The organism is Methylobacterium ajmalii (assembly GCF_036448855.1).
GTDB classification, from domain to species: Bacteria; Pseudomonadota; Alphaproteobacteria; order Rhizobiales; family Beijerinckiaceae; genus Methylobacterium; species Methylobacterium ajmalii.
The window spans coordinates 1-56,566 of sequence record NZ_JAZFXT010000021.1 but is presented as its reverse complement, the minus strand read 5'-3'; the positions used below and the strand labels follow the sequence as shown (position 1 = coordinate 56,566).

Below are 56,566 nucleotides of genomic sequence, written 5' to 3'. Positions count from 1 at the left end.
TGGTTGACGATGTAGGCGATCTGCTCCTCGAACAGCCGCGGGTTGACCGTGTGGTAGATCGCGCCGACGCCGGTGATGCCGTACCAGGCCTCGAGGTGGCGCCAGGTGTTCCAGGCCAGCGTCGCGACCCGGTCGCCGAGCCCGATGCCGTCGGCCGTGAGGCGCTTCGAGAGACGCAAGGCCCGCTGCCGGATCGTGGCGTAGTCGGTCCGGTGCATCGGCCCCTCGACCGAGCGCGAGATCACCGGGCGGGCGCCGTGCTGGAGCGCGGCATAGTCGATGACGCGGTGGATCAGCAGGGGCCAGTCCTGCATCAGGCCGAGCATGGCGTGTCTTCCTTCCCGTGATGGAGCGCGGTCGCGGCCGCGCCCTCGATCGCCGGGGCCTCGCGGGCCGCGGTCGTGGATGAGGAGCTTACGGCAGCGGTGCGGAAGCGGCTAGAGCGGCGCCCGCGCGCATCCGGGGGATCGGCGGCCGCGGTGGATGGCGCCGAGATGGTTCCGATGTAAACTATCCCGATGACCGCGTTCTCCCCCGCCCGCGCCCCTGCCGCCGTCCCGGCCGACGACCCCGCCGGGGCCGACCCGCTGCGGGTCTGGTTCCGCTTCATCCGCCTGCACCGGCGCGTCTCGGCCGCGGTGGCGGCGGAACTGAAGGCGGTCGGCCTCTCGATCCCGCAATTTGACGCGCTCTCGACCCTGTCGGAGCGTGAGGGCCTGACCCAGCAGGAGCTGGCCGAGCGACTCTACGTCACCAAGGGCAACGTCTCGGGGCTGATCGACCGGCTGGTCGAGGCCGGCCTCGTCGAACGCCGGCCGATCCCCGGCGACCGCCGCTCCCACGCCCTGCACCTCACCGAGGCCGGCCTGGCGCTCGCGCGCTCCGGCATCGCGGCCCAGCGCGCCTACGTGACCCGCACCCTCGGCGGCCTGCCCCCCGGCGACGTGGCGGAGCTGGAACGGGTGGTGCTCGCCTGGCGCGACGCCGCCCGGGCCGACGGGGGCTGATACGCATTACGCTTGAGCGCTTCGCGACGCGGAACGCGGCGTCGCTGCCTGACCTCCCGCTAGGGCATTGCCACCGTACCGCGATTTGTATGAATCTATGGCGACCGGCGCGGGAAAGGCGCCGGATCGACCGCCCGCGAGAGGCGGCAGCCATGGAGGGAACGCGGATGCGTGGATCGATCACGGCGCTGGCATGCGCCTGCGTCCTGCCGGCCGGCCTCGGGACGGCCCAGGCCGGTGACGCCAAGCGGTCGCCTTTCGGGACGCTGCCCGACGGACGCGCGGTCGAGGAGGTGACGCTCGCCAATGGCGGCGTCACCGCCCGGATCCTGACCTGGGGCGCCCTCCTGCGCACCCTCGAGGTGCCGGACCGGACCGGCCGGGCCGCCGACGTGGTCCTCGGCTACACGGACCTGGCAGGCTACCTCAAGGCGCCGAACTATTTCGGGGTCAGCGTCGGGCGCTACGCCAACCGCATCCGGGCCGGCCGCTTCACCCTCGACGGCCGGGACTACACGCTCGCCCGCAACGACGGCCCGAACGCGCTGCATGGCGGCCGCGAGGGCTTCGACAAGCGGCTCTGGACGATCACCGCGGTCAGGGAGGGCGCCACCCCGTCGGTCACGCTGCACTACGTCAGCGCCGACGGCGAGGAGGGCTATCCCGGTGCCCTGACGGCGAACGTCACCTACGCGCTCGACGCCGGCGGCACCCTGACGATCGAGTACACGGCCACCACGACCAAGCCGACCATCGTCAACCTGACCAACCACAGCTTCTTCAACCTCGCAGGCGAGGGCTCGGGGCGGACGATCCTCGACCACATCCTGACGATCCCGGCCGAGCGCTACACCCCGGTCGACGAGACCCTGATCCCGACCGGCGAGATCGCTCCGGTCGCCGGCACGCCGTTCGACTTCCGCAAGGCCACGCCGATCGGCGCGCGCATCCGCGACGGGCGCGACCCGCAGATCGTGCGCGGGCGCGGCTACGACCACAACTTCGTGGTGACGCCGGCCCCGACCCCGGACACCCACCTCGTCGCCCGCGTCGAGGACCCGGCCTCGGGCCGGGTGATGGAGGTCGCGAGCAACCAGCCCGGGGTGCAGTTCTACGCCGGCAACTTCCTCGATGCGACGGCGGTGGGCAAGTCGGGCCTGTCCTACAGGCAGTCGGACGCGCTGGCGCTGGAGCCGCAGGTGTTTCCCGACACGCCCAACCAGCCCGCCTTCGGCACCGCCCGGCTGGATCCGGGGGCGACGTACCGGAACGTCATCACCTACCGGTTCTCGGCCGGGGCGGCGAAGTAGCGGGGCCCTCGACGGCGGCCTCGTCCCGGGGCCGCCGGCGGGCCGGTGCGGCTCGGGTCGCGCCCTCATCGCCAGCGCCGTGTCCGCCAGGGCGAGCCGGATCAGCCCAGTCATCCGGGCCCGCGCCAGGGCGGCATCCCCGGAGACGATCGCCTCGTGGAGGGCGCGGTGCTCCGGCAGGGGGTCGCGCGGCAGGGCGCGGCGGCGCTGCTTGTGGATCGTGGTCCAGGTGACGGAGGCGGCGATCGAACGCGACAGGGCGATCAGCGGGGCGTTGCCGGTCGCCTCCAGGATGGCGTGATGGAAGGCCTGGTCGGCGGCGCGGCCGGCCGGGACGGCGAGGCCGTGGGGCGCCATCCCGTCGAGGGCGGCGCCCATCCGGGCGAGGTCGCGCTCGGAGCGCCGCAGGGCCGCCAGCTCCGCCGCCTCGGGCTCGACGATCCGGCGCAGCTCGAACAAGTCGCGGATGAAGGCCTCGCCCGGCTCGGCCTCGAAGGCCCAGGCCAGGATGTCGGGATCGAGGAGGTTTCAGCGGCCCCGCGCGCTCACCCGCGTGCCGGTCTTGGGCCGGCTCTCCACCAGCCCCTCGGCGCTCAGCGTGCGGATCGCCTCCCGGTAGGCGGTGCGCGAGACAGCGAGGCTCCCGGCGGCGATCTCCCCGGGCAGGACGGTGCCGGGCGGGTGGCGGCCGGACAGGACCGCGATGCCGAGATCCCGGGCCACCGTGCCGTTGAGGCGGCGCGAGGCGGAAGCGAGCGGCAGGACGAGGGTCTCGCGCGGCGGCGCTCCGGCCCCCTCCCCGCGCTCCGGCGGCGTCCCGCCCGCCGTTACGTCACGGTCCGCTTCTCCACGTCGAGGACGACGCCGTCCGGCGTCATCCGCTCGCGGGCGACGAGCCGGTCCCCCGGCAGGAAGACGCCGAGCGGCACGTCGCGGTCCGGCAGCACCACGGTGGCGCTGCGGTTGACGAAGACGAGCACGTGCCGGCGCTGCGGCAGCGAGGCGACCGCCCAGCGCTTGAGCTGGGCGTAATAGGGCTCGCGTCGCCACACCGCCGGCTGGCTCGGATCGACCTGGACGTGCAGGAAGCGCGTCGTCGGATCGATGCTGAGCACCATCTTGGCCTTGTCGGGCTTCCATTCCGGGCCGATCCAGCCCTCGGTCATCCACAGGCAGTGGAAGGCGCGGCAATGGCCGGGCCGGGTCTCGTGGATGCCGCAGCCGCGGCCCGGCTTGGCGTGGCGGCACCATTCCCCGGCCACGCTCTCGACCGCCGGCACGTCGTAGACCTTGCAGCACAGGGTGCAGGCGCCGCAGGCGCGGCCGGGCGCGGGCGTCGAGACGAGTTCGGCGGGGTCGAGCATGCGCGTCGGTCTGACCTGGATTGTGCGGAGGTGCCGCGAGGGCGGCCCGGGTTGTGCGTCGGCATCGCGCCGCTAGTGTGACGGCGCAAGCGAATTCTGCTCGGCCAGTCGGGGGCTGCTCCAGGCCCCCGCATGAAGGAAAGCGACAGAGACGATGCTCTCGAACCTCGCCACCCGCGACGTCGAAACCCTGATCCATCCCTACACGAACCTGGCGGCCTTCCGGCAGACCGGCCCGCTGGTGCTGGAGCGCGGCCACGGCGTCTGGGTCTATGATACCGACGGACGGCCCTACCTCGAGGGCATGGCGGGCCTGTGGTGCACGGCGCTCGGCTATTCCAACGAGGAACTGGTCGAGGCCGCCCGCGAGCAGATGTCGCGGCTGCCCTTCACCCACCTGTTCTCGGGCCGCAGCCACGATCCGGCGATCGAGCTCGCCGAGACCCTCAAGGAGCTGGCGCCGATCCCGGTCTCGAAGGTGTTCTTCACCTCCTCGGGCTCGGAGGCCAACGACACCCAGGTCAAGCTGACCTGGTACCTCAACAACGCGCTCGGCCAGCCGCAGAAGAAGAAGATCATCGGCCGGCACAAGGGCTATCACGGCGTCACCGTGGCGTCGGCCTCGCTGACGGGCCTCACCGCCAACCACGCCGACTGGGACCTGCCGCTGCCGGGCTTCCTGCACGCCGCCTGCCCGCACCATTACCGCGGTGCGGAGGCCGGCGAGACCGAGGAGGCCTACTCGGCGCGGCTCGCCACGGAACTGGAGGAGATGATCCTGCGCGAGGGGCCCGAGACGGTCGCGGCCTTCATCGCCGAGCCGGTGATGGGCGCGGGCGGCGCCATCGTGCCGCCGAAGGGCTATTTTGCCGCCATCGAGCCGGTGCTCGCCCGCTACGACGTGCGGTTCATCGCCGACGAGGTAATCTGCGGCTTCGGGCGCCTCGGCACCTGGTTCGGCTCCGAGGCCCTGGGCATGAAGCCCCACAGCCTGTCCTTCGCCAAGGCGCTGACCTCGGCCTACATGCCGCTCGGCGGCGTCACGGTCGACGAGACGCTGTACCAGGCGATGCAGGACCAGAGCCGGAAGATCGGCACGTTCGGCCACGGCACCACCTATTCGGGCCACCCGGTGGCGAGCGCGGTGGCGCTCAAGACCATCGAGATCTACCGGCGCGACAAGATCATCGAGGGCGCGGCCGAGAAGGCGCCGCACTTCCAGCGCCGCCTCTCGGCGCTCGAGGAGCACCCGCTCGTCGGCGAGGCCAAGGGAATGGGCCTGATCGGCGGCCTCGAGATCGTCGCCGACAAGGCGACGAAGCGCCAGTACGACCCGAAGGCGGGCGTCGCCGCCCGCTGCGTCGCCTTCGCCCAGGAGGAGGGGCTGATCGTGCGCTTCCTCACCGGCGATCGCGTCGCGGTCTGCCCGCCCCTGGTGATCCGCCCGGACGAGATCGACACCCTGTTCGACCGCCTCGGCACCGCGCTCGACCGCACCCAGGCCTGGATCCGCGAGCAGGGACTGACGGCGGCCTGATCCGGGGAGCCCCGGCGGGGCGGCCCAGGGCCGCTCCGCCATAATCCCCGGTCCGGCACCGCGTTCGGCGCCGGGCCGGGGAGCGTTTCAGGACCGGTCGTTCGCGGCGAAACGGTACCCGTTGCATCGCCCGAACATGCCCGGGACCCCGGTCCGGCCAAGTCCCGAGGCCGGCCGGGCTCCTGCGCGCAGGGCGTGCAGGCGCACCAAGAACTCGACGTTACCGTTAGACCAGCCCGGACAATGGAACCGGACGGCTTCGGCGGTCGTCGGCGCCTCGCCGTAAGTGCTTGGCATGTGGCGACAATCCCCAGTGGCGACACTGTCGGCTGACATGTCCGGCGATCGCCGCGATTCGCGCGCCATCAATCATGATTGATAATCTTAAGCCGGGATTCAATCTTGGCGGTCAGGTTTTGAGCGAAATTTGGTCAACGGGGACCTTCGCCATGTTTCGCAAACGGCCGGACAACATGTCCGAAGCGACACTGACTGCGCTCGACAAGTCGCTGGCCGTCATCGAATTCGATATGGACGGCATCGTGACCCGGGCCAACGCGAAGTTCCTCGACCTGATGGGATTCCGAGCGGACGAGATCGTTGGCCGGCACCACCGGATGTTCCTCGACGAGGCGACGATCGGGTCGGCCGAGTACGCGAAGTTCTGGGAGACCTTGCGCGCCGGGCAGTTCTTCGCCAACGAATTCCTGCGGTTTGGCAAGAACGGCAAGCGCGTCTGGCTCGAGGCGACCTACAACCCGGTCCTCGGCGCCGCGGGCAAGCCGGTCAAGGTGGTGAAGCTCGCCGCCGACATCACCGAGAAGAAGAACGAGATCAGCCGCCTCCTGACGATGATCGAGGGGATGCCGGTCGCGGTGATGACCGCCGACCCGCACAACGAATTCCGCATCAACTACATGAACGACGCGTCGCGGCGCACCCTCGGCCCGCTGGCACAGTACCTCCCGGTCGCGACGGACCTGATGGTCGGCACCTCGATCGACGTCTTCCACAAGGATCCGACGCATCAGCGCCGGATGCTGTCGGATGCGTGCCGCCTGCCGCACCGAACCCGAATCAAGCTCGGACCCGAACTGCTCGACCTGCAGGTCTCGGCGATCATGGGACCGGACGGCGCCTATATCGGACCGATGCTGACCTGGGCGGTGGTGACCGCGCAGGCGACCATGGCCTCGGACGTGTCGCAGGTCGTGAACGCCATGAGCTCGGCCGTCGAGGAGATGCAGCATTCCGCCAACGGCCTCGGCCAGTCGGCCGATGAGGCGCGCGAGCGCGCCGCAACGGTCGCGGCGGGCTCGGAGGAGATGACCGCCTCGATCCGGGAGATCTCGGGCCAGGTCGGCCGCGTCTCCGAGCGCGCCCAGCAGATCGCCGCCCAGGCCGAGGCGACGGACGCCACGGTGCGCAGCCTCTCGGCCAAGGCCCGCGAGGTCGATTCGGTCGTCGGTATGATCAGCACCATCGCCGACCAGACCAACCTGCTGGCGCTGAACGCCACGATCGAGGCGGCCCGGGCCGGGGCGGCGGGGCGCGGCTTCGCGGTCGTCGCCGCAGAGGTCAAGGAGCTCGCCGGGCAGACCGCCAAGGCCACCGGCGAGATCACCCAGCGCATTGGCGACATCCAGGGGGCGACCGGCGAGGCGGTGGCGGCGATCGCCACGATCAGCAACGCGGTGGCGGAGCTGTCGCGGCTGACGCTCGCCATCGCCAGCGCCGTCGAGGAGCAGGCCGCCTCGACCCAGGAGGTGTCGTCGAACATCCTGGCGGTGTCGGACGCCGCGAACGCCACAGGCCGGATCGCCGAGAGCGTCCGGGCGGTGTCGCAGAGCCTCGCCGGCCATTCGAGCGGCCTGACCGGGAGCGTGGAGAAGTTCCTGAAGGCGGGGTGAGACGCCGTCCAATCCTGGGATCGGAGCGTCGCCGACATTTCTCATCCCACCCGCGAGCTCATCCTGAGGTCGCGGGTGGGACAGCCGTTAAGATGGCTCCCTGCGCGGACATGTCGGACCCGCGCAAGGCGAAGGGAACGGATTTCCCCGTTCCCTTCCCGCCCCTCACAGCGGGATGTTGTCGTGCTTCTTCCAGGGCTGCTCGCTCTCCTTGGTGCGGAGCATGGCGAGCGCCCGGGCGATGCGGCGGCGGGTCGAGTGCGGCATGATCACCTCGTCGATGTAGCCGCGCTCGGCGGCGACGAAGGGCGACATGAAGCGCTCCTCGTACTCGGAGGTGCGGGCCGCGATCTTCTCCGGGTCGCCGAGGTCCTGGCGGAAGATGATCTCGACCGCGCCCTTGGCGCCCATCACGGCGATCTGGGCGGTCGGCCAGGCGTAGTTCACGTCGCCACCGACGTGCTTGGAGGCCATCACGTCGTAGGCGCCGCCGAAGGCCTTGCGGGTGATGACGGTGACGAGCGGCACCGTCGCCTGGCTGTAGGCGAACAGGAGCTTCGCGCCGTGCTTGATCAGGCCGCCGTATTCCTGCGCGGTGCCCGGCAGGAAGCCCGGCACGTCGACGAAGGTCACGATCGGGATCGAGAACGCGTCGCAGAAGCGCACGAAGCGGGCGGCCTTGCGCGAGGCGTCCGAATCGAGCACGCCGGCCAGCACCATCGGCTGGTTGGCCACGAAGCCGACGGTGCGGCCCTCGACCCGGGCAAAGCCCGTGATGATGTTGCGGGCATACGCCGCCTGGATCTCGAAGAAGTCGCCCTCGTCGACCACCCGCCGGATCAGCTCGCCCATGTCGTAGGGCTTGTTCGGGTTGTCGGGGATCAGGGTGTCGAGGCTGCGGTCGAGGCGGGAGGGGTCGTCGAAGCTCTCGATCTCCGGCACACCGGCCTGGTTGTTGGCCGGCAGGAAGTCCATCAAGCGCCGGATCTGCAGGAGCGCCTCGACGTCGTTCTCGTAGGAGCCGTCGGCGATGGAGGATTTCGAGGTGTGGACCTTGGCGCCGCCGAGCTCCTCCGCCGTCACCACCTCGTTGGTGACGGTCTTCACCACGTCCGGGCCGGTCACGAACATGTAGCTCGTGTCGCGCACCATGAAGATGAAGTCGGTCATCGCCGGCGAGTAGACGTCGCCGCCCGCGCACGGCCCCATGATCACCGAGATCTGCGGGATCACGCCGGACGCCGTGACGTTGCGCTTGAACACCTCGCCGTAGCCGCCGAGCGCGGCCACGCCCTCCTGGATGCGGGCGCCGCCGGCATCGAAGATGCCGATGATCGGGGCGCGCATCTTGAGCGCCATATCCTGGACCTTGATGATCTTCTGGGCATGCGCCTCGGAGAGCGAGCCGCCGAAGACGGTGAAGTCCTTGGAGAATACGAAGACCGCGCGGCCGTTGATGGTGCCCCAGCCGGTGACGACGCCGTCGCCCGGGATCTTCTGGTTCTCCATGCCGAAGTCGTTCGAGCGGTGCTGCACGAACATGTCGAACTCTTCGAACGACCCGGAATCGAGGAGGAGCTCGATGCGCTCGCGGGCCGTGAGCTTGCCGCGCTTGTGCTGCGCCGCCACCCGGCTCTCGCCGCCGCCGAGCCGGGCCTGCGCGCGCCGCTGGTCCAGCCGATCGAGGATGTCCTTCATGCTGTCGCCCGTCCCTGAAGAAATGTCGTCCGCCCGCCGGAAGGCTTGACCGTGCCTTGCGGCCTTAGCACGCGTCAGGGCGCGGCGAAAACTCGGTCTTTTTGGGCGGGACGGACCGAAAAAACGCGAAGGGCCGCACCCTCCCCGGCGGGACGGCGCGACCCTCGGCCCGCAGGCGGGCTCACGACAGGCCCTTGAGCGACGCTCGTGTTAGAGCACGGCTCGCTTCAGAGCGGGGCTAGAGCGCTTCACGATCGCGCTGTAATCGCGAAGCTTTCTAAGTCTTTGTTTTATCGTATTTTCTGCGACGAACCGGTTCCCACTTCGTGGAAAATGCTCTGGTGTCAGAGCAGGGCTTGGCCCGGCTCCTGCTCGCGGGCGAGGCGCAGCAGGCTCTGGCCGTAATTGGTCTTGGCGAAGAGCTGGCCGCGGGCCACCACCTGCTCGCGGGTGATGAAGCCCTGCGTGTAGGCGATCTCCTCCAGGCAGGCGACCTGCATGCCCTGGCGGTGCTGGATGACGCGGACGAACTCGCCGGCCTCGAGCAGGTTGTCGTGCGTCCCGGTGTCGAGCCAGGCATAGCCGCGCGACATGCACTCGACGTGGAGCTGGCCGCGGTCGAGATAGGCCTGGTTGACGTCGGTGATCTCGAGCTCGCCGCGGGGCGAGGGCTTCACCGCGGCGGCGATGTCGAGCACCTGGTTGTCGTAGAAGTAGAGGCCGGTCACCGCCCAGGGCGATTCCGGGTTCTTCGGCTTCTCGACGAGCTTGGTGGCGCGGCCGTCCTTGTCGAGGGTGACGACGCCGTAGGCCTCGGGTTGGTCGACATGGTAGGCGAAGACCGAGGCGCCGGTCTTCCGGGCACGGGCCTTGGCCAGCAGCTCGCGCATGCCGGCACCGAAGAACAGGTTGTCGCCGAGCACCAGCGCGACCGAATCGTCGCCGACGAACTCGCGGCCGATGATGAAGGCCTGGGCCAGGCCGTCCGGCTTCGGCTGCAGCGCGTACGAGATGTTGATCCCGAACTGCTCGCCGGTGCCGAACAGGCGCTTGTAGTTGTCGATGTGCTCCGGCGACGAGATCAGCAGGATGTCGCGGATGCCGGCCAGCATCAGCACCGACACCGGATAGTAGATCATCGGCTTGTCGTAGACCGGCAGCAGCTGCTTGTTGATCGCCAGCGTCGCCGGATGCAGCCGCGTGCCGGAACCGCCGGCGAGCACGATGCCCTTCATGACAGAAATCTCCTCAGGCTTGTTTCGCAGCGGGACCGATCAGCCGGTCCAGGATGTCGTCGAGGGCCGCCTGCCACGGCCGCGGCACGAGGCCGAAGGCGGAGGTCAGCGTCTCGGTCGAGAGCTCGGAATTGGCCGGCCGGGTGACCGGGGTCTTGAAGGCGGTGCTCGGGATCGGCTCGACCGGCACCGAGCGGGCGCCGCGGGCGGCCGCCCCCGACATGATGGCGACCGCGAAGTCGTACCAGGTCGTCGCCCCGGCATTGACGCAGTGATAGGTGCCGGCGGGCGCCGCCTCGTCCTCGGCGAAGCGCACCGCGATCGCGACGAGCGCCGCCGCGAGGTCGCCGGCCGAGGTCGGGCAACCGCGCTGGTCGGCGACCACCGTCAGCTTGTCGCGCTCGGCCGAAAGCCGCAGCATCGTCTTGACGAAGTTCGCCCGGTGCGGGCTCACCACCCAGGCCGTGCGCACCACCGCGTGGCGCGGGTTGCCGGTGCGCACCGCCATCTCGCCGGCGGCCTTGCTGGCGCCGTAGACGCTCACCGGATGCACCGGCGCGTCGGTCGGGTAGGCGCCGGTGCCCGAGCCGTCGAAGACGTAGTCGGTCGAGACGTGGATCAGCGGGATGCCGGCCTTGGCGGTCTCCGCCGCCAGGTAGGCGGGTGCCAGCGCATTGAGGCGCCAGGCGGCGGCCACGTCGCTCTCGGCCTTGTCGACCGCCGTGTAGGCGGCGGTGTTGATCACCGCCGCGTACGGGCGCTCGGCGACCGCACGGGCGACCGCCGCCTCGTCGGTGATGTCCAGTGCCTCCCGGGTGGGAGCGTGGACGACCACGCCCTCCCCGAAGGATTGCCGCTGCAGCTCGGTGCCGACCTGCCCGCCGCCGCCGAGGACCAAGATCTCCCGCCGCGCCATCGCCTTACTCCGCGCTCAGGCCGAGGCGCTCGCCGGAATAGCGGCCCTCGCGGATCGGGCGCCACCACGACTCGTTGTCGAGGTACCAGCGCACGGTGTCCTCGAGCGCCTGCTCGAAAGTGCGGCTCGGCTTGTACCCGACCTCGGCCTCGGCCTTGCTCGGGTCTATGGCGTAGCGCCGGTCGTGGCCCGGGCGGTCGGTGACGAACTTGATCAGGCGCTCGTGCGGGCCGGCCTCGGGGCGGAGGCGGTCGAAGATCGCGCAGAGCGTCTTGACCACCTCGAGGTTGTTGCGCACCGAGCGGCCGCCGAGCAGGTAGGTCTCGCCGATCCGGCCCTTCTCCAGCACCGCGACGAGGCCGCGGGCGTGGTCCTCGACGTGGATCCAGTCGCGCTCGTTCTGGCCGTCGCCGTAGACCGGCAGGTCCTTGCCGTCGAGGGCGTTGAGGATCATCAGCGGGATCAGCTTCTCGGGGAAGTGCCGCGGCCCGTAATTGTTCGAGCAGTTGGTCACCAGCACCGGCAGGCCGTAGGTCTCGTGCCAGGCGCGCGCCAGGTGGTCGGACGCCGCCTTCGAGGCCGAATAGGGCGAGCGCGGGTCGTAGCGGCTGTCCTCGGTGAAGAAGGCGCCCGGGGGCAGCGAGCCGTAGACCTCGTCGGTCGAGACGTGCAGGAACCGGAAGGCGTCGCGCTCAGGCCCCTGAAGCGTGTTGTAGTAGGCGCGGGCGGCCTCCAGCATCACCTGGGTGCCGACCACGTTGGTGCGGATGAAGGCGCCCGGCCCGGTGATCGAGCGGTCGACGTGGCTCTCGGCGGCGAGGTGCATCACGGCCTCGGGGCGGAACTCCGCGAAGAGCCCCGACACCTTCTCGTGGTCGCAGATATCGGCCTCGGCGAAGCGGTGCCGGTTGTCGCCCTTGAGCGGCATCAGCGAGATCGGGTTCGCCGCGTAGGTCAGCGCGTCGAGGGTCAGGACCTCGTGGCCGAGCTCCTGAACGAGGTGAAGGACCAGGGCCGAGCCGATGAAGCCGCAGCCGCCCGTGACGAGGATGCGCATGGGGTGGTATCTCCAGAGCGAGAGGGTTTGGAAGCGGCGCGAGCCGTCAGAACAGAGGGGCCAGGTCGGCGAAGCGGGGCGCGACCTTGTCCTTGGCGGAGAGCTGGGCTTCGGCCTCGCTCACCGGCCAGTCGATGCCGAGGTCGGGATCGTTCCAGAGCAGGTTGCCGTCGTGCTCGGGGCTGTAGACGCCGCCGGCGACCTTGTAGGCCACCATAGTGTCCGGCTCGAGGGTGCAGAAGCCGTGGCCGAACCCGATCGGAATGTAGAGCTGGTGGCCGTTCTCGGCGTCGAGGCGCACGGCGACGTGCCGGCCGTAGGTCGGCTGGTCGCGGCGCAGGTCGACCGCGACGTCGAGGATCGCGCCGGACAGCACGCGGATCAGCTTGGCCTGGGCGAAGGGGTGGCGCTGGAAGTGCAGGCCGCGGACGGTGCCCTGTTGCGCCGAGAAGGACTGGTTGTCCTGGATGAAGTGGTCCTCGACGCCGTGGGCGGCCAGGATGTCGGCCCGGTAGGTCTCCGAGAACCAGCCGCGCGCGTCGCCGTGCCGCTTCGGGATCACGAGCTTCACCGCCGGGATCGCCTGATCGATGACCTGCATTCCTGCCCACCTTCCGATATCGCGTGGCCGATTCGCCCGGCGGCTCATGACCGGCAAACGTGGCACAACCACGTCGGTCGAGTCGGGCCGAGCCGCAATCCTGCAGCCTCTACTTCGCTGATGCGAGATGGGCAAGATCGGCCGCGGGCCCGGCCCGCCGAACGGAGACGAGCCACGACAGCCAACCGAACAGCCGCGGCGCGTCGACAGGAGATCGCGCGCGGTCGGGCCTCGGGAATTTAGGGACGAAGAGACAATTCTTTGGGACGAGCGCGACGTCGCGTCGACTGACGGAGCGGAGGCGTCCTCCCGAGAGAGAGGTTTTCGCTTCCGGCCCGCCGGCCCTGTTCCGCCTCGCCCGCCACGCCCGGTCTGTGACCCTAGAGCATCACCCGTGACGCTTCGGTGTCGGCCGCCGACGGAAGCGTCGGACGGAGCCCGGTCGGGCGCCGTCCCGATCGTCTCACGCGGCGCCCACGGCCGCGGTGATCGCCTCCAGGGCCGCCTCGGCCGCCGCCCCGTCGGGGCCGCCGGCCTGGGCCATGTCGCGACGCCCGCCGCCGCCCTTGCCGCCGAGCCGCTCCGAGCCCGCCCGCACCAGGGCGACCGCGTCGAACCGGCCGGTCAGATCCTCGGTGACGCCGACGACGAGACCGGCCTTGCCGTCCGGCGCCACGCCGACGATCGCCACGATCCCGGAGCCGAGCCGCTTCTTGCCTTCGTCGGCCAGGCTCTTGAGGTCGCGCATCTCGACGCCTTGCACGACGCGTGCCATCAGCTTGGTGCCGGCGACCTCGCGGACGCCGTCGTCGGTGGCACCGCCCGTGCCCCCGCCCATCGCGAGCTTGCGGCGGGCGTCGGAGAGTTCCCGCTCCATCCGGCGGCGCTCGTCGAGGAGGGCGGCCAGGCGCTCCGGCGCTTCGGCCACCGGTGCCTTGAGCAGGGCGGCGATCGCGGCGAGCTGGCGGCTCTCGCCGGCCAGGTGGCGACGGGCGGCGTCGCCCGTCATCGCCTCGATCCGGCGCACGCCGGCGCCGACGGCGCTGTCGCCTAGGATCGTCACCACGCCGATGTCGCCGGTGCGCCCGACATGGGTGCCGCCGCAGAGCTCGACCGAGAACGTCTTGGCCCGTCCGTCGGCGGCGGCGTCGCGGCCCATCGAGACGACCCGGACCTCCTCGCCGTATTTCTCGCCGAACAGCGCACGGGCGCCCGACGCGATGGCGTCGTCGACCGCCATCAGCTTCGTCACCACCGGCTCGTTCTGGAGCAGCACCCGGTTGGCGATCTCCTCGACCCGGGCCAGTTCTTCGGCCTCGATCGGCTTGGGGTGGCTGATGTCGAAGCGCAGGCGCTCGGGGGCGACGAGCGAGCCCTTCTGGGCGACGTGGTCGCCGAGAACCTGGCGCAGGGCCTCGTGCAGCAGGTGGGTGGCCGAGTGGTTGGCGCGGATCGCCGAGCGGCGTCCGTGATCGACCTTCAGCTCGACCGGCTGGTCGAGGGTGAGCGAGCCCTCCTCCACCGCGACGTGGTGGACGAAGAGGTCGCCGAGCTTCTTCTCGGTCGCGGTGACGCGGACCTTGAGGCCCGGGCCGGTGATCGTGCCGGTATCGCCGACCTGACCGCCGGACTCCGCGTAGAACGGGGTCTGGGTGACGACGAGGAGACCCTCCTCGCCGGCCCGGATCGCCTCGACCTCGGCCCCGCCGCGCACCAAAGCGGTGACGACCGCCTCGGCACCTTCCGTATCGTAGCCGAGGAACTCGGTGGCGCCGGTGCGCTCGCGCAAGCCGTACCACAGGGTCTCGGTGGCGGCTTCGCCCGAGCCCGACCAAGCGGCCCGCGCCGCGGCGCGCTGACGCTGCATCGCGGCGGTGAAGCCGTCGGTGTCGACCGCGATGCCGCGGGACTTCAGCGCGTCCTGGGTCAGGTCGAGGGGGAAGCCGTAGGTATCGTAGAGGGTGAAGGCGGTCTCGCCCGACAGGCTCCCGCCCTCCGAGAGGTCGCGGGTCTCGGCGTCGAGGATCGACAGGCCGCGCTCCAGGGTGCGGCGGAAGCGGGTCTCCTCGAGGCGCAAGGTCTCGGCGATCAGGCTCTCGGCCCGCACCAGCTCGGGGTAGGCCTGGCCCATCTCGCGCACCAGCGTCGGCACGAGGCGGTACATCATCGGGTCGCGCGAGCCCAGCAGCTGGGCGTGGCGCATGGCGCGCCGCATGATCCGGCGCAGCACGTAGCCGCGACCCTCGTTGCTCGGCAGCACGCCGTCGGCGACGAGGAACGACGAGGCGCGCAGGTGGTCGGCGATCACCCGGTAGGACGCCGTCTGCTTGCCCTCGGGCGCGCGCCCGACCTGATGCGCCACGGCGTCGATCAGGCTGCGGAACAGGTCGGTGTCGTAGTTGCTCTTCACGCCCTGGAGGATCCCCGCCATGCGCTCGAGGCCCATGCCGGTATCGATCGAGGGCCGTGGCAGGCCGACCCGGTTGCCCGGCTCGATCTGCTCGTACTGCATGAACACCAGGTTCCAGAACTCGAGGAAGCGGTCGCCGTCCTCCTCCGGGCTGCCGGGCGGGCCGCCCCACAGCTCCGGGCCCTGGTCGATGAAGATCTCCGAGCACGGCCCGCACGGGCCGGTATCGCCCATCTGCCAGAAATTGTCGGAGGTGCCGATGCGGATGATGCGGTCGTCGGAGAAGCCGGCGATCTTGCGCCACAGGGTGGCGGCGTCCTCGTCGTCGGCATAGACCGTGACCAGCAGCTTCTCGGGCGAGAGCCCGAATTCCTTGGTGACGAGGTTCCAGGCCAGCTCGATCGCCAGCGGCTTGAAATAGTCGCCGAACGAGAAGTTGCCCAGCATCTCGAAGAAGGTGTGATGGCGCGCCGTGTACCCGACATTGTCGAGATCGTTGTGCTTGCCGCCGGCGCGCACGCATTTCTGGGCGGTGGCGGCGCGCTGGTAGGGCCGCTTCTCGACGCCGGTGAAGACGTTCTTGAACTGCACCATGCCGGCGTTGGTGAACATCAACGTCGGGTCGTTGCGCGGTACCAGCGGCGAGGACGGTACCACCTCGTGACCGTGCTTGGCGAAGTAGTCCAGGAAGGTGGACCGGATCTCGTTGACGCCACTCATGGGAAGAATCGTCTCTGCGGAAGGCGGGCCGGGCGAAGGGCGGGCTTGAAAATGTCGCGCACCGGCGGGCGGCCCGCGGATGCATCCGCGTGTCTTTAGTCACGCGCTTTCCCCATGTCGAGGCGGAGCGCCGCCGCTATGTGCGTCGGAAGCAAGCGCGGCCGCCGGCCGCTTCCCGACGTTCTGGATACCCGCCCCGATGACCGACGAAATCCGCCTCCTCGCGCTCTCGGCCGCCCTGGGCTTCGCGCACATCATGGCCGCCTCGACCTCGGGCCTCGCCCAGCGCGGCGGCCTGACCTGGGCGGCGGGCAACCGCGAGAGCGAGGGCGAGGTCACCGGGGCCGCCGCCCGGCTGAAGCGGGCCTCGGCCAACTTCTTCGAGACCTTCCCGCTCTTTGCCGCCCTTGTGCTGGCGGCAGCCGTCTCGGGCCGTCAGGGCGGCGCGGCGGCGTGGGGGGCACAGCTCTACTTCTGGGCCCGGCTCCTCTACCTGCCGATCTACGGCTTCGGCATCCCGTGGATCCGCACCCTCGTCTGGGGCGTGGCGATGGTCGGCATCGGCTTCGTCTTTGCCGGGCTGTTCGGGTGGGCCGGTCCGGGGGCACCGTAACGCGCGCGGGCCCTCCGGCAGCCGATCGAGGCGCAGGTATCCCCCTCTCCCCGCGGGCGGCTATCGCATTCACACATCTCGGTGTGACTGCGCCTCGCTCAAAGGGAGCGCGCCTTCCCTCACCAAGCGATCCCGGGCCTGCCCGGTATCGCTGCAAGTTGTGGGGAGGGGTGGGGGTCGGGGATGGTACCGCGTCCGGCTCAGCGGTGCCTCCTGCACCCCCCCACCCCTCCCCACAAGGCGGAGGGGAAATCCGCGTTTTTCCGGTCCCGGTACAGTCCTTCAAAATGGAAGAAGCCGCCGCGCTCGTCGCGCGGCGGCCCCCTACCTCACGCTGGAACCGATCGGCCGGATCAGGCCGACCCCTCGTCGAGGTCGTCGGCGGTCGGCGTGGCATTCTCGAGGATCTTGTCGGCGACGAGGCCCGAATTCTGCCGGATCGAGGCCTCGATCTTGTTGGCGATGTCGGGGTTGTCGCGCAGGAAGCCCTTCGAGTTCTCGCGGCCCTGGCCGAGGCGCTGGCTGTCGTAGGAGAACCAGGCGCCCGACTTCTCGACGATGCCGGCCTTGACGCCGAGGTCGATCAGCTCGCCGACCTTCGACACGCCTTCGCCGAACATGATGTCGAACTCGACCTGCTTGAACGGCGGCGCCACCTTGTTCTTGACCACCTTGACCCGGACGCTGTTGCCGATCGGCTGGTCGCGGTCCTTGAGGGTCGAGATGCGGCGGATGTCGAGTCGCACCGAGGCGTAGAACTTCAGGGCGTTGCCGCCCGTCGTGGTCTCGGGGCTGCCGTACATCACGCCGATCTTCATCCGGATCTGGTTGATGAAGATGACCATGCAGTTCGAGCGCGAGATCGAGCCGGTGAGCTTGCGCAGGGCCTGGCTCATCAGGCGGGCCTGGAGGCCCGGCTGCTGGTCGCCCATCTCGCCCTCGATCTCGGCCCGCGGGGTCAGCGCGGCCACCGAATCGACCACCAGGATGTCGATGGCGCCGGAGCGCACCAGGGTGTCGGTGATCTCGAGGGCCTGCTCGCCGGTATCAGGCTGCGAGATCAGGAGGTCGTCGAGATTGACGCCGAGCTTGCGGGCATAGACCGGGTCGAGGGCGTGCTCGGCATCCACGAAGGCGCAGACGCCGCCCTTCTTCTGGGCCTCGGCGATGGTGTGGAGGGCGAGCGTGGTCTTGCCGGAGGATTCCGGTCCGTAGATCTCGATCACGCGGCCGCGCGGCAGGCCGCCGACGCCGAGCGCGATGTCGAGGCCGAGCGAGCCGGTCGAGACGACCTCGACCTCCTGCACCTTGTCGCCCTTGCCGAGCCGCATGATCGAGCCCTTGCCGAAGGCGCGCTCGATCTGGGCGAGGGCGGCGTCGATCGCCTTCGACTTGTCTTTGTCCATGGTCGGGTTTTCCACCAGTCGCATCTGGGGCTGAGCCATCTCGGCGGGTCCTTATGGCAGGAGGGGCGACAAGTCTCAATCGCGCGGCTGGGGATTGTGTACCCGTTTTGTTCTCAATCGGCAAGGGCGAGCGGGGGATTGGCTGCGGAATCGTCGGGACGCCCGGCACCGCCGAGGACGCGGAGCCGGCCGGCGTTCACTTGAGGACGGCCGGTCGGTCCCGGTGATGCCACGGCCGTGGTTCCACATGTCGGCATCGAGAAGCCGGGGCGCAGGCGAGGACATGCGCATCACTCGCCGAGCCGTTGCGGGACGCGACGGCCTCGCAGAGGATGCGGGCCGCGCCCTCGACGCGATCAGCGTATCGGGCGGCATCAACGACATCGATCCCGGCCAGGATCTTCCCAGCGCGAATTCGAGCGATTTCCGGAAGATCCGGAACACCGTCCCGCCCGCACCACACCTCCTTCGCCACCCGGGCGGATGTCGCCATGAGCCGCCGGCCCTTCGGCGTGTCGAAGATCGATGGGGAACGGCGCCCCATGGCGGCACTCGGGACGATGTCGGCATCGACGACTTCATGGCCGCCCCCCGCGCACCCAAATGGATGCAAGGTCCGCGGGCGGCGGCCGCACGGATGGCGATCCGCGTGCCCTCACCCCGCCATCGTGGTCTTCACCGTCTCGACGAGCTGCTTCAGGCTGAAGGGCTTGGGCAGGAAATTGAATTCCTCGCCGTCGGGCAGGTTCTTGCGGAAGGCGTCCTCGGCGTAGCCCGAGACGAAGATCACCTTGAGCGAGGGGTGGCCCTTGCGCAATTCGCGCAGGAGGGTCGGGCCGTCCATCTCCGGCATCACCACGTCGGACACGACGAGGTCCACCGGCACGTCGCGCTCCGCCATGATCTGCAGCGCCTCGAGGCCCGAGGCCGCCTCGAGCACAGTGTAGCCGCGGGCGGTGAGCGCCCGGGCGTTGACCGCGCGGACCGGGTCCTCGTCCTCGACCAGCAGGATCGTGCCGTGGCCGGTGAGGTCGCGGGCCGGCGGCTTCTGCGCTTCGGAGACGGGAGCCGCGGCACCGCCGACGGCGGGGGCCGGCAGCTCCGCCGGCGCCTCGGGCACGTCCGCCTCCGGGGCGGGAACGTGGCGCGGCAGGTAGATGGCGAAGACCGTCCCCTGGCCGATGGTGGAGCGCACGTCGATGTAGCCGCCGGACTGCTTGACGATGCCGAACACCGTCGAGAGGCCGAGGCCCGTGCCCTTGTTGACCTCCTTGGTGGTGAAGAACGGCTCGAAGATCTTCTCCATCACCTCCGGGGTCATGCCGGTGCCGGTGTCGCTGACCTCGATGAGGACGTGGTCGGCGCCCGGCAGGCCGTTGAGGCGAAGCGCCCCGACGGCTTCCGCGGTCATGTTGGCGGTGCGGATCAGCAGGCGTCCGCCCTCCGGCATCGCGTCGCGGGCGTTGACCGCGAGGTTCACGATCACCTGCTCGAACTGGTTGACGTCGGCCTTGACCGGCCACAGGTCGCGGCCGTGCTTGAGGTCGAGCTCGACCCGCTCGCCGAGCAGGCGCTTCAGGAGCAGGGTCAGGTCGGAGAGCGCCTCGCCGAGATGGATCACCTCCGGCCGAAGGGTCTGGCGACGCGAGAAGGCCAGCAGCTGCCGCACCAGGCTCGCGGCCCGGTTGGCGTTCTGCTTGATCTGCATGATGTCCTGGAAGGCCGGATCGGCCGGGCGGTGGCTCGCCAGCAGCAGGTCCGAGTAGCCGATGATCGCCTGCAGCACGTTGTTGAAGTCGTGCGCGATGCCGCCGGCGAGCTGGCCGACCATCTCCATCTTCTGGGCCTGGTTCACCTGCTGCTGCAGCTGGTGCTGGGCCGTGGTGTCGAGCGCGTAGAGGATCACCGCGCCCTCCGCGCCGCCGGCGGTGCCGGCGGGGCTGAGCCAGATCCGGGCCGAGCGGTTGACCGGCGCCGAGACGCCGATCTCGACCGGCGGCACGTCGCCCCGGCCTTCCGCGGCCGCGCGGGCGGCGGCATCCACGATCGACCGGTCCCGCTCGACCACGAAGTCGTGCACCGGGGGACCCGCCTCGCTGCCGTCGCCGGTGCGCGGCAGGGTGCCGAACAGGCGCGCGAAGGAGGCGTTGGCGCGCACCAGCCGCCCGTCGGCGGCGAGCGTCGCCACCGCGACCGGGCTGGTGTTGAAGAAGCGGTCGAAGCGCAGCTCGGCCGCCTGGCCGGGATCGTCGCTGCTCTCCTCGCCGGCCGAGCGGTTGAGGACGAGGGTGCGCGAATCGCCCGGCCGGCCATCCTGGCCGTAGGCGACGCGGTGGTAGAGCCGGGCCGAGAGCGGGTGGCCGTTGCGCCGGCGCAGATCGAGGTCGAACCGGTCGGTGCGGACCTCGCCGGGCTCGCCCCTGCCGCCGATCAGCACCGGGCCGAGGTCGTCGGGCAAGATTTCGGAGAGGCGCAGGCCGCCCGAGCCGACCTGGGCGAGGTCGTGGCCGAGCCAGGCCGCCAGCGTCGCGTTCATGTAGACGACCGAGCCCTTGGGATCGACCGCCATGAAGCCCGCCGGCGCGTGGTCGAGGTAGTCGATCGCGTGCTGGAGCTCCTGGAAGACGTTCTCCTGGCGCTCGCGCTCGTGGGTGATGTCGGCGACGCTCCACAGCGAGACCGGCCGGCGCGGCAGCGGCAGCGGCCGCACGCCGATGCGGAACCACGCGAAGTCGCGCTCCGCCGTGCCGCCGGGCGGCGGCGCCATGCGGATCTCCTCCGACAGCGAGCGGCCCTCGCGGGCGGCCTGCGCCAGGCGGTAGACCGCCTCGGAGACTTCGGGCGAGCCGACGAAGACCCGCTCGACGGGCCGCAGGTTGGTGAAGGTGTCGCTGCCGGCGAGCTGGAGATAGGCGGCGTTGGCGTAGATCGGCCGGCCGCCCTCCTCCACGGCGATCATGCCGTCGGGCGCGGCGTCGACCACCGCCTTCGTCACGTCGTTGCGGGTGCCCTGGCCGGTGAGCTGGATCGCCCCGATCGCGAAGGCGAACAGGCAGAACACGCCCGCCATGGCGAGCAGCGCCAGGAGGCCGAGGATGATCGGCTGCGCCTGCTCGTTGGCGACGAAGCTCAGGCCCACCGCCGCGCCGACGAGGAGGCCGGCCAGCAGCAGGAGCAGGCTGACCCGGCCGGGCCGCTCGGAGCGGTCGAGGGCGGTCTCAGCCGCGGATGGGCTCAACTCCGGCATGTCGCCTCGACACTCCCCGGGGGCCCGCACCCGCGGCCGGGCCCCGATCCTTCGCGCGGTCCGCGGGCGGGCGGACCTGTCTCTCGGCCGTTCCCTAGCAGGCGCGGCGTTTCCGTGGAATGAACCCGGTTCGTTCCGGGCGCCCGCCCGGACGAATCAGTGGCGCCGGCGCAGGCGCATCACGTAGCCGATCACCTCCGCCACCGCGCGATAGTGCTCCGGGGGCACCGCGGCGTCGATCTCGACGGTGGCGTGGAGCGCGCGCGCCAGCGGCGGGTTCTCGACCACCGGCACGCCGTGCTCGCCCGCCACCTCGCGGATGCGCAGGGCAAGGGCATCGACGCCCTTGGCGACGCAGACCGGCGCCGCCATGCCCGCCTCGTAGCGCAGGGCCACGGCGTAGTGCGTCGGGTTGGTGACGATCACGCTGGCGCTCGGCACCGCCGCCATCATCCGGGTCCGGACCCGCTGGGCGCGGATCCGGCGCATCCGCCCCTTCACCTCGGGGTTGCCGTCCTGCTCCTTGTGCTCGTCCTTGAGCTCCTGCTTCGACATCCGCAGGCGCGCCCGCCAGCGGTAGCGCTGGTAGAGCGCGTCGCCGACGGTGACGACCACGTAGGCGGCGAGCACCGCGCCCATCAGCCGCAGGCAGAGCGAGAGGGTGCCCTGGAGCACCGCCGGCGGCTCGAGCCGGGCGAAGACCTCGAGGCGGTCGCGGTCGCTCCACAGCACGAAGCCGGCCGCGATCCCGACGAGCAGGATCTTCACCAGGCCCTTGGCGAACTGGAACCACGCCTCAGGGCCGAACATCCGCGACAGGCCGGCCATCGGCGAGACGCGGGACCACTTCGCCCCCAGCATCTCGGTCGTCCAGACCAGAGGGTGCTGGACGAGGCCGCCGATCACGCCGGCCGCCAGCACGGCCCCGACCGGGATCGCCAGGGCGAGGCCCGCGGCGACGAGGGCGCGGCGGCCGAAGGCCATGTAGGAGGCCGGGTCGGAGGGCACGTCGTGCAGGTGGATCAGCAGGCCCCGGAGATCGACCAGCAGGCCGCGGGCGAGGGAGGGCCCGGCCAGGACGAGCACCAGCGTGAAGGTGCCGAGCATCAGGAAGGTGTTGACCTCCTGGCTGGTGGCGACGTCGCCGCGCTTGATCGCATCGTCGAGGCGCTTCTGGGTCGCGTCCTCGGTGCGGTCTTCCTGGTCGGTCCCGTCCGCCATCCCGTCACGCCCTCCCGAGATCGGCCAGGAAGCGGCCGAGGTCGTCGACGAACACCCCCATGATCACCCCGACGGTGGCCAGCAGCACCAGCATGCCGATCATGATCGAGGCCGGGGTCGCGACAAAGAACACCTGCATCTGCGGCATCAGGCGCGAGAGCACGCCGAGGCCGAGGTTGAACAGGATGCCGAAGGCGATGAACGGCGCCGCGATCTGCACCGACAGGGTGAAGCTGCGGGCTATCGCGCGCACCGCGAAGGCGGCCGCGTCGCCGGTCGCCGGCATGCCGACCGGCGGCATCAGGGCGTAGGAATCGCGGATCGCCATCAGCGCGAGGTGGTGCAGGTCGGCGGCGAGCACCAGCGTGAGGCCGAGCAGGCTGAGGAAGCTGCCGAGCGTCGCCTGCTGGTTGCCGACCGAGGGATCGACGGTCATCGCGAAGGCGAGGCCGAGCTGCTGGGCGATGATGGTGCCGGCGGTCTGGAGCGCGGCGACGATCGCCCGCACGCTCAGCCCCAGCACCAGCCCGACCGCGATCTCGCCGATCAGCACCCCGATCAGCGCCGTGCCGGCGCCGCCGGGCTCCGGCCCCGCCCCCCCGGGCAGGAGCGGGCGGGCGACGGGAAACAGCACCAGGGACAGCAGCAGCGCGAAGGCGAGGCGCAGGCGCGGGCTCACCATCGCCTCGCCGATGCCCGGCATCAGCATCACCAGCGTGCCGACCCGCGCGAAGGTGAGGAGGTAGGCCGAGGCGAGGCCGGGCAGGAGGAGGTTCACGTCGGTGGGTTCGCGTCCGGTGCGACCCGCGGGACCGATTCGCGCGAGCGGGATGTCGGGCTTCTTCGGCGGGATTTCGCGCCCGCTCAACCCCCGGCCGCGATCCGGGCGGCGATGCGGGTCATGTAGCCGGCGAGCGCGTCGCCCATGAAGGGCAGCATCAGCAGCATCGTGGCGAAGACCGCGAGGATCTTCGGCACGTAGATGAGCGTCTGCTCCTGGATCTGGGTCAGGGCCTGGAACAGCGACACGGCGAGGCCGACCACGAGGGCGACGACCATCATCGGGCCGGCGACCTTGAGGAAGGTCAGGATGCCGTCGCGGGCGACGTCGAGGATCGCGAGACCGGTCATCGGGCTCAACGAATCCTTAAATCTGCATCCGCATGATGTCCTCGTAGGCCGAGATCACCCGGTCGCGCACCGCCACCAGGGTCTGGATCGCGGTCTCGCTCTCGGCGACAGCGGTCACGACGTCGACGACGTTGGCCTTGCCGGCGGCGACCGCCATGGCCTGGCCGTCGGCGCGCTTGCCGGCCTCCGACACCCCGTCGAGGGCGGAGGACAGGAGCTGGGTGAAGCCGCCCTCGCCCACGCCGGCGGTGCCGGCGGCGGGGGTGCGGCCCATGTTCTGGATCGCGGCATAGGCGCCGGCCGCGAAGGCATTGGTGGGCATGGTCAGGCCTTCAGGATGTCGATGGTGCGGGACACCATCCGGTTGGTGAGCGAGACCATGTTGAGGTTCGCCTCGTAGGAGCGCTGTGCCTCGCGCATGTCGACGGTCTCGACGAGGACGTTGACGTTGGGCATCCGCACCTCGCCGTTGGCGTCGGCGGCCGGGTTACCCGGGTCCTGCTTGGTGCGGAACGGGCTCTGGTCGCGGCGGATCTTGCCGAGATCGACCACCGAGGCGTCGAGCTCGCGGTCGAGGTGGTTGTTGAAGGTCGCGATCTTGCGACGGTAGGGCTCGGCGGTCGGGCTCGTCGGCGCCGAATCCGCGTTGGCGATGTTTTCGGAGATCACCCGCATCCGGCCCGACTGGACCTTGAGCCCGGAGGCCGCGATGCCGAGAGCCTTGCTGAAATCCATGGAAGCCACCTCGGGTCGGTCTGGCGAGGGTCTCGGGGAGACGGCCGGTTGCTACGGGGGAGCGGGACGGGCCTACCGGCCGACCGCGGTGCGCAGGGTCTGCAGGCTCTTGCGGTAGAGCAGGCTCGCGAGCTGGTAGTCGCTCTGGTTGTCGGCGGCCTTCAGCATCTCGTCCTCGAGGCTCACCGCGTTGCCGCTCGGCATCATCTCGAAGCGCGTGCCCGTCCGCTCCTCGGACGGGGCGGCCTGGCCGCTGCCGGCGAGGTGCACGCCGGACGTCCGCTCCAGGCCGATGCCCGGCAGGCTCGCCGCCGCCACGGAGCCGTCGAGCTGGAAGCGCGGCGCCTTGAGCTCGCGGGCCCTGAAGCCCGGCGTGTCGGCATTGGCGACGTTCTCCGCCAGGACCTTCTGGCGCGTCTGCTGCCATTGCATCCGGTTGCGCAACATCGCGACGATGGGGAGATCGGTGACCGACACGGGCGGGCCTTCCGGTTTAGACCGGCACAATCTGCCTATCGCATGGTTAAAATCCGGTTAAGCCCGACAGGGGCACTGCGTCCCGGCCGGCGCGGCCCCGCCAACGTCAAAGCTGTTAACGATATCTTAATGTCCCCTGCGCAGGCCGAGCAGGGTCGTGCTAGAAGGCCCCACATCGTCGGCGTGCCCCGTGCCCGCCTCACTTGAGAGACTGCGCTTTGCTCTCCTCGATCCTCGGGACGGACGGTTCGCCCTTGCTCTCCTACCTGGTCGTCTTCCTGATCATGGTCGTGCTCCTCAGCCTGTTCGCCTTCGGGGCGAAGAGGTTCGCGCGGGGCCGCCTCACCCTCGGGGGCAACGGAAGCGGGGGCCGCAGCCGCCAGCCGCGGCTCGGCATCGTCGACATCTACGAGCTCGACCGCCAGCGCCAGCTGATCCTGTTGCGGCGCGACAACACCGAGCACCTTCTGCTGGTCGGCGGGCCGAACGACGTCGTGGTCGAGCGCAACATCGTGCGGGCCGGCGGCAACCGGGTCTCGGCGGAGCTGGCCGACCGGTCGGACGGCTCCGACGGCGCGGAGGCCCCCCTCACCCTGCCGCCGGGCGTCGAGCCGCCGCCGCTGCCCCCGCCCTTCCCCGAGCCGGACCTGCCGGGACGGGGCATCGAGCCCGAGCGGGTCGCGGCCGCCTTCGCGCCGCTGCCGCCCCAGGCCGCCCCGGAGCGGCAATCCGACCCGGCGCCTGAGCCGGCCCGCGGTCCGCGCTTCGGCGGCGCCCGCCGGGCCGAGCCGCCGAGCCTGCGCGCCGCCCGCCAGGCGCCGCCGCCCCTCGAGACGCCGCCCTTCGCGGCACCTGTGCCGCCGGTGGTGAACGTACCGATGCCCGAGCCGGTCCTGCCGCCCGAGCCGGTGCCCGCGCCGGCCGGTACCCGCAGCGGCGAGCCGCGCACCGTCGACGCATCGATCCTCAACGACATGGCCCGCCAGCTCGAGGAGGCGTTGCGGCGCCCCTCCTCCGCGGTGGCGCCGGCCCGCCCGGCCGCTCCGGCGATGAGCGCCCCGCCCGCTCCGGTCGTTGAAGAGCCGGTCGCGCAAGAATCCGTGATGCAAGAACTCGTCATGACGGAAACCGCCGCGCACGAGCCGGCGGTGAATGAGCCAGCGGTGCACGAGCCGGCCGCGCAGGAGCCAGAGCCCGCCCCGCCGCCGCCCCCGCCGCCCGAGCCGGAGCCCCTGCCGGAACCGGCCCCTCTCCCGCCGCCCGAGCCGCCGCCCCCGCCGCCGCCGGAGCCTCTGCCCGAGGTGCTTCCTCCGGCGCCCGAGCCCGGGCCGGCGCCCGAGCCGCCGCCCCCGCCTCCCCCGCCCGCGGAGGAGGCCGCCCCGACGGCGAAGCCGGCCTCGGTCCAGAACCCGTTCTCGGTCGAGGAGATCGAGGCCGAGTTCGCCCGCCTCCTCGGCCGGCCCCTCGACAAGCGCTGAGCCGCGCCGGCCCGGCCTCCCGAGCCCCGCTCTGTTGCACCGGAACCGCGCCCGCCCGCCCTCGACAGGGCGCGGCGGGCGCGGCGCTTGCGGGACGGGGCGCCGCGGCCCAGGGTGCGCCGCCATGGTGCCCCCGAATCGTCGCCTTCCCCTGCGGACCCTCGCGCAGGTCCTGCCGCCCGCCGCGGCCCTCCTGCTCCTGTCGGGCGCGCCCGCGCTGGCGCAGAGCCTCACGGTCGATCTCGGCCCGAGCGGCGGCGTCACCGAGCGGGCCCTGCAGCTCGTCGCCCTCATCACCGTGCTGGCGCTCGCGCCGTCGGTCCTGGTGATGGCGACCTCGTTCACCCGCATCGTGGTGGTGCTGTCGATCCTGCGCTCGGCGCTTGGCACCCAGACGGCGCCGCCCAACGCCGTGATCGTCAGCCTGTCCCTGTTCCTCACCGCCTTCGTGATGGCGCCGACGGCGCGGGAGGCCTATCGCACCGGCATCGAGCCGCTGCTCGCCGGGCAGATCCAGCAGAGCCAAGCCTTCGAGCGGGCGAGCCAGCCGTTCAAGGCGTTCATGCTGCGCAGCGTGCGCGAGAAGGACCTGAAGCTCTTCCTCGACCTCGCCCGGGCCGGGACGCCGGCGACGCCCGAGGCGGTCGGCCTCGAGGTGCTGACCCCCGCCTTCATGATCTCCGAACTCAGGCGCGCCTTCGAGATCGGCTTCCTGCTGTTCATCCCGTTCCTGATCATCGACCTCGTGGTCGCCTCGGTCCTGATGTCGGTCGGCATGATGATGCTGCCGCCCGCCACCGTGGCGCTGCCGTTCAAGCTGATCTTCTTCGTGCTGGTCGACGGCTGGACCCTGGTGGCCGGCTCGCTGGTGCAGAGCTACGGAAACTGACCCGCCGGCCGGCTCAGTGCAGGAGCGCGTCCGGCCGCGCGGCCTCCGCGCCGGGGCGCACGGCCTCGATGACGTGGGGGGCGGGCACGGCCGCGGCCGACAGAGCTTCGGCGGGCTCGGCCTCTGGCGGATTGTAGGGCCGGTTGTAGCAGCGGCAGATCGCCTGCCAGATCGCGGCGCGCTCCTCGGGGGCGAAGCGGCGCAGGCAGGCGTCGAGGGCCTCCTGGCCGGCGCGGGCGAAGCGCTCGCGCTCGCCGGCGTCGAGGCACCCGGGCGGGCTCGGGGCGAGATCGATCGCATGTAGATCGGGGTCGGGCAGGATCGGCGACGGCGCGGCGTCGTGGGTCGAGGCGATCACATCGGACACGTTCGGATCGGGCACGGCTCGGCTCCCTGGCGGTGGTCCTCGCCGGAATCAACGCCCGTTGCCCCGCTTCGATCCGGGGACCGTCCCGCAGGCACCCCGAAACTCCGGCCTCGAGGCCCTCAGTCTTCCGGGAAGAACGGCGGCGGAACGTTGTAGATCGGCAGGTTGGTGTTGCGCGGCAGCCAGGCGTGGAAGGCCGGGCCGGCGGGCTCGCCGTAGGAGACCGGACGGACCGCGACGCCCCGGCGCAGGGCGATCCGGTGCGTCCGGCGGACCATCCGCGGAGCGGGCCGGTCGGAGCCGGGGGCTGCGTATCCCGCAGGGCTACCGCCGAACCCGGCCGGGGCATCGGGCTCCGCGAACCCGTCCGCCGCCGCGGGGACGGCGAGCGACACGCCGGCGGCGAAGGTCAGGCCGGCGGCAATCAGGGCGAGGCGCAGCATGCGGGCGGTCTCCGGGAGGGCCGCGCCAGCCTAGGCCCACGAGTCCCACCAGGGACTTAACCCGGGCGTCGGACCGAGCCTCGCCCGAACCTCAGCCGCGGCTCGCGATCGCCACGCCCAGGACCGCCACCACCATGCCGAGGAGCTGGACCGGCGCCAGGGTCTCGCCGAACAGCCCGAACGCCATCGCGGCCGAGACCGGCGGCACGAGGTAGAACAGGGCCGCGACGCCCGCCACCGCGCCGCGGCGGATCAGCCCGAGCAGGATCAGGATGCCGCCGACCGACAGGCCGAACACCGCCCAGGCGAGCCCGAGGAGCAGCGGCGTCGAGAGGTCGAACTGCCCGGTCTCGGTGAGGAGCGCGAGCGGCAGGGTGAACAGCAGGGCGCCGACGAACTGCGCCGCCGCGTTGGTGCGCAGGTCGACCGAGACGGCCTTGCGCTTCTGCCACAGGGTGCCGAGCGTGATCCCGACCGTGCCGCAGAAGCAGATCCCGAGGGCCTCCGGCGGGATGCCGCCGGCCGCGCCGAGCTTGGGCGCCAGCACCAGCCCGGCACCGACGAGCCCGACCGCGATGCCGAGCCAGCGCCGGGGCGACACCCGCTCGCCGAGGAGCGGCCCGGCCACCGCCGCGGTGAGCAGCGGCTGGAGGCTTGCCACCAGGGCGGCGATCCCCGCCGGCAGCCCGCGATGCACCGCCCAGAACACCGCGTCGAGATAGACGCCATGGATCAGGATGCCGGCCACCATCGCGTCGCGCCAGCCGCGCCAGCCCCGGGGCCAGGTCGCGCCGGCCGAGGCGGCGAGGCCGGTCAGGACCAGAGTGGTGAGGCCGAACCGGGCGCAGAGGAAGGTCAGCGGGTCGGCATGCGGCGCGACGAGCCGCGCCACGACGAAGCCCGTGGCCCAGATCAGCACGAACAGGCCGGGCGCCAGGCGGGCGGGCCAGGCGGCGTCGGACAGGGGCAGGAGGCGGCTCATGATGCCCGCGCAACGAGCACGGGCGCGGCCGGCGCGCAACCGCCGCCGCCAGGGGAGGGCCCCGCCCGGCACGCGGGGCTGGGCGGCGGCCGAGCTACTCCCCCGATATCCCCTCCCCCGATGTCTTCACCCGGACATCCCCCGCCGTGCCCGGAAGGACGCGGGGCGCGGATTTCTGGCTGCCCGGCTTTCCAGGACGGGGCCCCGCGCTCTACCTGAGGCGGCAAGCCCGTCGGACGCGTCCCCGGCCGGACGCGGCCATCCACCGGACGACACGCGATGTCGACCAGCCCGAGAGTCCGCGCGCCGTGATCCGTTCCCGCACCGCCCTGGAGATCGCCGCCATCGCGGCCCAGCGCTTCGTCGCCCATGACGGCTGGGCGATCGCGAGCCACATCGCGCTCTCGCTGCTGACCTCGCTGTTTCCGTTCCTGATCCTGCTGACCGCGCTCGCCAGCGTGTTCGGCACCAAGTCGCTCGCCGACGAGGCCGGCAACCTGCTGTTCGAGATCTGGCCGAGCGAGGTGGCGGGGCCGATCGCCGGGGAGGTCCACCGGGTGCTGACCGAGCAGCGCGGCGGCCTCCTCACCCTCGGCGCGGTGCTGGCGCTCTACTTCTCGTCGAGCGGGGTCGAGAGCCTGCGGGTCGGCCTCAACCGCGCCTACGGCCTGCGCGAGACGCGGCCGTGGTGGCTGACGCGGCTCGAATCGATCGGCTACGTCGTCTGCGCCGCCTTCGCGATGCTGGCCTTCACCTTCCTGGTGGTGCTCGGGCCGCTGGTCTGGCGCGGGCTGGTGCTGGTGGCGCCGGGGCTCGAGCCCCTCGGTCTTACCGTGGCGGTCGGCCGGATCGGCGTGACGGTGCTGCTCGTCGCCACCGTGCTGGTGATCGCCCACAAGTTCATCGCCGCGGGGCGCCGGCCGGTCGTCCTGGTGCTGCCCGGCATCGGCGTGACGCTCTGCCTGTGGGTGCTGGCCGGCCTCGGCTTCGGGATGTACCTCGACCGGTTCTCGAGCGCCTACGTGTCGACCTACGGGGGCCTCGCCACCGCGATGGTCTTCCTGGTCTTCGTCTACTGGCTCGCCGCGATGTTCCTGTTCGGCGGCGAGATCAACGGTACGGTCATCGCCGCCCGCCGCCGCCGCCTCCAGGCCCAGGCACAGAGGCGGCGCGATACCGTGAAGCTGATGTAGCCGGGCGGTCTCAGCTCCAGGCGTGGAACGGCGGGTTCACCCCGTTGAGCGCGTGGTTGCCGACGATCGCCACCTTCCAGCGCACCGGATCGTGCAGGGTGTGGGTGCGGGCGTTGCGCCAGTGCCGGTCGAGGTTGTGCTCGGCCAGCGTCGAGCGGGTGCCGGAGAGCTCGAACAGGGTGTTGGACGCCGCAAGCGCCACCTCGGTGGTCAGCACCTTGGATTCGGCCACCGCGAGTTGGGCCGCCGCCACGCTCTCGGGCGTCGGGGCGGCGACCGCCGCGTCGATGGCGAGGCCGGCCCGGTCGAGCAGCGCCTCGGCGGCGTGTTGGCGGATCGTCAGGTCGCCGACGGCGCGGATCGTGTAGGGATCGTCCGAGGCCCGCTCCTGCCCGCTGTCGATCCAGGGCCGGGCCTTCTCGCGCACGAACGCGATGGTGTCGTCGAGGGCAGCCCGCCCGATTCCCGCATCGATCGCCGCCTGGATGATCTGGAAGATGGCGCCGTCGACCCGCGGCGCCTCGTAGCCGCGCCAGGCCGGCACGAGATGCGTCTTCTCGACCCGCACGTCGTCGATGATCACGGTACCGCTCGCCGTGCCGCGCTGGCCGAAGCTCGACCAGTCGTCGATCACCGTGAGGCCCGGCGCGTCCCGCTCGGCGATGGCGTACCAGGCGCGGCCCCCGTCGTCGACGGCGACGATGGGAACGAGATGGGCGAGGAGCGCGCCGGTGGCGTAGAATTTTTGGCCCCGCACGATCACGTGGTTGCCGTGGTCGGTGAAGCGGGTCTCGAACTCGGCCGCCCGCTTCGTGCCCTTCTCCGAGAAGGCGTTGCCGAAGCGGGTGCCGGAGAGCACTGCGGAGAAGAGCCGCGTCTGCTGCTCGGGCTCCGACACGGTGCGGATCGCAGCGACGATGCCGAGGTGGTTCTGGGCGATCTGCGCGATCGACGGATCGGCCGCCGCGACGATCGCGATGACCTGCGCCAGGGTCCGGTAGGACACGTCCGGCCCGCCATGGGCGCGCGGCACGTTGATCGACCAGAGCCCGCTCTGCGAGAAGGCGTCGAGCTCGGCCAGCGGGCGGGCGCCGGTGCGGTCGCGCGCCGAGGCCCCGACCCGGAACCGCGCCGCGAGGTCGTGGGCGACCCGGATCGCCTCCGCGTCGTCGCGGATGACGTGGGCGGGCGCGGCGGGCCGCAAGGGCCCGGGAACGCCCTGCGGCACAGGCCCGGCGGACACGAGGCTCGGATTGACGGCGATGTTCATCGACGACTCCGGTTATCGGGGGATCGGGATCTCGGACGGCACGCCGACGCCCATAGCGGCCACCCGGCCGGAGCGATCGGATCCAGTGACGACATCCGCGACAGATGACACATGGAATTGCCATGAGGAGCGGGGATGTTCGTCGGCGCGACTGCCCGTTGCCCCTCGATGTCGCAAGAATCCTCGCCGAAGACGATGCGGTCGTCAAACGAAGCAATCGGCTTATTTTACGGTTCTTCGAGAATTTCGTTTTCCCATGTGCAGGGATCGCGGAAGAAGGCGTTCTCTCGGGCGAGGCGACCCTGATCCCGGCGGCACGCGCCCGCCCCGGCGTCGAGGCCGCGTCGGACGCCCGACATGGCGGGTGCCGCCCCGCCCGGAGCGGGGACGCGTCACATCACGCGTGGAAGTCCAGCAGGATCGCGGCGGCGCCGGCCGCGCCCGATGGCGTGCCGCCCGCGCCGTAGCCCGCGCGGTTCTGCTGGGATGACTGGAGCTGCTTGACGAAGGTGGAGAGCGCGTCGGCGGCCGAGGCGCTGCCGCCGGAGGCGAGATCATCGGACGGTCCGTCGGCCCGTGCGTCGCCCGGGGTCTCGGCGTCGCCCGGGGGAGGGCCGGGGGGCGGCTCGTGGCTGCCCTGCGCGCGGCCCGTTTCGGTCGAGGCCGTCGTGCTCCGGCCGTGGCTCGCGAACAGGTTCTTCAGCTCGGAGGCCTGATCGCTGGTCAGCGTGCCGTTGCCGACCTGCTCGGCGATCAGGCCGTCGATCCGGCTCCTCATCGCCGCCGGATCGCGCCGGGAGCCGGCCGCGCCCGCGGTGTCGGACGTGGAGGCCGCCGGGGCGCCGCCCGAGGCGAGGCTCGACCGGATCGCGCCGAGCGCGTTTGTCAGGGCGGTGGCATCGGCTCCGCTGAGGGCGCCTGAGGCCACCTCGCTGCCGATCGTCTCGGCCATCCGGTCGGAATCGGGGCCTCGCGGCGGCGGCGGCATGCGCTGCGCGGTGACCGGTGAAGGCGAAGCGCTGGAGATCGTCGTCATGCGTCTCTCGATCGTGGGACGGGTGGGACGGCCGATGGCGGCCGTGTGAAAATTACCCACGCATTTGTTAAAGCGTCGTTATACCTCTCCCGTCCGCAAGTGTTGGCGCAATCGCAAGTCTCGCCGCAGTCAAATGTTGCCGATCGTAACTGTTCTTGTCCGAGACCTGCGCTTGGCCGAGAACTGCGCTTGGCCGAGAACTGCCGAGCCGGCCGTCACCGTCGGGGCTGCGGCCGCCGGCACGCTATCCTCACGAATGAAGGAACGCCTCGTGGGGCGGTCGCCTTCGTCCCCGCGACCGCCGCCCGGCCTTTCGCGGAGCGCTGGCTCGGGCTTACGCTGCCGGCCGAACCGTGCAGCTCGATCGATCCGGAGACAATCGTGACCGCCTTCCTCACCCCCCTCGCCGGCGGCGCCCTGATCGGCGCCTCGGCCGCCCTGCTGCTGATGGCCAACGGCCGCATCGCCGGCATCAGCGGCATCCTGGGCGGCCTCCTCGGGCCCGCCGCGCGGGACCGGGCCTGGCGGGTGGCGTTCCTCGCCGGGCTGCTCGCCGGGCCGTGGCTATTCCGGCTCCTGTCGGGCGGGTGGCCGGAAGCCCGCGTCGCGGCGTCCTGGCCGGTGCTGGTCGCGGCAGGGCTCCTCGTCGGATTCGGGACGCGGCTCGGCTCGGGCTGCACCAGCGGGCACGGAGTCTGCGGCCTCGCCCGGCTGTCGCCGCGCTCCGTCGCGGCGGTCGCGACCTTCATGGCGGCGGCGATCGCGACCGTCTTCCTCGTCCGCCACGGGGTCGCCCGATGACCGCCCCCCGCCTGCTCGCCGCGCTCGCGAGCGGCCTCCTCTTCGGCCTCGGCCTCGCCCTCTCGGGCATGATGGACCCGCATCGGGTCCTGGGCTTCCTCGATCTCGCCGGCACCTGGGATCCGAGCCTCGCCTTCGTACTCGCCGGTGCGGTCGGCGTCTCGGCGCTCGGCACGCTCGCCATGACGCGCATGGCGCAACCCATCCTCGCCCCGGACTTCGCGGTGCCGACGAACCGTCGGGTCGATGCCCGGCTGCTCGCCGGCGCGGCCCTGTTCGGCATCGGCTGGGGCCTGGCCGGCTTCTGCCCCGGCCCGGCGCTCGCCGGCCTGGCCATCGGCCTGCCGGAAGCGGGCGCGTTCGCTGCCGCGATGCTCGCCGGCATGGCGCTCTACCGCCTCGTCGCCGAGCGCCCGCCCGCCGGGGCCGGCCGGGAGCCCCCCGCGCCCGACATCCCGTGGCAGCCCCCCGCCGTCGAGCCTCGTCGATGAGACGGGCGTCGTCTCGCGGGTGGATGACCGGGCCGGTCACGACGGGGACGAGGGTGGATGGCGGGCGATCCGGGCGGAGCGCTCGATCCGCCTCGCGGAGGCGCGGCACGCGCCGCGCACCCTAGATCATTGTGACTAGAACCTCCGATCGATTGTTTCCGGACGTCGCCTGCTATCTTCTTTTACCGGTCGTTAATGAAATCATTCCGGGGTCGGCGCATGGAGTTGTTGTCCGCACGGCCATCGGGGCTTGCGGGAAGTCCCGGTGAGATCGTCGTCGATTCAGGCTTGCCGGCACTGGACTGTCGGATATTGGACATTTCCCCGGTCGGGGCCACGCTGGCGCTGCCGGATGCCGGTGCCGTGCCCGAGACGATCACCCTGGCGGTCGCGGGCGAGTTCGTGATGCGCCGCTGCCGCGTCGTGCGGCGGGGCCGCGATCGCCTCGTCGTGGCCTTCGAGATGCCGGCCTGATCGGCCGCGCGAGACCGGGCACGCGGCGCTGGCCCCCGAGCCCCCCCTCAGATCACCTTCCCCTTTCAGATCACCTGCACCTTCGTGCCGACCGGGACGAAGCGGTAGAGCTCGATCACGTCCTCGTTCAGCATGCGGAAGCACCCGGCGGAGGCGGCGCGGCCGATCGAATGCGGGTTGGTGGTGCCGTGGATGCGGTAGAGGGTCGAGCCGAGATACAGCGCCCGGGCTCCGAGCGGGTTACGCGGCCCCCCGGCGACGTGGCGGGGCAGGTCCGGGCGGCTGCGCCGCATCTCCGGCGTCGGCGTCCATTGTGGCCATTCCTGCTTGGCCGTGACCGTCTCCGTGCCCTTCCAGGTCGTGCCCGGGCGCCCGACCGCGACGCGGTAGCGGATCGCCGTGCCGTCGCCGCGCACGAGGTAGAGGAAGCGCGCCGCGGTATCGACCACGATGGTGCCGGGCGCCTGCGCGCCGGGAAAGCCGATCACCCGGCCGCGCCGCACCGCGGGCAGCGCCACCGGGGCGACGGGGGACGGCGCGACCGGCGGCACCAGGCGCGGCGCGGGCATCAGGGGCTCGACCGGCAGCGCGGCGATCCGGACGGGCGCCGCAGGGGCGGCGGATTCCGGGACCGGGGCGGACGGCGCCTCGGGCGTCAGCGAGACCAGACGGATCGGGGCGTCGGGCAGCGGCAGGGCCGGCACCGTGACGGCGCTCGCCGCCGGCGGGGAAACTTGCGGGACTTGGGTGACCGGCAGGGCTTGGGTGACCGGCCCGGCTTGCGCGACCTGTGGAGCTTGCGGGGCCGCGACCGGTAGCGGAAACACGGCTGCCGGGGAGGCGGCCGCGACGGGGCGATCGGAGGACGGGACGGCGGCGGCGGGGCGGGAGCCGCAGCGATAGACCCGGCGGCCATCCGCCCGCATCGTCACCGGGCCGATCGCGTCGACGACGATCTGCCGGGGCTCGGCGTTGGTACCGGCGCGCCGGTCCTCGGCCGAGCGGAAGCAGCGCATGTGCAGCCGGTAGCCGATCGCGGTGTCCGACACCCGGTCGATTCGGCAGTCGAGGTCGTGCGCCGCGAGACGCGCCTCGGCCTGGGGCTTCAGGCGGATCTCGAAGGCCCGGGGGCTCGCCGGGTCGGCGCAGTCGCGCAGGGTCGGCGCCCACCAGCCCGCCGGCGACTCGTAGGCCCTCATCGCGCGGGCGGCGCCGGGAACGGTGAGGACCAGCGCCGGAAGGAACGCGGGCAGGAGCCGGACGAGGCGTCGCATCGGGAAGGCTTTCGGAGCGGGGGACGGCGTCGGCGGGACGGGGATCATCGGGCGCGGGGGGCGTCCGCCGCGGCGACCGGGCGGAAGCCGTGCGCCGCCGGGGCGACGCCGACCACCACGAAGCCGCTCCAGCCCGCCCGGGGGGCGGGGCCGGCGGAGGCGGCGAGCCGGTCCGACGGTCCCGGGGAGGCCGCGTCGGCGACGAGGGCGAGGCGCACCTCCGCGCCGGTCCGGCTCTGGTCGCGGGGGGCCGGGGCGGGCGGCGGGGGCGCCGGGTCCTCCTCGAACAGGCCCGCCCGCAGCAGGAGCGGCGCTTCCTCGGCGACGCGCCGGCGCTCGCCGGCCGGCCGCAGGGCCGCCATGCGGGTGCCGAGCCGGTCGAGGGCGAGGCGGATGGGTCGCGCCTGCGGGGCGTCGAGGGCCGCCAGCGCGGCTTGCGTGTCGGCCCGCGCCGGCACGACGTGGACGACCCGGTAGCCCCGTGCCTTCAGGGCGCGCAGCAGGTCGGGCAGGATCGCGACGGTGCGGGGCTGGATGTCGTGGAGCAGAATAATCCCCCGCCCCGCCGCGTCGAGGCGCCGGAGCACCCGCTCCATCACCGCCGCCGGGGTGATGCGCTTCCAGTCGTCGCCGTCGACGTCGATGCTGAACGGCAGCAGCCGCTGGGCGGCGGCGTAGCGGTCGAGGGCCGGACTGTGCCCGAGCCCGGGGAAACGGAAGAACGGCGAGAGCGCGGTCTCGTCGTCGGCCAGCACCGTGCGGGCGGCGGCGAGCCCGCCGTTGATCTGGTCTCGCCGCACCGCGTGGCTGCGGACCCGGTCGAGGTAGCGGTGCGACCAGGTATGGGTCGCGACGGTGTGGCCCTCGGCGGCGGTCCGCCGCAGGGTATCGGGGAACTGCGCCACCATGCTGCCGACGACGAAGAACAACGCCTTCACGCATTCGGCCCCGAGCGCGTCGAGCACCGCGTTGGTGCGCCGGGGCAGCGGGCCGTCGTCGAAGGTCAGCACCACCTCGCCGCGCGCGAGCGGCAGGGTGCCGCGATAGCTCGCCCGGCCGACGGGGCCCTGCGCGAACGGCACCTCGAGGGTGCGGGCGGTGCCCAGCGCGTCGCTCCGGCATTCCTGCGCCGCCTGCGCCGGCGAGGCGGCCAGGAGACCGGCGAGACCGCCGGCGAGGAGACCGGCACGGAGTCCCGACGGCAGCGGGGGCTTGAAGCAACGCACGAACAAACTCCGCCACACATGCCGGCCGTCCCTGGCAATATCTGGGCGAAAGCTGAGCCTCCGGTAAACGCACCGGCGCTCCGGCATCCTCCATCCGGGACAAGCGGCGAAACAAGCGCTCCGGTGGACGACCCGATCGAGAACATCCCGCGCCCTGGGAGGCCGATTCACGGATCGGCAACTTCCCGGACGCCGGGCGACGACAGCCGCGGCCGCGGGATCGACCTCGCCGGACCGGATCCGCACGGCGGCGGACCGCGGGCGGGAGCCCCGCGGCGGTGCGGACCGGTCGTTCCGGTGATGCGGCTTAACGGGACGCTAACCATGGCCGTCGTTCCGTCTCTCGGGGAGCAGCGGGATCGGGGCGGATGGCACGGCACGGACACACCCTTCGGGCGGAGAGCCGGCCGCCCGGGACCGTCGCGACGGCATCGCCCCCCGCGCCGCAACCCGGGCTGCTGGCCCCGGGCCTGTTGACGCTGGCGCGCTGGCGGCTGCTCGCCATGCACCGCACCGCCGATGTCGGACATCTCGGCGGCAACCTGTCGGCGCTCGACGCGATGATGCTCGTCCACCACGAGCTGCTGGGCGAGGCCGACCGCTTCGTCCTGTCGAAGGGCCACGCGGCGGGCGCGCTCTACGTCACCCTGTGGAGCCGCGGGCTGATCGCCGATGCCGAGCTCGACAGCTTCCACGGCGAGGGCACGCGGCTGCCCGGCCACCCCCCCGCCCGCGGCCTGCCGGGGAGCCGCTTCGGCACCGGCAGCCTCGGCCACGGCCTCTCGCTCGCCGCCGGGCTCGCCCTCGCGGCCCGGCTCCAGCACCGGACGGGACGGGTCTTCTGCCTGACCTCCGACGGCGAGTGGCAGGAGGGCTCGACCTTCGAGGCGCTGATCTTCTGCGCCCACCAGCGGCTCGCCAACCTGACGATCCTGATCGACCACAACCGGCTCCAGGGCTTCGGCACCACCGGCGAGGTCGCCTCGCTCGACCCGATCGGCCGGACGCTCGCGGGCTTTGCCGTCGAGATCCGCGAGGCGGACGGGCACGACCTCGCGGCGATGCGCCTGGCGCTCGCCCCCGGCACCGACCGGCCGGTGGTCGTCGTCCTGCACACCGTGAAGGGCCGCGGCGTGCCGGCGATCGAGGGCCGGCTCGACAGCCATTACCTGCCCCTCACCGAGGCGCAGTACCTCGCGGCGATCCTCGGCACGCCCGAGGCAATGTCCGGCGAGACCGCCACCGGGGAGAGCGCCTGATGCGGCGGGAATTGTGCGAGGCCCTCGTCGCCCGGGCGGCGAGGCCGGAGCTGGTCTTCCTCACCGGCGACCTCGGATTCGGGGCGCTCGAGCCTCTGCGCGAGGCGCTGGGCGAGCGCTTCCTCAATGCCGGCATCGCCGAGCAGAACATGATCGGGGTGGCGGCGGCGCTGGCAAGCGAGGGGCTCGAGCCCTGGACCTACACGATCGCGCCGTTCTGCTACGCCCGCGCCTTCGAGCAGATCCGCAACGACGTCTGCCTGCACCGCCTGCCGGTGCGGATGCTCGGCAATGGCGGCGGCTACGGCTACGGGGTGATGGGCCCGACCCACCACGCGCTGGAGGATTACGGCGTCCTCTCGACGCTGCCGTCCCTGCGCATTCTGGTGCCGGCCTTCGATTCCGACGTCGCCGACGTCGTCGCGGCGGCCGGCGCGTCGCCGGGTCCGGTCTACGTCCGGCTCGGCCGCGGCGAGCTGCCGACGGGCTGCCGTGCCCCGGCCTACGCGCCGTGGCGGCGCCTGCGCGCCGGGCGCGGCCCGGTCGTCGTCGCGGTCGGGCCGATGGCGGGCGTGGCCTGGGGCGCCTTCGCGCAGGACGGCGACGCGGGACCGGAGGTGTGGGCGGTGAGCGAGCTGCCGCTCGCCCTGAGCCCGCCGCCGCAAGCCTTTTCCGACGCGCTGGCCGGCCGCACCCTCTGCGTCGTCGAGGAGCACGTAGCGCAGGGCGGCCTCGGCCAGGCGCTTGCCGCCTGGTGCCTCACGAACGCCGCGGCACTCACGGGCTTCCGCACCGTGACGGCGGCCGGCTACCCGTCCGGCACCTACGGCTCGCAAGGCTTCCACCGGCGCGAGAGCGGCCTCGATGCCGAGGCGCTGCGCGGGCTCTTCGCATGACCCCGACCGCCACGGACTGGATCGACGGCCTCAAGGGTCCCATCGCCGTGCTGGGCGCGGGCGGCTTCGTCGGTTGCAACCTGTTTCGCCACATCCTGGCACGGCGGCGCGACGTCTACGCGATCGCCCGCACCCTGCCGGCGCCCCGGCTGCGCGGCATCGACCCGAGGCACCTCGTCGCCGTCGACGTCACCGACCGGGCGGCGCTCGCCAGCTTCGCCGAGGCGATCCGTCCGGCGACGGTGTTCGACTGCATCGCCTACGGCGCCTACTCGTTCGAGACCGACGCCGACCTGATCTACGCCACCAACTTCACCGCCCTGGTCGACCGGGTCGAGCGCCTGGCGGAGAGCGGGCGGCTCGCCGCCTACATCCATGCCGGCTCCTCCTCCGAGTACGGGCTGAACTCCGCAGCCCCCGCGGAGGACGCGGCGCTCGTCCCCAACAGCGCCTACGCGGTCTCGAAGGCGGCGGCCGCCCAGTACCTGGCCTATGCCGGCAAGACGCGGCGCTGGCCGGTCGCCAACCTGCGGCTCTACTCGGTCTACGGCCCCTACGAGGACGCCAACCGGCTGATCCCGGCCGTGGTGTCGCGGGGAATCGCCGGCGGCTACCCGGACCTCGTCGACCCGACGATCGCCCGCGACTTCGTCTACGTCGAGGACGCGTGCGAGGCCTTCGTGCGCGCGGCCGCCAAGATGTCGCCCGACCTCTACGGCGAATCGATCAATATCGGCACCGGGACCGAGACGACGATCCGCGACCTCGCCGGCGCCGCCCGCGAGGTGTTCGGGATCGCGGACGCGCCGCGCTTCGGCGCGATGGCGCCCCGGGCCTGGGACATGGCGCGCTGGCAGGCGAACCCCGAGAAGGCCGAGCGCCTCCTCGGCTGGCGCGCCGGCACGCCGCTGGCGCAAGGGCTCGCCCGCACCGCCGCCTGGATGCGGGAGGCGGGGGCCGACCTCACCGGCCTGACCAAGGCCGGAACGACGCGCCGACGCAGCATCGCGGCGATCATCGCCTGCTACAAGGACGAGGAGGCGGTGCCGATCATGCACGCCCGCCTCACGGCGGTGTTCCGCAAGATCGACGTCGACTACGAGATCATCTTCGTCAACGATGCGAGCCCGGACGGGTGCGGCGAGCGCATCCGTGCGTTGTCGGCCGCCGACCCGCACGTGCTCGGCATCACGCATTCGCGCAACTTCGGCTCGCAGATGGCGTTCCGCAGCGGCATGGAGCTGGCGACCGCCCAGGCCTGCGTGCTCCTCGACGGCGACCTCCAGGACCCGCCCGAGCTGATCGAGCAGTTCCACGCTGCCTGGATCCAGGGCCACGACGTAGTCTACGGCCGGCGCGTCAAGCGGGACATGCCGCTGGTCTGGGGACTGCTCTACAAGGCGTTCTACCGTGTCTTCGCCGCCTTCAGCTACGTGCGCATCCCGCACGATGCCGGCGACTTCTCGCTGATGGACCGGCGCGTCGTCGGCTGGCTGCTCAACTGCCCCGAGCGCGACCTGTTCATGCGGGGCCTGCGCGCCTATGTCGGCTTCCGCCAGACCGGGGTCGACTACGTGCGCCCCAAGCGGATGTTCGGATCGAGCACGAACAACCTGCTCTCCAACCTCGAATGGGCCAAGCGCGGGATCTTCTCCTTCAGCAACACCCCGCTGAAGCTGCTCACCGCCACCGGGACCGCGCTGCTCGGCCTCTCCGCGCTGATCGGCCTCGCCATGGTGATTCTGCGCCTCGCCGTCCCCGACATCGCCCCGCGCGGCGCGATCTCGACCCAGCTCGCCATCCTGTTCTTCGGCGCGCTGAACCTGTTCGGGATCGGGCTCGTCGGCGAGTACGTCGCCAAGATCATGGAGGAAGTGAAGGCGCGGCCGCGGCTGATCCGGGCGGCGCTGATCCGCAACGGCACCGCGACGGAGTTGCCGCCCGAGGGCGGGGCCCGGCCGTGACGCGCGACGCCGTGCGGCCGAGCGACACGCCGCATCGGGGCCTCGGCCCCCTGCCCTTCGCCGTGGTGCTGGGGCTCGCGGCGGCGCCCAACCTCCTGTTCCTGGGAACCCACCTGGCGAGCCCGCCGCTGGCGGCGGGCGCCTGCGCCTGCGTCGTGGCGGCGCTCGCCCTCGTGCTGCGCGACCTCGCCCGGACACACGCGCGCCTCGACGGGCGGCTCCTCCTCGCCTGCCTCGCCACCGCCCTCGCCCTCTGCCTGCTCGGCGGCCAGGCACACCTGTTCTTCGCCAACGACGACTGGCTGATCCGCGACGCGGTGCTGCACGACCTCGTCGCCGAGCCCTGGCCGGTCGGCTACCTCTACGCCGGCGACGCGACGATGCTGCGCGCGCCGCTCGGCCTCTACCTGATGCCGGCGGCGATCGGGAAACTCGTCGGTCTCAAGGGGGCCCACGGCGCGCTGCTGGCCCAGGACACCGTGCTGTTCGGCGGCCTGTTCTACGGCTTCGCCCGCCTCGCGCCGTCGCGCCGGCGCGGCCTCGCCCTGCTGGCGGCCTTCGTCGCCTTCAGCGGCTGGGACGTCGTCGGCAGCATGATCGTCGACGACCCGCTGATCCCCGGCCGCCATCTCGAGCAGTGGCTCGGCAATCTCCAGTTCTCCTCCCACGTCACGCAGGTCTTCTGGGTGCCGAACCACGCGGCGTCGGGCTGGATCTTCGTCGGGGCGTTCTGCCTGTGGCGGGCCGGCACCCTGCGGGCGACCTCCCTCGCGGTGGTGTTCGGCCTGTGCGTGTTCTGGTCGCCGCTGAGCATGATGGGCGCCCTGCCCTTCCTCCTCGTCGCGCTCGTCGCCGACCTCGTCGCGCGCCGGCTCACCCGCGCCGGCCTCGCCGCGCTCGCCCTCGCGGGGCTCGGGCTCGTGCCGGTCGCGCTCTATCTCGGCGCCGACGCCGCTCGGGTCCCGCACGGGCTCCAGGACCTGAGCGGGGCCTTCGCCAGCCGCTACGTCCTGCTGATCGCCTTCGAGCTCCTGCCCTTCCTGCTGATCCTCTGGCTGGCACGGCCGTCGGGCGACCGCTGGACGCGGGGGGAGATCGGCCTCGTCGCCGGCCTGCTGCTCGTCGTGCCGCTCTACCGGCTCGGGGGGGCGGATTTCGTGATGCGCGCCTCGATCCCGGCGCTGGCCCTCCTGGCCCTCAGGGTCGGCGCGACTGTCCCGGACCTGCACGGCCCGCGCCGGATCATCGCCGTGGCGATCCTCGGCTTCGGGGCGGTGACGCCGGCCTACGAGGTGATCCGGGCCGTCCGCCTGCCGGCCTTCGCGGTGAGTGCATGCTCACTGCTCGCGGCCGCCCGGACGCCGCCGAATACCGGGCCGCTGTTCCACTACGTCGCCCGGATCGATCACCTGCAGGGCCATCTCGCCGATCGGGTTCTGAGCAAGCCCGAAACGCAGATCCGGCTCGTCCCGCAGGCGATGTGCTGGCCCGACCACCCGGCCCATCAGGAGCATGCCGGGACGATCTTCTGAGGCCTCCGGCCGACGGGTCGTCAGTCCGGCCGGCGGGCCGTGACGGTGTAGCCTAGGCAATCCTCACCCCAGTCGCCGCGCAGCGACAGGGTGCCGATCAGCCCGAGCAGGCCGAGGACCGGCAGCAGGGCGAGACCGAGAAGGCGCCGCGCCGGGTGTCCGGCGGGATCGCCGAGCGGGATCAGGCAGAGCGCCATCGCCTTGTAGCAGGCAACGGTGACCGGGTTGCCGCGGGCAGTGACGCGGATCTCGCGGAATCCGGCCCGGCGCAGCAGCCGATCGAGCGAGGACGGCGTGTAGCGCCAGTAATCGTAGGGAACGAAGTGCCAGCGCGCCGCGAAGGGCACCGTCAGGACGAGGCGCCCGCCCGGCCGCAGGCAGGCGAACAGTTTCTCGACGAAGGGCGCCGGGGCCTCGACGTGCTCCAGGACCTCGGTGCACAGGACGAGATCGATGGAGGACGGCGCGACGGGCCAGTCGTCGCCCTCGTAATACTCGGTGTCGGGGATCGCGTAGCCGAAGCGGTCGCGGGCATCGGCCCGGTCGATGCCGCGATAGCGGGCCGTGCGCGGCAGGAGCGGGCGGAAGACCTGGGCGCCGCAACCGACGTCGAGCACGTCGCCGGAGGCGGCGGCGAGGACGCCGCGCAGGTCGCGCCAAGCGGAGCCCGCCTGGAGGTCGAGGAGGCGGCGGCCCGCGGCGAGGATGTCGTCCCAGCGCGAGCGGCGGGGTCGGAAGACCGGCGGCTTGAAACTCTCGGCCGTCGCATCGACCAGGTTTCGGCGCGTGGCGTGCGTGCTCATCCGGGTGACATCCGATTACCGACGACGATCGCGCCGTCCTGTCGGACGGGACGCAGCCAGGCTCCGGCCGGCGGCGGGATCATGTGACGAGAGGGTGTAGGCCCGGTGAACGCCGCGCACGGCACCGGGTGATGCCGGCATCGTCGTCGATGCCGCAACGTCGCCGGGCTGCGCACCCTTCGGGTTCACGGGGACTTACCGGTCTTGACGAGCGCGGTGATCCGATAAACGCAACCGTTGAGCGTCTTGCCGGAATGCGACGCGACGGTGGACACGCTTGTGCGCGATGCCGTGCGGCGACCGAAGCGGGTTTCCGGGGTCGCCTGCTCGGTCGTATTGGACACGACCTTCTCGCCGAGGAACTTGCCGGATCGGCGCATCGCCTCGACCATCCCGGACGGCACCGTGCCCTCGGCGCATCGCATCGATCAGCGGTCCGGGAACGGCGGCGTTCGTGATTCCCTCCCCCGCGCGCGAGCTGTGCCGGATCGGGCAGATCGAGCACGGCGAGGATGCCGGACGGGATCGGCGCGATGCGCCGGGTCTCGTAATGTCCCGCCACCGTAAGCGGCCTAGAGCATTTTCCGACGAATTGGAAACCGGTTCGTCGCAGAAAATGCGACAAAACAATGACTTAGAGAGCTTCGCGATTGCAACGCGATCGTGAAGTGCTCTAGCAACCGGCATTCGATGATGGTGGGATTTTTCGTCGAAATTTTTGACCCAGTTACACTTTCACGCGATCTTCTCTTCGCCATGCAGAGAAAATGCAAATCCGTTGAAAGTTGGCGCGTCGACCCGGCAATCGATGGCATCGACGCTATCGATCTTCGCGGGATCGGGGTCTGTCACCTGCGACCGTGCAGCGACCGGAGCGAGAAAGATCCAGTCTGAGACAAGGGCGAATACCTTCATGACGACAGCAATTATCCTGTATATCACTGCCAGACACGTCGAAAGCCGCCGCATGATCCATCAAGGCGCGCCGAGATCCTGCACCAGGGCGGAGGAATTCACCAAGCACCGCGCCCGCGAAACGCCAGCGTCGGCTCGTCGCGCGATTTCCAGTAGATCGCTTCAGCAATACGGGAAATCGGCGTCACTCGAGCGCCGCACGGTTCGATCGTGCGAATTCCAGACGTGATCTTCCGAGATCGTATCCCACGAGGCGGGAATGCCGGACGGTGCCGCCGTGTCGAGGCAAGCCTCGGTCGCCCGACGCGCTTCAGGCGACCGGCGGTATCGGATCACGGTGCGAGGCTGGAAACTGCATACGGAATGTGGCGCGCCCGAAAGGATTCGAACCTCTGACCCCCAGATTCGTAGTCTGGTGCTCTATCCAGCTGAGCTACGGGCGCCCGATCGAAGACCTTGCCTTCGACTATGTACCGACCATGATCGCGTAACGATCGAGGTCGGGCAATCAAGTATGGAATGGCGCGCCCGAAAGGATTCGAACCTCTGACCCCCAGATTCGTAGTCTGGTGCTCTATCCAGCTGAGCTACGGGCGCCCGATCGAAGACCTTGCCTTCGACTATGTACCGACCATGATCACGCAACGATCGAGGTCGGGCAATCAAGTATGGAGTGGCGCGCCCGAAAGGATTCGAACCTCTGACCCCCAGATTCGTAGTCTGGTGCTCTATCCAGCTGAGCTACGGGCGCCTGAACGGCGGGAATTGCTCCCCGCCGGTGGAAGTGGGATCTAAGGGGTCCGCCCCGGCTTGGCAACCCCTATTTCGCCGGCGTGATGGTGCATCGGACCCTGACCGCGTCCCACCACATCCGCCGGGATATCGGCCATTTGCGGCTCGCCCGAACGCCCCATCCGCCGGAGCTCGGCCGAGCGCTGCGGCAGCCGATCACGGCCCTCCGGGAACGGCGACCGGCTCGAGAGGCCGGGCGCCGCGAAGGTCTTGCGAGACGGGTGACCGCCGTCAGGCGGCCGCCGCCTTGCGCAGGGGCTCCAGGGCCGCGAACATCCGCGCCGGGGTCGCCGGCATGTCCATGTCGCGCAGGCCCACGCTGCGGTCGAGGGCGTCGACCACCGCGTTCATCACCGCCGGGCACGAGCCGATGCTGCCCGCCTCGCCCGCGCCCTTGATGCCCATCGGATTGGTGGTCGAGGGCACGTTCTTCGTCTCGAAGTGGAAGAACGGGACATCGCCGGCCCGCGGCATGGCGTAGTCCATGAAGCTCGCGGTCAGGAGCTGGCCTTCCGCGTCGTAGACCGTGCGCTCGTGGAGCGCCTGGCCGATGCCCTGGACCACGCCGCCATGGACCTGACCGGCGAGCAGCAGCGGGTTCACCACGATGCCGAAATCGTCGCAGATCGTGTAGCGCACCACCTCGGTGATCCCGGTCTCGGGGTCGATCTCGACCTCGGCGACGTGGGTGCCGTTGGGGTAGGTCGCACTCGGAGGCACGAAGTCGCCCTGGCCGGTCAGGGTCGCCTCGCTGGCCTTCGGCAGGCTGGCGAGCGCCGCGAAGTCGATCGACTTGTCGGTGCCGGCGACCCGCACCGCGCCCTCGGCGATCTCGAGATCCTGGACGCCGGCCTCCAGCTCCTCGGAGGCGAGTTCCTTGAGCTTGCCGGCGAGGTTCTGCGACGCCGCGCCGACCGAGATGCCGCCGACGGGAATCGAGCGCGAGCCGCCGGTGCCGGCACCCGTCGCAACCTTGTCGGTGTCGCCCTGCACCACCCGGATCCGCTCCAGCGGCAGGTCGAGATGCTCGGCGGCGAACTGGGCGTAGGCGGTGGCGTGGCCCTGCCCGTTCGACTGGGTGCCGACATAGACGGTCGCGCCGCCGTCCTTGTCGAGGGTGATCTTCACGTCCTCGCCCTCGCCCCAGGCGGTGCACTCGATGTAGGTGGCGAGCCCGATGCCGCGCACCAGCCCCTTGGCCCGGGACTCTGCGGCGCGGGCCTCAAAGCCGTTCCAGTCCGCCGCCTCGACGGCGCGGCCCATATGGGCGGCGAAGTCGCCGGTGTCGTAGGTGCGGTCGCCGATCGGCGTGGTGTAGGGCATCGCGCTCGGCGGGATGAAGTTGCGCCGGCGGATCTCGGCCGGCGAGATCCCGGTCTCCCGTGCCGCCCGGTCGACCAGGCGCTCGATCAGGTAGGCCGCCTCCGGCCGCCCGGCGCCGCGATAGGCGTCGACCGGCACGGTGTTGGTGTAGACGCCGCGCACCCGGACGAACACCGCCGGGGTCTTGTATACGCCGGTCAGCATCGTGGCGCCGAGATACGGGATGTAGGGCCCGTATTGCGACAGGTAGGCGCCGAGATCGCCGATGACGTCGAAGCGCATGGCGAGGAAGGTGCCGTCGGCATCGAGCGCGACCTCGCCGACCGAGAGGTTGTCGCGGCCCTGCGTGCAGGCGACGAAGTGCTCGCCGCGCTCCGACACCCACTTCACCGGCCTGTCGAGCCGGCGCGCGGCCTCGGCCGCCAGGGGATACTCGCGGTAGGTGAAGGTCTTGGTGCCGAAGCCGCCGCCGACATCGCCGGTGACGACGCGGATCTGGTCCTTCGTCACCCCGAGCACGCCCGTCAGGGTCTTGCGCAGGCCGTGCACGCCCTGGCTCGGGATGGTGAGGGTGAAGCGCTTCGCGCCCGAATCGTACTCGGCGACGACGCTGCGGGTCTCCATGTAGTTGGTGACGAGGCGCTGGTTCTCGACCTCGACCTTCACCACCTTGGCGGCCTTGGCGAAGGCGGCGTCCACCGGCGCCTTGTCGCCCATGGTCGAGTCGAACGAGACGTTGTCGGGCTGCTCGTCCCATACGGCGCTCGCGCCGCCCGCGATGGCGCCGCGGATGCCGACGACGGCCGGCCGCACCTCGTAGTCGATGCCGATCGCCTCGACGGCGTCGCGGGCCTGGATCAGCGTGTCGGCGACCACGAAGGCGACGGCGTCGCCGATATGCTTCACGCTGCCCTTGGCCAGCAGCGGGATGTTGGCGACGTGGTTCTGGCTGCCGTCGCCGTTCGGCAGCGGCGCCTGGCACTTGATGTCGCCGAGACCGGCGACGTCCTCGGCGGTGAGGACGAGGTGCACGCCGGGCATCGCCCGGGCGGCCTCGACGTCGGTGATGGTGAAGGTGGCGTGGGCGTGCGGGCTGCGCAGGAGCGCCGCATGCAGGCAGCCCGCAGGCGCGTGGTCGTCGCCGTAATTGCCTTCGCCGGTGATCAGCCGACGGTCCTCGACCCGGCGCAGCGGCTGGCCGAGGCCGAACTTGGTCACTGTCATGTGAACCTCGCGATGCGATGCTGGAACGTGAACGGAGCGCGAGCGCGGAGAGCCGGCGGACGGGCCGGCAAGGCCCGTGAACCGGGCGCGCGAAGCCGCGTGATCGGGGAAAGGCGATGACGGCAGGCGCCCGGCGCGACAGCGCGGTAGGCTGAGCAGAACGGGAGCGACGGGGCTCCGGTCACGGATCCTGCCATGCGGCGACTTTCCTCCCCCTGGACCGGCCGATCATGCGAACCGATCCTTATGGCCGGACCCTAGCACGCGAAATCCGGGGCGTCAGCGGCGCTGCCGCCGCGCCTCACCACATCGCGATCGAGGTGCGGCGATCGAATTTCATCCGGTCGTATGTCCGGCCGGTCGTCCGGCGGGGGCGCCTCAGCGCCCGGCGCCGCCGGCCACCAGCGTCAGTCGCGGGCGGCGCTCCAGGATCGACGCGACCTTGCGCTCGAGGTCCTCGCCGCGGAACGGCTTCTGCACCACCCGGTCGTCGCCGCCGACATCGACCTGCGACAAGGCGGTGTGATCGGCGTAGCCGGTGACGAACAGGATCTGGATCGCCGGCCAGCGGCTGCGGATCACGGTCGCGACCTCGACGCCGTTCATCCCCGGCATCGCGAAGTCGAGCACCGCGAGGTCGACCGCGGCGTCGGCTTCCAGCGCCTGGATCGCCGCGAGGCCCGAGCCCGCCTCGCGGACGGCGTAGCCGGCCTCGGCAAGGCGGGTCGTGGTGATGTCGCGCACCGCGCTGTCGTCGTCGACGACCAGAACCACCCGCTTGTCGCTGGCGTCGCGGGCAAGCGAGACGTCGGCGAGGGCCGGGCGCAACTCGTGCAGGGCGGCCTCACCGGCCGCCCGCGGCAGGTAGACCCGGACCGAGGTCCCCTCGCCCACCCGGGTGTCGATGCGCACGCCGCCGCCCGACTGCTTGGCGAAGCCGTAGACCTGGGCGAGCCCCAGGCCCGAGCCCTTACCGACCTCCTTGGTGGTGAAGAACGGCTCGAACACCCGCGCCAGCACCTCGGCGGGGATGCCGGTGCCGGTGTCGCTCACCGCCACCATGGCGTACTCGCCGGGATTCGGCTCCTCGACCCGGGCCGGCGGGGAGGTCAGCCGCACGTTCGCGGTCTCGATCGTCAGGCAGCCGCCCACCGCCATCGCGTCGCGGGCGTTGATGGCGAGGTTGAGGATGATGAGCTCGATCTGCGTCGCATCGACGAGGGCCGGCCAGAGGTCGGGCTGCAGCGTCATCTCGATGCGGCTGGAGCCGCCCATCGAGCTTTGCAGGAGGTCGCGCATCGAGGCGACGGTGCGGTTGAGCTGCACCGGCACCGGTTCGAGCTTCTGGCGCCGCGAGAAGGCGAGGAGCTGAGCGGTGAGCCGGGCGCCGCGCTCGGCCGCGCCCCGCATCATCTCGAGGCGCCGCCGCGAGCGGTCGTCGAAGACCGCGCGTTCGAGGAACTCGATGTTGCCGGCGATCACCGTGAGCAGGTTGTTGAAGTCGTGGGCGACGCCGCTGGTGAGCTGGCCCACCGCCTCGAGGCGCTGGGCCTGGCGCAGCGCGTCCTCGATCCGCTCGCGCTCGGCGATCTGGTGCTGGAGCGCGGTGTTGGCCTCGGCGAGCTCCCGCGTCCGCTCGGCGACGCGCTGCTCCAGGGATTCGTTGAGGTCGCGCAGCGCCTGCTCGGCCTGGCGCCGCAGGACGTGGGCGCGGGCCTCGGAGAGGGCCCGCAGGATGACCCGCGGCAGCCGGTCGAGGCGCTGCTTGGTCACGTAGTCGGTGGCGCCGTTCTTCAGCGCCTCGACCGCCACGTCCTCGCCGAGGGTGCCGGAGACGAAGACGAAGGGAATTTCCGGGCAGTGCGCCCGGGCCATGGCGAGCGCGCTCATGCCGTCGAAGGCCGGCAGCACGTAGTCGGCCAGGATGATGTCGTGGCAGCCCGCCGCCGTCGCCGCCGCGAAGGCGTCCCGGCTGATCACCCGGTCAAGGGCGACGGCGAGGTCGGCATCCTCCAGGACGGCGCCGAGCAGCTCGGCGTCGAGGTCGCTGTCCTCGAGAAGCAGGATCCGCAGGGGGGCCGCGCCGTCCTCCGGCGCCCGCGCCTCAACCACCGGAGATCCAGTCCGCCCGATGCGGCGGCGGCTCGTTGAGCACGGCCCAGAACACCCCGAGGTCCTGGATCGCCTCGAAGAACTCCTTGAAGCCGACGGGCTTCACCACGAAGGCGTTCACCCCGAGCTGGTAGGAGCGCACGAGGTCGCTCTCCTCGCGAGAGGAGGTCAGCATCACGATCGGGATCGCCCGGGTCCGGGGATCGCCCTTGACCGCCGCCAGCACCTCGAGCCCGTCGACCTTCGGCAGCTTGAGGTCGAGGAGCACCACCGCGGGGTCCTGGACCGGCCTGTCGGCATGCGGTCCCTGCCGGCGCAGGAATTCCAGCGCCTCGGCCCCGTCGCGGCAGATGACGATCTTGTTCGCCAGCTGGCTCTTCTCCAGGGCCGCCAGCGTCAGCTCGATGTCGTTGGGATTGTCCTCCACGAGGAGGATCGGCTTGAGGTCGGCCATGGATCGTCTCTAGCGGATGGGGAGCGTGAAATGGAAGGTCGCGCCCTGGCCGAGGACGCCCTCGGCCCGGACCTGTCCACCGTGACGCTCGACGATGCGGCGGACATTGGCCAGCCCGATGCCCGTACCCTCGAAATCCTCGACCCGGTGCAGGCGCTGGAACACGCCGAACAGCTTGTTGACGTAGGCCATGTCGAAGCCGACCCCGTTGTCGCGGACGTAGAACACCGCCTCGCCGTCGCGGTCCGCCTCGCGCCCGACCTCGATCACCGCCTCGGCCCGCCCGCGGGTGTACTTGACCGCGTTGGAGAGCAGGTTCTCGATCACGAGCCGCATCATCACCGGATCGGCCTGGGCGCGGCCGAGCGCGCCGACCTGCCAGCGGATCGCCCGTTCGAGGGGGATGTCGCGGATCATCCGCCGGCGCACGTCCTCGACGAGCTGGTTCATGTCGCAGGGAATGCGGTTGAGGGCGTTGCGGCCCATCTGCGAGAAGGTCAGCAGGTTGTCGACGAGGGTGCCGGCCGAGAACGCCGCCTCGATGATCGTGTCGACGTAGCGCCGCCCGCGCTCCGAGAACTTCTCGCCCTCGCGCGAGCGCAGGAGCTCGGCATAGCCGACGATGTGGCGGAACGGCGCCCTGAGGTCGTGGCTGACCGAGTAGGAGAACGCCTCCAGCTCCTTGTTCGAGCGCTGCAATTCCTCGGTGAGGGAGGCCAGTTCCTCGGCCCGGCGCAGCACGATGCCGAGTACCGCCGCGCGCAGGTCCTTGGCGGCGTCGATCTCCGGCACCGTCCAGGACAGGGAGCGGCCCTGCACCGTCTCCTTCCAGGTCTCGAAGGATTTGCGCGGGTGCAGCCGGTCGGGCCCGCCGGCCGGATCCTTGGTGGCGGCCTTCGTCGGATCGCCGCCCCAGCGCACGGTCTGGACCACCTCGGGCCGGAACCACAGCACGTAGCTCGCGTACTTCTCGGAGATCGAGATCGCGAGGAGCCCGCTCGCGGTGTCGGCGATGGTCTTGGCCGGCGGATACTCCTCCGACAGGGCGTCGGTGGCGTGGACCGCCTCGCCGGCATGCTCGGACGAGAGCCACTCGTAGACGCCCCGCACCTGCCGCTCGGAGGGCGTGCGGCCGATGAGGTGGCAGCGCTGGTCGGTGACGATCGCCGCGCCCCCGGCATCGGTGAGGGCCAGCACGTCCTCGGGGTGCCTCAGGAAGCCTTCGACGAAATTCTCCTCCTCGGCCATGAAGGCGAGCAGGCGGGCCTGGATCGCACCGAGCGCCAGGCGCTGCTCGGCGAGCGCGCCGCGCTCCTTGGCGGCGAGCTGCAGCGCGAAGGTCTGGGTGAGGATGTCGCAGGCGTTGCGGGTCTGCAGCGGGACCCGCCGCGGCCCCTTGTTGTGGCAGGAGATCAGGCCCCAGAGCGCGCCCTCGACCAGGATCGAGATCGACATCGACGCCATGGTGCCCATGTTGCGCATGTACTCGACATGGACCGGCGAGACGCTGCGCAGGACGGACTGGCTGAGATCGAGGGGTGCCCCGGTCGAGGGGGTCAGGGCCGGGACGATCGGCACCGGGTCGTAGGCGGCGTCCGGAATGATGCGCAGGCGGTTGCGGCGGTAGAGTTCGCGCGCCTGGGCCGGAATGTCGGAGGCGGGAAACCGCAGGTCGAGGTAGGAGGGCAGCACGCCGTTGCCGTCCTCGGCCACCACGGTGCCGTGCCAGTCGCGGTCGAAGCGGTAGACCAGGGCGCGGTCGAACCCGGTGAGCTGGCGGATGTCGGCGGCGAGGAGCCCGCACAGGTCCGCGACGCTCGACGCGCCGTGCAGCGCCTCGATGAAGGCGCGCAGCCGCGGATAGAGCGTGTCGAGGGTTCCGGCCGCCAGGCCCTCGCCGGCGCTCTCCTCGAATTCGAGCACCGTCAGATCGCCGGAGCGGTGGGTGGCGAGGTCGTAGGCCGTGAGGCCCGTCCCGGTCTCCAGGACGAGGGTACCGAGATATGTGGCACCGTCGCGCCCGAGCTGCGCCGTCAGGGCCTCGACGGTCGTCTCGCCCAGTTCCGGCAGCGCCTCGCGCAGGGGCAGGCCATGGACCCGGTCGGCGGGACGCCCGGGAAGGTCGGGCAAATTGGCGCTCGCCTGGACGACGCGCAGGTCCGGTCCTTCGAGCGCCAGCAGGAAACCGTGCGGCTGCAGCGTCCCGAGGATGTGGATCGGTTCCCGGTCGCAGGCCGTGAGTTCCGCCGGTTTCACAGACCGCATCGCCACCTTCACCTCATCGCACCGACGATACTGACGCTGCCGGCACCGGCACTTTACGGTAACCGGCAAGTCCCGACCAGTGCGTCGCACCGGCCCGGTGGTCGGAAGAGGGTGGCCGCCCTAGGTATGCGTCGCCTTTAACGGCATCTCAGGCGCGGCATGCCTCTCGATGCTCCCGGCCGGAACCCGGACCGGCAGGCTCCGGTGCGGCGTTCCCGCTTTGGAGGACGATCCCCGCGAGATACGGTTGGATCGCCCCGGGGTCCTGCGCCTATGACGACTGCGAACACACGACAGGGAGACGACGCCATGAGTGGTCCGCTCACGGGCATCCGCGTTCTGGAACTCGGCCAGCTCATCGCCGCGCCGTTCGCGACCCGTCTGATGGCGGAGTTCGGCGCCGAGGTGATCAAGGTCGAGGCTCCCGGCGAGGGCGATCCCCTGCGGAAGTGGCGCAAGATGCACGAGGGCACCTCGCTCTGGTGGTACCTGCAATCGCGCAACAAGAAGTCGATCGCCGTCAACCTGAAGTCCCCGGACGGCCTTGCCATCGTCAAGCAGCTCGCGCAGAGCGCCGACGTCGTGGTCGAGAATTTCCGCCCCGGCGGCCTGGAGAAGCTGGGCCTCGGCTGGGACGCGCTGTCGGCCCTGAACCCGAACCTCGTGATGGTCCGCATCTCCGGCTACGGCCAGACCGGACCCTACCGCGACCGGCCCGGGTTCGGCGCCATCGGCGAGTCGATGGGCGGCATCCGCTTCACCACCGGCGATCCGAGCACCCCGCCCGCCCGCGTCGGCGTCAGCATCGGCGACACGCTCGCCTCGCTCCACGGCGTCATCGGCGCGCTGATGGCGCTCCTGCGGGTCAAGACCGGCCAGGGCGCCGGCCAGGTCATCGACGTCTCGCTCGTCGAGAGCGTGTTCAACGTCATGGAGAGCCTGGTTCCGGAATACGACCTCCTGGGCGAGGTCCGCACCCGCACCGGTGGGGCGCTGCCGGGCATCACGCCGTCGAACACCTATCCGAGCCAGGATGGCGGCTTCGTGGTGATCGCCGGCAACAGCGACCCGATCTTCCGCCGCCTGATGAACGCGATCGGGCGTCCCGACCTCGCCGAGGACCCGAGCCTGCACGACAACGAGGGCCGCTCACGCCAAGCCGCCATGCTCGACGCCGTCCTGGCCGACTGGACCCGGGGGCGCACGGTGACGGACGCGCTCGTGGTGCTCGACGCCGCCGAGGTGCCGGCGGGCCGCATCTACTCGGTCGCCGACATCGTCGCCGACCCGCACTACAACGCCCGCGACATGATCCTGGAGGCCGACCTGCCCGGCGACACCCGGGTGAAGATGCCCGGCATCGTGCCCAAGCTCTCCGAGACCCCGGGCAGCGTGCGCTGGCAGGGCCCGGCGCTCGGCGCCCACACCGATTCGGTTCTCTCGGAGCTCGGCTTCGACGAGGCCGGCATCGCTTCCTTGCGCCAGAAGGGAGCCGTCGCGTGAGCGGGATCGTCATCCAGGAGGTCGCGACCCGCGACGGGTTCCAGATCGAGCCGGCCTTCGTGCCGACCGCGGACAAGATTCGGCTGATCGACGCGCTCTCGGCGGCGGGCTTCACCCGCATCGAGGTCTCGTCCTTCGTCTCGCCGAAGGCGGTGCCGGCGCTCGCCGACGCCGCCGAGGTCTTTTCGGGGATCGCCCGCCGGCCCGGGACGACCTACGTCGCGCTGGTGCCGAACCCGAAGGGCGCAGAGCGGGCGCTCGCGGCGCGTGCCGACGAGATCAACCTCGTCGCCTCGGTGAGCGAGACCCACAACCGCGCCAATATGGGCATGACGCCCGACGCCTCGATCCGGGGCTTTGCCGCGATCATGGAAACGGTGCGGGGACAGGTCGGCGTCAACGCCACCGCGGCGACCGCCTTCGGCTGCCCGTTCGAAGGCGTCGAGCCCGAGGACAAGGTAGTGGCGCAGGTCGAGCGCTATCTGGCGCTCGGCGTCGACGGCATCACGCTCGCCGACACGACCGGCATGGCCAACCCGCGCCAGGTCGCCCGCCTCGTCGCCCGGGTCCTGCCCCTCGTCGGGCCGGAGCGCCTGACGCTGCACTTCCACAACACCCGCGGCTGCGGCCTCGCCAACGTGCTCGCCGCCTATGAGGCCGGCGCGCGCCGGTTCGACGCGGCGCTCGGAGGCCTCGGCGGCTGCCCGTTCGCCCCGGGCGCCACCGGCAACATCTGCACCGAGGACCTGGCGAGCATGGCCGAGGAGATGGGCCTGTCGACCGGCCTCGACCTCGACGCCCTGCTCGCCCTCTCCCGCGATCTCCCCCGCCTCGTGGGTCACGACGTGCCGGGCCAGGTCGCCAAGGCCGGCCGGCCGCTCGACCTGCATCCGGCCCCGCCGCTCAGGGCGGCCTGACCGGGCCTCATGGGTGGCGCGCGTCGCGGGGACGTGGTCGCGGTTCGGCAAGCGGGTTAGCCTTGCCGGAGACGGCCCTGCGGTCACGCCATGATCGCCGGTGCCGGCAACCAGGAAACCGGGCGCCCGGCCGGGCGCGACGGCTTTCCGGCAGGGAGACGCCGACGCCATGACAGACCCCATCGAGGCCGGCCCGGTCCGTCGCTACGACGCGATCGTCGTCGGGGCCGGATTCTCCGGCCTGTACCAGCTGCACCTGCTGCGCGACCGCCTTGGCCTGTCGGTCCGGGTGCTGGAGGCGGCCGAGGGCATCGGAGGCACCTGGTACTGGAACCGCTATCCGGGCGCGCGCTGCGATTCCGAGAGCTACTACTACTCCTACTCGTTCTCCCGCGAGCTCGAGGACGAATGGGACTGGACCGAGCGCTACCCCGACCACGGCGAGATCCGCCGCTACCTCGACCACGTCGCCGACCGCTTCGACCTGCGGCGCGACATCCAGCTCGGCACCCGCGTCGCCGGCGCCGCATACGACGAGGCGGCCAATCGCTGGACGGTCACCACGGAGAGCGGCGAATGCTTCGAGGCGCAGTTCCTGATCACCGCCGTCGGCTGCCTGTCGAGCACCAACGTGCCCGAGATCCCCGGCCTCGCGCGCTTTTCGGGCGCCCAGTACCATACCGGACGCTGGCCGCATGACGGCGTCGACTTCTCGGGCAAGCGCGTCGGGCTGATCGGGACCGGCTCGACCGGCATTCAGGCCGCCCCCGTCATCGCCTCCGAGGCCGCTCATCTCACGGTCTTCCAGCGCACCGCCAACTACAGCGTGCCGGCCCGCAACGGCCCGATGGACGACGCATTCAGGACCTGGGTGCGCGAGAATTCCTCGGAGCTGCGCGCCAAGGCCCGCGCCGCGCCGAATGGGCACCCGTTCGACTTCTCTGACCGCTCGGCGCTCGCCGTCTCGCCCCAGGAACGTCAGGCGATCTACGAGGCGGCCTGGGAGCGGGGCGGCCTGCGCTTCCGCGCCGCGTTCCGGGACATCATGCTCGACCCCGACGCGAACGAGACCGCCTCGGCCTTCATCCGGGACAAGATCCGCGGCCTCGTCCATGATCCCGTGGTGGCGGAGACCCTGACGCCGCGCGACCACCTCTTCGGCACCAAGCGCCCGCCGATCGACACACACTACTTCGAGACCTTCAACCGGTCGAACGTCAAGCTCGTCGATCTGAAGGCGACGCCGATCGCCGCGATCGTGCCGGAGGGCGTGCGCACCTCGGACGCCACCTACCCTCTCGACGTGATCGTCTTCGCCACCGGCTTCGATGCCTTGACCGGTCCCCTTCTCGCGCTCGACATCCGCGGCCGCGACGGGGTCGCGCTCAAGGACGTGTGGGCGGCGGGCCCGAGGAGCTATCTCGGCCTGCAGGTGCCGGGCTTCCCGAACCTGTTCACCATGACCGGGCCGGGCAGTCCTTCGGTACTGACCAACATGCCGGTGGCGATCGAGCAGCATGCCGAGTGGATCACCGACTGCATCGGGCATCTCCGCGAGCGCGGCCTCGACCGGATCGAGGCGACGCCAGACGCGGCGGAATCCTGGGGGACGGAGGTGAACCGAGCGGCCTCCGCGACGCTGCTGCCGATGGCGAGCAGCTCGTGGTATCTCGGCGCCAACGTGCCGGGCAAGCCGCGAGTGTTCATGCCCTATGCCGGCGGCATGGCGCATTACCGCGGCCTCTGCGAACGGGTCGTCGCCGACGGCTATTCCGGCTTCGCCCTGGGCTGAGGCGCCGACCGACACACGAAAAACCCCGCCGGCGATGCCGAGCGGGGTTTTTTTCGTTTGGTTTGGTTGCGGGGACAGGATTTGAACCTGTGACCTTCAGGTTATGAGCCTGACGAGCTACCGGGCTGCTCCACCCCGCGCCAGGGTGTTTTCGCGAGGAGGGAATGTCTGACGTGCTTGGCAGGTCTGGCGGTGACCGACTCTCCCGTGTCTTGAGACACAGTACCATGGGCGCTGGGGCGGTTAACGGCCGAGTTCGAGATGGGATCGGGTTCTGATCACCCCGCTCTGACCAC

At 71.3% G+C, this 56,566-nt stretch carries 49 protein-coding genes, 4 tRNA genes, 1 rRNA gene and 1 pseudogene (1 of these 55 cut by a window edge); 18 read left to right on the top strand and 37 right to left on the bottom strand.

Going from position 1 to position 56,566, the window contains the following annotated elements; translation table 11 throughout:
• Nucleotides 1-326 carry the 5' end (the start) of a long-chain-fatty-acid--CoA ligase gene (locus tag V3T34_RS07930; protein ID WP_060850183.1) on the bottom strand. It extends 1,303 nt beyond the left edge of the window, so the window shows 326 of its 1,629 coding nt (coding positions 1-326); the start codon lies at nt 324-326; the stop codon falls past the left edge of the window.
• A 192-nt stretch (nt 327-518) separates the two neighbouring features.
• Here V3T34_RS07930 and V3T34_RS07925 point away from each other — a divergent pair, with 192 nt between their 5' ends.
• Together V3T34_RS07925 and V3T34_RS07920 are read left to right on the top strand one after the other, a co-directional pair.
• Nucleotides 519-1,007 (top strand): MarR family winged helix-turn-helix transcriptional regulator, encoded by a 489-nt coding sequence (locus V3T34_RS07925; protein ID WP_060850184.1) that lies wholly within the window; start codon nt 519-521, stop codon nt 1,005-1,007.
• Nucleotides 1,008-1,174: 167 nt separating this feature from the next.
• On the top strand, nt 1,175-2,317 hold the full coding sequence (locus tag V3T34_RS07920; protein ID WP_305076579.1) for an aldose epimerase family protein: 1,143 nt from the start codon (nt 1,175-1,177) through the stop codon (nt 2,315-2,317).
• Nucleotides 2,318-2,428: 111 nt separating this feature from the next.
• Here the strand turns inward: V3T34_RS07920 and V3T34_RS07915 are convergent.
• The 3 genes and pseudogenes from V3T34_RS07915 to V3T34_RS07905 all read right to left on the bottom strand — a co-directional run.
• A pseudogene (locus V3T34_RS07915) lies at nt 2,429-2,776 on the bottom strand (FadR/GntR family transcriptional regulator); the annotation flags it as partial.
• Nucleotides 2,777-2,845: 69 nt separating this feature from the next.
• A complete protein-coding gene (locus tag V3T34_RS07910; RefSeq protein ID WP_305076578.1) occupies nt 2,846-3,040 on the bottom strand; it encodes a FadR/GntR family transcriptional regulator in 195 nt (64 codons plus the stop codon).
• 104 nt (nt 3,041-3,144) lie between these two features.
• The gene (locus tag V3T34_RS07905) at nt 3,145-3,681 is read right to left on the bottom strand and encodes a hypothetical protein (protein ID WP_060850186.1); all 537 of its coding nucleotides are present in this window, start codon (nt 3,679-3,681) and stop codon (nt 3,145-3,147) included.
• Between the two features lie 154 nt (nt 3,682-3,835).
• On the opposite strand from V3T34_RS07905, the gene V3T34_RS07900 reads away from it, so the two are divergent.
• On the top strand, nt 3,836-5,218 hold the full coding sequence (locus V3T34_RS07900) for an aminotransferase (RefSeq protein WP_305076577.1): 1,383 nt from the start codon (nt 3,836-3,838) through the stop codon (nt 5,216-5,218).
• Nucleotides 5,219-5,667: 449 nt separating this feature from the next.
• A complete protein-coding gene (locus tag V3T34_RS07895; RefSeq protein WP_305076576.1) occupies nt 5,668-7,128 on the top strand; it encodes a methyl-accepting chemotaxis protein in 1,461 nt (486 codons plus the stop codon).
• A 165-nt stretch (nt 7,129-7,293) separates the two neighbouring features.
• On the opposite strand, the gene V3T34_RS07890 is transcribed toward V3T34_RS07895, so the two are convergent.
• The 6 genes from V3T34_RS07890 to alaS form a co-directional block, all read right to left on the bottom strand.
• On the bottom strand, nt 7,294-8,826 hold the full coding sequence (locus tag V3T34_RS07890) for an acyl-CoA carboxylase subunit beta (RefSeq protein WP_060850189.1): 1,533 nt from the start codon (nt 8,824-8,826) through the stop codon (nt 7,294-7,296).
• Nucleotides 8,827-9,170: 344 nt separating this feature from the next.
• Nucleotides 9,171-10,061, bottom strand: coding sequence for a glucose-1-phosphate thymidylyltransferase RfbA (gene rfbA / locus V3T34_RS07885; RefSeq protein ID WP_200601425.1), 891 nt, complete (start codon nt 10,059-10,061; stop codon nt 9,171-9,173).
• Between the two features lie 13 nt (nt 10,062-10,074).
• On the bottom strand, nt 10,075-10,977 hold the full coding sequence (gene rfbD, locus V3T34_RS07880) for a dTDP-4-dehydrorhamnose reductase (RefSeq protein ID WP_305076575.1): 903 nt from the start codon (nt 10,975-10,977) through the stop codon (nt 10,075-10,077).
• Nucleotides 10,978-10,981: 4 nt separating this feature from the next.
• Nucleotides 10,982-12,034: a dTDP-glucose 4,6-dehydratase gene (gene rfbB / locus V3T34_RS07875; RefSeq protein WP_288583027.1), complete on the bottom strand. Its 1,053-nt coding sequence runs from the start codon at nt 12,032-12,034 to the stop codon at nt 10,982-10,984.
• A gap of 46 nt (nt 12,035-12,080) precedes the next feature.
• Nucleotides 12,081-12,635 carry a dTDP-4-dehydrorhamnose 3,5-epimerase gene (gene rfbC / locus V3T34_RS07870; RefSeq protein WP_060850193.1) on the bottom strand — a complete coding sequence of 185 codons (555 nt, stop codon included), beginning with the start codon at nt 12,633-12,635 and terminating at the stop codon, nt 12,081-12,083.
• Nucleotides 12,636-13,098: 463 nt separating this feature from the next.
• On the bottom strand, nt 13,099-15,765 hold the full coding sequence (alaS, locus tag V3T34_RS07865; RefSeq protein ID WP_305076574.1) for an alanine--tRNA ligase: 2,667 nt from the start codon (nt 15,763-15,765) through the stop codon (nt 13,099-13,101).
• A gap of 199 nt (nt 15,766-15,964) precedes the next feature.
• On the opposite strand from alaS, the gene V3T34_RS07860 reads away from it, so the two are divergent.
• Nucleotides 15,965-16,378, top strand: coding sequence for an MAPEG family protein (locus V3T34_RS07860; RefSeq protein WP_060850195.1), 414 nt, complete (start codon nt 15,965-15,967; stop codon nt 16,376-16,378).
• Between the two features lie 353 nt (nt 16,379-16,731).
• Here V3T34_RS07860 and recA read toward each other — a convergent pair whose 3' ends face one another.
• The 8 genes from recA to flgB all read right to left on the bottom strand — a co-directional run bounded on the left by recA (nt 16,732) and on the right by flgB (nt 24,595).
• A complete protein-coding gene (gene recA / locus V3T34_RS07855) occupies nt 16,732-17,823 on the bottom strand; it encodes a recombinase RecA (protein WP_048426181.1) in 1,092 nt (363 codons plus the stop codon).
• Between the two features lie 616 nt (nt 17,824-18,439).
• Nucleotides 18,440-21,031, bottom strand: a complete 2,592-nt coding sequence (gene cckA, locus V3T34_RS07850; protein WP_305076573.1) for a cell cycle histidine kinase CckA — start codon at nt 21,029-21,031, stop codon at nt 18,440-18,442.
• 156 nt (nt 21,032-21,187) lie between these two features.
• A complete protein-coding gene (gene flhB, locus V3T34_RS07845) occupies nt 21,188-22,252 on the bottom strand; it encodes a flagellar biosynthesis protein FlhB (protein ID WP_060850197.1) in 1,065 nt (354 codons plus the stop codon).
• A 4-nt stretch (nt 22,253-22,256) separates the two neighbouring features.
• On the bottom strand, nt 22,257-23,030 hold the full coding sequence (gene fliR, locus V3T34_RS07840) for a flagellar biosynthetic protein FliR (RefSeq protein ID WP_060850198.1): 774 nt from the start codon (nt 23,028-23,030) through the stop codon (nt 22,257-22,259).
• Between the two features lie 86 nt (nt 23,031-23,116).
• Nucleotides 23,117-23,383: a flagellar biosynthesis protein FliQ gene (gene fliQ, locus V3T34_RS07835; protein ID WP_060850199.1), complete on the bottom strand. Its 267-nt coding sequence runs from the start codon at nt 23,381-23,383 to the stop codon at nt 23,117-23,119.
• 16 nt (nt 23,384-23,399) lie between these two features.
• Nucleotides 23,400-23,705: a flagellar hook-basal body complex protein FliE gene (gene fliE, locus V3T34_RS07830; RefSeq protein ID WP_060850200.1), complete on the bottom strand. Its 306-nt coding sequence runs from the start codon at nt 23,703-23,705 to the stop codon at nt 23,400-23,402.
• Nucleotides 23,706-23,707: 2 nt separating this feature from the next.
• Entirely contained in the window at nt 23,708-24,118 is a 411-nt protein-coding gene (gene flgC / locus V3T34_RS07825; RefSeq protein WP_060850201.1) for a flagellar basal body rod protein FlgC, read from the bottom strand.
• A gap of 72 nt (nt 24,119-24,190) precedes the next feature.
• The gene (gene flgB, locus V3T34_RS07820) at nt 24,191-24,595 is read right to left on the bottom strand and encodes a flagellar basal body rod protein FlgB (protein WP_060850202.1); all 405 of its coding nucleotides are present in this window, start codon (nt 24,593-24,595) and stop codon (nt 24,191-24,193) included.
• A gap of 254 nt (nt 24,596-24,849) precedes the next feature.
• Between flgB and V3T34_RS07815 the strand changes: the two genes are divergently transcribed.
• Nucleotides 24,850-26,073: a hypothetical protein gene (locus V3T34_RS07815; protein ID WP_305076572.1), complete on the top strand. Its 1,224-nt coding sequence runs from the start codon at nt 24,850-24,852 to the stop codon at nt 26,071-26,073.
• Between the two features lie 124 nt (nt 26,074-26,197).
• Nucleotides 26,198-26,962: a flagellar type III secretion system pore protein FliP gene (gene fliP / locus V3T34_RS07810; RefSeq protein ID WP_060850204.1), complete on the top strand. Its 765-nt coding sequence runs from the start codon at nt 26,198-26,200 to the stop codon at nt 26,960-26,962.
• 13 nt (nt 26,963-26,975) lie between these two features.
• On the opposite strand, the gene V3T34_RS07805 is transcribed toward fliP, so the two are convergent.
• The 3 genes from V3T34_RS07805 to V3T34_RS07795 form a co-directional block, all read right to left on the bottom strand.
• On the bottom strand, nt 26,976-27,344 hold the full coding sequence (locus V3T34_RS07805) for a hypothetical protein (protein ID WP_305076571.1): 369 nt from the start codon (nt 27,342-27,344) through the stop codon (nt 26,976-26,978).
• Nucleotides 27,345-27,448: 104 nt separating this feature from the next.
• Entirely contained in the window at nt 27,449-27,772 is a 324-nt protein-coding gene (locus V3T34_RS07800; protein WP_091884349.1) for a hypothetical protein, read from the bottom strand.
• A gap of 91 nt (nt 27,773-27,863) precedes the next feature.
• Nucleotides 27,864-28,754 carry a DMT family transporter gene (locus V3T34_RS07795; protein WP_305076570.1) on the bottom strand — a complete coding sequence of 297 codons (891 nt, stop codon included), beginning with the start codon at nt 28,752-28,754 and terminating at the stop codon, nt 27,864-27,866.
• A 311-nt stretch (nt 28,755-29,065) separates the two neighbouring features.
• On the opposite strand from V3T34_RS07795, the gene V3T34_RS07790 reads away from it, so the two are divergent.
• On the top strand, nt 29,066-29,947 hold the full coding sequence (locus tag V3T34_RS07790) for a YihY/virulence factor BrkB family protein (protein WP_305076677.1): 882 nt from the start codon (nt 29,066-29,068) through the stop codon (nt 29,945-29,947).
• A 10-nt stretch (nt 29,948-29,957) separates the two neighbouring features.
• Here the strand turns inward: V3T34_RS07790 and V3T34_RS07785 are convergent, their stop codons facing one another.
• The gene (locus tag V3T34_RS07785; RefSeq protein WP_305076569.1) at nt 29,958-31,217 is read right to left on the bottom strand and encodes an SfnB family sulfur acquisition oxidoreductase; all 1,260 of its coding nucleotides are present in this window, start codon (nt 31,215-31,217) and stop codon (nt 29,958-29,960) included.
• Nucleotides 31,218-31,614: 397 nt separating this feature from the next.
• Nucleotides 31,615-32,253 carry a hypothetical protein gene (locus V3T34_RS07780; protein ID WP_305076568.1) on the bottom strand — a complete coding sequence of 213 codons (639 nt, stop codon included), beginning with the start codon at nt 32,251-32,253 and terminating at the stop codon, nt 31,615-31,617.
• A 381-nt stretch (nt 32,254-32,634) separates the two neighbouring features.
• On the opposite strand from V3T34_RS07780, the gene V3T34_RS07775 reads away from it, so the two are divergent.
• From V3T34_RS07775 to V3T34_RS07765, 3 genes are all read left to right on the top strand, one after another.
• Nucleotides 32,635-33,054, top strand: coding sequence for a YeeE/YedE family protein (locus V3T34_RS07775; protein ID WP_091884339.1), 420 nt, complete (start codon nt 32,635-32,637; stop codon nt 33,052-33,054).
• Complete coding sequence (locus V3T34_RS07770) at nt 33,051-33,545, top strand: YeeE/YedE family protein (RefSeq protein WP_305076567.1); 495 nt, start codon at nt 33,051-33,053, stop codon at nt 33,543-33,545. Before V3T34_RS07775 ends, V3T34_RS07770 begins: the two co-directional genes overlap by 4 nt.
• A 195-nt stretch (nt 33,546-33,740) precedes the next feature.
• Nucleotides 33,741-34,019, top strand: coding sequence for a PilZ domain-containing protein (locus V3T34_RS07765; protein WP_331369142.1), 279 nt, complete (start codon nt 33,741-33,743; stop codon nt 34,017-34,019).
• A gap of 65 nt (nt 34,020-34,084) precedes the next feature.
• Here V3T34_RS07765 and V3T34_RS07760 read toward each other — a convergent pair whose 3' ends face one another.
• Complete coding sequence (locus tag V3T34_RS07760; RefSeq protein WP_331369141.1) at nt 34,085-35,293, bottom strand: L,D-transpeptidase; 1,209 nt, start codon at nt 35,291-35,293, stop codon at nt 34,085-34,087.
• A gap of 44 nt (nt 35,294-35,337) precedes the next feature.
• Nucleotides 35,338-36,519 carry a polysaccharide deacetylase family protein gene (locus V3T34_RS07755; RefSeq protein WP_305076565.1) on the bottom strand — a complete coding sequence of 394 codons (1,182 nt, stop codon included), beginning with the start codon at nt 36,517-36,519 and terminating at the stop codon, nt 35,338-35,340.
• A 368-nt stretch (nt 36,520-36,887) separates the two neighbouring features.
• On the opposite strand from V3T34_RS07755, the gene V3T34_RS07750 reads away from it, so the two are divergent.
• The 4 genes from V3T34_RS07750 to V3T34_RS07735 are packed head-to-tail and all read left to right on the top strand — an operon-like array spanning nt 36,888 to nt 42,170.
• Nucleotides 36,888-37,778: a 1-deoxy-D-xylulose-5-phosphate synthase N-terminal domain-containing protein gene (locus V3T34_RS07750; RefSeq protein WP_305076564.1), complete on the top strand. Its 891-nt coding sequence runs from the start codon at nt 36,888-36,890 to the stop codon at nt 37,776-37,778.
• Nucleotides 37,778-38,674 (top strand): transketolase family protein, encoded by an 897-nt coding sequence (locus tag V3T34_RS07745; protein WP_305076563.1) that lies wholly within the window; start codon nt 37,778-37,780, stop codon nt 38,672-38,674. The genes V3T34_RS07750 and V3T34_RS07745 overlap by 1 nt, the downstream gene beginning before the upstream one ends.
• Nucleotides 38,671-40,638 (top strand): NAD-dependent epimerase/dehydratase family protein, encoded by a 1,968-nt coding sequence (locus V3T34_RS07740; RefSeq protein WP_305076562.1) that lies wholly within the window; start codon nt 38,671-38,673, stop codon nt 40,636-40,638. The genes V3T34_RS07745 and V3T34_RS07740 overlap by 4 nt, the downstream gene beginning before the upstream one ends.
• A complete protein-coding gene (locus V3T34_RS07735; protein WP_305076561.1) occupies nt 40,635-42,170 on the top strand; it encodes a hypothetical protein in 1,536 nt (511 codons plus the stop codon). The genes V3T34_RS07740 and V3T34_RS07735 overlap by 4 nt, the downstream gene beginning before the upstream one ends.
• 20 nt (nt 42,171-42,190) lie before the next feature.
• On the opposite strand, the gene V3T34_RS07730 is transcribed toward V3T34_RS07735, so the two are convergent.
• The 10 genes from V3T34_RS07730 to V3T34_RS07685 all read right to left on the bottom strand — a co-directional run bounded on the left by V3T34_RS07730 (nt 42,191) and on the right by V3T34_RS07685 (nt 52,058).
• On the bottom strand, nt 42,191-42,973 hold the full coding sequence (locus V3T34_RS07730) for a class I SAM-dependent methyltransferase (RefSeq protein WP_305076560.1): 783 nt from the start codon (nt 42,971-42,973) through the stop codon (nt 42,191-42,193).
• Nucleotides 42,974-43,158: 185 nt separating this feature from the next.
• Nucleotides 43,159-43,365, bottom strand: coding sequence for a hypothetical protein (locus V3T34_RS07725; RefSeq protein ID WP_305076559.1), 207 nt, complete (start codon nt 43,363-43,365; stop codon nt 43,159-43,161).
• Between the two features lie 343 nt (nt 43,366-43,708).
• Nucleotides 43,709-43,888, bottom strand: coding sequence for a hypothetical protein (locus V3T34_RS07720; protein WP_305076558.1), 180 nt, complete (start codon nt 43,886-43,888; stop codon nt 43,709-43,711).
• A 366-nt stretch (nt 43,889-44,254) separates the two neighbouring features.
• Nucleotides 44,255-44,331 (bottom strand) — tRNA-Arg (locus V3T34_RS07715).
• Nucleotides 44,332-44,408: 77 nt separating this feature from the next.
• Nucleotides 44,409-44,485: transfer RNA gene (locus V3T34_RS07710), tRNA-Arg, on the bottom strand.
• Nucleotides 44,486-44,562: 77 nt separating this feature from the next.
• Nucleotides 44,563-44,639 (bottom strand) — tRNA-Arg (locus tag V3T34_RS07705).
• 272 nt (nt 44,640-44,911) lie between these two features.
• On the bottom strand, nt 44,912-47,227 hold the full coding sequence (locus V3T34_RS07700; protein ID WP_060850216.1) for a xanthine dehydrogenase family protein molybdopterin-binding subunit: 2,316 nt from the start codon (nt 47,225-47,227) through the stop codon (nt 44,912-44,914).
• 378 nt (nt 47,228-47,605) lie between these two features.
• Nucleotides 47,606-49,339, bottom strand: coding sequence for a response regulator (locus V3T34_RS07695; RefSeq protein WP_060850217.1), 1,734 nt, complete (start codon nt 49,337-49,339; stop codon nt 47,606-47,608).
• Complete coding sequence (locus tag V3T34_RS07690) at nt 49,332-49,793, bottom strand: response regulator (protein ID WP_091754986.1); 462 nt, start codon at nt 49,791-49,793, stop codon at nt 49,332-49,334. Before V3T34_RS07690 ends, V3T34_RS07695 begins: the two co-directional genes overlap by 8 nt.
• A gap of 9 nt (nt 49,794-49,802) precedes the next feature.
• Complete coding sequence (locus tag V3T34_RS07685) at nt 49,803-52,058, bottom strand: ATP-binding protein (RefSeq protein WP_305079702.1); 2,256 nt, start codon at nt 52,056-52,058, stop codon at nt 49,803-49,805.
• A 309-nt stretch (nt 52,059-52,367) separates the two neighbouring features.
• Between V3T34_RS07685 and V3T34_RS07680 the strand changes: the two genes are divergently transcribed.
• The 3 genes from V3T34_RS07680 to V3T34_RS07670 all read left to right on the top strand — a co-directional run bounded on the left by V3T34_RS07680 (nt 52,368) and on the right by V3T34_RS07670 (nt 56,270).
• Nucleotides 52,368-53,561: a CaiB/BaiF CoA transferase family protein gene (locus tag V3T34_RS07680; RefSeq protein ID WP_305079701.1), complete on the top strand. Its 1,194-nt coding sequence runs from the start codon at nt 52,368-52,370 to the stop codon at nt 53,559-53,561.
• A complete protein-coding gene (locus V3T34_RS07675; protein WP_305079700.1) occupies nt 53,558-54,478 on the top strand; it encodes a hydroxymethylglutaryl-CoA lyase in 921 nt (306 codons plus the stop codon). The genes V3T34_RS07680 and V3T34_RS07675 overlap by 4 nt, the downstream gene beginning before the upstream one ends.
• A 169-nt stretch (nt 54,479-54,647) precedes the next feature.
• On the top strand, nt 54,648-56,270 hold the full coding sequence (locus tag V3T34_RS07670; RefSeq protein ID WP_305079699.1) for a flavin-containing monooxygenase: 1,623 nt from the start codon (nt 54,648-54,650) through the stop codon (nt 56,268-56,270).
• A gap of 63 nt (nt 56,271-56,333) precedes the next feature.
• Here the strand turns inward: V3T34_RS07670 and V3T34_RS07665 are convergent.
• Together V3T34_RS07665 and rrf are read right to left on the bottom strand one after the other, a co-directional pair.
• Nucleotides 56,334-56,410 (bottom strand) — tRNA-Met (locus V3T34_RS07665).
• 44 nt (nt 56,411-56,454) lie between these two features.
• Nucleotides 56,455-56,566, bottom strand: a 5S ribosomal RNA gene (gene rrf / locus V3T34_RS07660); the annotation flags it as partial.

Coding starts and splice junctions, on each gene's coding strand:
- flgC (WP_060850201.1), bottom strand. CDS start 24,118: ATGGATTTCAGCAAGGCTCTCGGCATCGCGGCCTCCGGGCTCAAGGTC.
- V3T34_RS07670 (WP_305079699.1), top strand. CDS start 54,648: ATGACAGACCCCATCGAGGCCGGCCCGGTCCGTCGCTACGACGCGATC.
- rfbC (WP_060850193.1), bottom strand. CDS start 12,635: ATGCAGGTCATCGATCAGGCGATCCCGGCGGTGAAGCTCGTGATCCCG.
- fliQ (WP_060850199.1), bottom strand. CDS start 23,383: ATGACCGGTCTCGCGATCCTCGACGTCGCCCGCGACGGCATCCTGACC.
- V3T34_RS07725 (WP_305076559.1), bottom strand. CDS start 43,365: ATGGTCGAGGCGATGCGCCGATCCGGCAAGTTCCTCGGCGAGAAGGTC.
- V3T34_RS07685 (WP_305079702.1), bottom strand. CDS start 52,058: ATGCGGTCTGTGAAACCGGCGGAACTCACGGCCTGCGACCGGGAACCG.
- V3T34_RS07700 (WP_060850216.1), bottom strand. CDS start 47,227: ATGACAGTGACCAAGTTCGGCCTCGGCCAGCCGCTGCGCCGGGTCGAG.
- V3T34_RS07740 (WP_305076562.1), top strand. CDS start 38,671: ATGACCCCGACCGCCACGGACTGGATCGACGGCCTCAAGGGTCCCATC.
- rfbA (WP_200601425.1), bottom strand. CDS start 10,061: ATGAAGGGCATCGTGCTCGCCGGCGGTTCCGGCACGCGGCTGCATCCG.
- V3T34_RS07765 (WP_331369142.1), top strand. CDS start 33,741: ATGAAATCATTCCGGGGTCGGCGCATGGAGTTGTTGTCCGCACGGCCA.
- fliP (WP_060850204.1), top strand. CDS start 26,198: ATGGTGCCCCCGAATCGTCGCCTTCCCCTGCGGACCCTCGCGCAGGTC.
- V3T34_RS07860 (WP_060850195.1), top strand. CDS start 15,965: ATGACCGACGAAATCCGCCTCCTCGCGCTCTCGGCCGCCCTGGGCTTC.
- cckA (WP_305076573.1), bottom strand. CDS start 21,031: ATGCCGGAGTTGAGCCCATCCGCGGCTGAGACCGCCCTCGACCGCTCC.
- V3T34_RS07785 (WP_305076569.1), bottom strand. CDS start 31,217: ATGAACATCGCCGTCAATCCGAGCCTCGTGTCCGCCGGGCCTGTGCCG.
- V3T34_RS07895 (WP_305076576.1), top strand. CDS start 5,668: ATGTTTCGCAAACGGCCGGACAACATGTCCGAAGCGACACTGACTGCG.
- V3T34_RS07780 (WP_305076568.1), bottom strand. CDS start 32,253: ATGACGACGATCTCCAGCGCTTCGCCTTCACCGGTCACCGCGCAGCGC.
- V3T34_RS07730 (WP_305076560.1), bottom strand. CDS start 42,973: ATGAGCACGCACGCCACGCGCCGAAACCTGGTCGATGCGACGGCCGAG.
- flhB (WP_060850197.1), bottom strand. CDS start 22,252: ATGGCGGACGGGACCGACCAGGAAGACCGCACCGAGGACGCGACCCAG.
- V3T34_RS07925 (WP_060850184.1), top strand. CDS start 519: ATGACCGCGTTCTCCCCCGCCCGCGCCCCTGCCGCCGTCCCGGCCGAC.
- V3T34_RS07890 (WP_060850189.1), bottom strand. CDS start 8,826: ATGAAGGACATCCTCGATCGGCTGGACCAGCGGCGCGCGCAGGCCCGG.
- recA (WP_048426181.1), bottom strand. CDS start 17,823: ATGGCTCAGCCCCAGATGCGACTGGTGGAAAACCCGACCATGGACAAA.
- alaS (WP_305076574.1), bottom strand. CDS start 15,765: ATGAGTGGCGTCAACGAGATCCGGTCCACCTTCCTGGACTACTTCGCC.
- fliE (WP_060850200.1), bottom strand. CDS start 23,705: ATGCCCACCAATGCCTTCGCGGCCGGCGCCTATGCCGCGATCCAGAAC.
- V3T34_RS07770 (WP_305076567.1), top strand. CDS start 33,051: ATGACCGCCCCCCGCCTGCTCGCCGCGCTCGCGAGCGGCCTCCTCTTC.
- V3T34_RS07720 (WP_305076558.1), bottom strand. CDS start 43,888: ATGAAGGTATTCGCCCTTGTCTCAGACTGGATCTTTCTCGCTCCGGTC.
- V3T34_RS07760 (WP_331369141.1), bottom strand. CDS start 35,293: ATGCGACGCCTCGTCCGGCTCCTGCCCGCGTTCCTTCCGGCGCTGGTC.
- V3T34_RS07905 (WP_060850186.1), bottom strand. CDS start 3,681: ATGCTCGACCCCGCCGAACTCGTCTCGACGCCCGCGCCCGGCCGCGCC.
- V3T34_RS07745 (WP_305076563.1), top strand. CDS start 37,778: ATGCGGCGGGAATTGTGCGAGGCCCTCGTCGCCCGGGCGGCGAGGCCG.
- rfbD (WP_305076575.1), bottom strand. CDS start 10,977: ATGGCGCGGCGGGAGATCTTGGTCCTCGGCGGCGGCGGGCAGGTCGGC.
- V3T34_RS07920 (WP_305076579.1), top strand. CDS start 1,175: ATGCGTGGATCGATCACGGCGCTGGCATGCGCCTGCGTCCTGCCGGCC.
- V3T34_RS07690 (WP_091754986.1), bottom strand. CDS start 49,793: ATGGCCGACCTCAAGCCGATCCTCCTCGTGGAGGACAATCCCAACGAC.
- V3T34_RS07750 (WP_305076564.1), top strand. CDS start 36,888: ATGGCACGGCACGGACACACCCTTCGGGCGGAGAGCCGGCCGCCCGGG.
- V3T34_RS07900 (WP_305076577.1), top strand. CDS start 3,836: ATGCTCTCGAACCTCGCCACCCGCGACGTCGAAACCCTGATCCATCCC.
- V3T34_RS07795 (WP_305076570.1), bottom strand. CDS start 28,754: ATGAGCCGCCTCCTGCCCCTGTCCGACGCCGCCTGGCCCGCCCGCCTG.
- rfbB (WP_288583027.1), bottom strand. CDS start 12,034: ATGCGCATCCTCGTCACGGGCGGCTGCGGCTTCATCGGCTCGGCCCTG.
- V3T34_RS07680 (WP_305079701.1), top strand. CDS start 52,368: ATGAGTGGTCCGCTCACGGGCATCCGCGTTCTGGAACTCGGCCAGCTC.
- V3T34_RS07800 (WP_091884349.1), bottom strand. CDS start 27,772: ATGCTGCGCCTCGCCCTGATTGCCGCCGGCCTGACCTTCGCCGCCGGC.